48 protein-coding genes and 1 riboswitch (2 of these 49 running past the window's edge) are annotated in these 56,228 nt (G+C 68.2%); of the genes, 24 read left to right on the top strand and 24 right to left on the bottom strand.

Going from position 1 to position 56,228, the window contains the following annotated elements; all coding sequences use genetic code 11:
- The 5 genes from ACQZ13_RS28840 to ACQZ13_RS28820 all read left to right on the top strand — a co-directional run.
- Window positions 1-506 carry the 3' portion of a helical backbone metal receptor gene (locus ACQZ13_RS28840; protein ID WP_431049238.1) on the top strand. It extends 394 nt beyond the left edge of the window, so 506 of the gene's 900 nt are visible here — the last part of the coding sequence; its start codon lies off the left edge, out of view; the stop codon is at window positions 504-506.
- Window positions 507-514: 8 nt separating this feature from the next.
- A complete protein-coding gene (gene creB / locus ACQZ13_RS28835) occupies window positions 515-1,270 on the top strand; it encodes a two-component system response regulator CreB (RefSeq protein ID WP_431049237.1) in 756 nt (251 codons plus the stop codon).
- 6 nt (window positions 1,271-1,276) lie between these two features.
- Window positions 1,277-2,794, top strand: coding sequence for a two-component system sensor histidine kinase CreC (gene creC, locus ACQZ13_RS28830; RefSeq protein WP_431049236.1), 1,518 nt, complete (start codon window positions 1,277-1,279; stop codon window positions 2,792-2,794).
- Between the two features lie 62 nt (window positions 2,795-2,856).
- Window positions 2,857-4,263, top strand: a complete 1,407-nt coding sequence (gene creD / locus ACQZ13_RS28825; RefSeq protein ID WP_431049235.1) for a cell envelope integrity protein CreD — start codon at window positions 2,857-2,859, stop codon at window positions 4,261-4,263.
- Between the two features lie 70 nt (window positions 4,264-4,333).
- Window positions 4,334-6,037: a GMC family oxidoreductase gene (locus ACQZ13_RS28820; protein ID WP_431049234.1), complete on the top strand. Its 1,704-nt coding sequence runs from the start codon at window positions 4,334-4,336 to the stop codon at window positions 6,035-6,037.
- Window positions 6,038-6,070: 33 nt separating this feature from the next.
- Here ACQZ13_RS28820 and ACQZ13_RS28815 read toward each other — a convergent pair whose 3' ends face one another.
- Together ACQZ13_RS28815 and ACQZ13_RS28810 are read right to left on the bottom strand one after the other, a co-directional pair.
- Entirely contained in the window at window positions 6,071-7,447 is a 1,377-nt protein-coding gene (locus tag ACQZ13_RS28815; protein WP_431049233.1) for a leucyl aminopeptidase family protein, read from the bottom strand.
- 248 nt (window positions 7,448-7,695) lie between these two features.
- Window positions 7,696-8,106 carry a thioredoxin family protein gene (locus ACQZ13_RS28810; RefSeq protein ID WP_431049232.1) on the bottom strand — a complete coding sequence of 137 codons (411 nt, stop codon included), beginning with the start codon at window positions 8,104-8,106 and terminating at the stop codon, window positions 7,696-7,698.
- Window positions 8,107-8,327: 221 nt separating this feature from the next.
- Here ACQZ13_RS28810 and ACQZ13_RS28805 point away from each other — a divergent pair, with 221 nt between their 5' ends.
- The gene (locus ACQZ13_RS28805; protein WP_157522821.1) at window positions 8,328-8,492 is read left to right on the top strand and encodes a hypothetical protein; all 165 of its coding nucleotides are present in this window, start codon (window positions 8,328-8,330) and stop codon (window positions 8,490-8,492) included.
- Between the two features lie 69 nt (window positions 8,493-8,561).
- On the opposite strand, the gene ACQZ13_RS28800 is transcribed toward ACQZ13_RS28805, so the two are convergent.
- The 4 genes from ACQZ13_RS28800 to ACQZ13_RS28785 all read right to left on the bottom strand — a co-directional run bounded on the left by ACQZ13_RS28800 (window position 8,562) and on the right by ACQZ13_RS28785 (window position 13,414).
- Window positions 8,562-10,898 carry a DEAD/DEAH box helicase gene (locus tag ACQZ13_RS28800; RefSeq protein WP_431049231.1) on the bottom strand — a complete coding sequence of 779 codons (2,337 nt, stop codon included), beginning with the start codon at window positions 10,896-10,898 and terminating at the stop codon, window positions 8,562-8,564.
- 61 nt (window positions 10,899-10,959) lie between these two features.
- Window positions 10,960-12,132, bottom strand: a complete 1,173-nt coding sequence (locus ACQZ13_RS28795) for a hypothetical protein (protein WP_431049230.1) — start codon at window positions 12,130-12,132, stop codon at window positions 10,960-10,962.
- 89 nt (window positions 12,133-12,221) lie between these two features.
- Window positions 12,222-12,725, bottom strand: coding sequence for a hypothetical protein (locus tag ACQZ13_RS28790; RefSeq protein ID WP_431049229.1), 504 nt, complete (start codon window positions 12,723-12,725; stop codon window positions 12,222-12,224).
- Window positions 12,722-13,414, bottom strand: a complete 693-nt coding sequence (locus ACQZ13_RS28785) for an RNA polymerase sigma factor (protein WP_431049228.1) — start codon at window positions 13,412-13,414, stop codon at window positions 12,722-12,724. Before ACQZ13_RS28785 ends, ACQZ13_RS28790 begins: the two co-directional genes overlap by 4 nt.
- Window positions 13,415-14,008: 594 nt before the next feature.
- On the opposite strand from ACQZ13_RS28785, the gene ACQZ13_RS28780 reads away from it, so the two are divergent.
- Window positions 14,009-14,770 carry a TSUP family transporter gene (locus tag ACQZ13_RS28780; protein WP_431049227.1) on the top strand — a complete coding sequence of 254 codons (762 nt, stop codon included), beginning with the start codon at window positions 14,009-14,011 and terminating at the stop codon, window positions 14,768-14,770.
- A gap of 149 nt (window positions 14,771-14,919) precedes the next feature.
- Window positions 14,920-15,738 carry an HDOD domain-containing protein gene (locus tag ACQZ13_RS28775; protein WP_088409063.1) on the top strand — a complete coding sequence of 273 codons (819 nt, stop codon included), beginning with the start codon at window positions 14,920-14,922 and terminating at the stop codon, window positions 15,736-15,738.
- Window positions 15,739-15,757: 19 nt separating this feature from the next.
- On the opposite strand, the gene ACQZ13_RS28770 is transcribed toward ACQZ13_RS28775, so the two are convergent.
- Complete coding sequence (locus ACQZ13_RS28770) at window positions 15,758-17,056, bottom strand: diguanylate cyclase domain-containing protein (protein ID WP_431049226.1); 1,299 nt, start codon at window positions 17,054-17,056, stop codon at window positions 15,758-15,760.
- Window positions 17,057-17,231: 175 nt separating this feature from the next.
- On the opposite strand from ACQZ13_RS28770, the gene ACQZ13_RS28765 reads away from it, so the two are divergent.
- Both ACQZ13_RS28765 and ACQZ13_RS28760 read left to right on the top strand, forming a co-directional pair.
- The gene (locus ACQZ13_RS28765; RefSeq protein WP_431049225.1) at window positions 17,232-17,885 is read left to right on the top strand and encodes a hypothetical protein; all 654 of its coding nucleotides are present in this window, start codon (window positions 17,232-17,234) and stop codon (window positions 17,883-17,885) included.
- Between the two features lie 50 nt (window positions 17,886-17,935).
- Window positions 17,936-18,108, top strand: a riboswitch (FMN riboswitch).
- A 102-nt stretch (window positions 18,109-18,210) separates the two neighbouring features.
- Complete coding sequence (locus ACQZ13_RS28760) at window positions 18,211-18,693, top strand: 6,7-dimethyl-8-ribityllumazine synthase (RefSeq protein WP_431049224.1); 483 nt, start codon at window positions 18,211-18,213, stop codon at window positions 18,691-18,693.
- A gap of 154 nt (window positions 18,694-18,847) precedes the next feature.
- Here ACQZ13_RS28760 and ACQZ13_RS28755 read toward each other — a convergent pair whose 3' ends face one another.
- From ACQZ13_RS28755 to ACQZ13_RS28745, 3 genes are read right to left on the bottom strand one after another with little or no spacing between them, the layout of a single operon-like run.
- Window positions 18,848-19,789 (bottom strand): pseudouridine synthase, encoded by a 942-nt coding sequence (locus ACQZ13_RS28755; protein ID WP_431049223.1) that lies wholly within the window; start codon window positions 19,787-19,789, stop codon window positions 18,848-18,850.
- 29 nt (window positions 19,790-19,818) lie between these two features.
- Window positions 19,819-20,841 carry a TIGR02285 family protein gene (locus tag ACQZ13_RS28750; RefSeq protein ID WP_431049222.1) on the bottom strand — a complete coding sequence of 341 codons (1,023 nt, stop codon included), beginning with the start codon at window positions 20,839-20,841 and terminating at the stop codon, window positions 19,819-19,821.
- Window positions 20,823-22,124 (bottom strand): UDP-N-acetylglucosamine 1-carboxyvinyltransferase, encoded by a 1,302-nt coding sequence (locus ACQZ13_RS28745; protein ID WP_088409044.1) that lies wholly within the window; start codon window positions 22,122-22,124, stop codon window positions 20,823-20,825. The genes ACQZ13_RS28750 and ACQZ13_RS28745 overlap by 19 nt, the downstream gene beginning before the upstream one ends.
- A 301-nt stretch (window positions 22,125-22,425) precedes the next feature.
- Here ACQZ13_RS28745 and ACQZ13_RS28740 point away from each other — a divergent pair, with 301 nt between their 5' ends.
- The 3 genes from ACQZ13_RS28740 (at window position 22,426) to ACQZ13_RS28730 (ending at window position 25,410) form a co-directional block, all read left to right on the top strand.
- Window positions 22,426-24,021 (top strand): anti-phage dCTP deaminase, encoded by a 1,596-nt coding sequence (locus ACQZ13_RS28740; protein ID WP_431049221.1) that lies wholly within the window; start codon window positions 22,426-22,428, stop codon window positions 24,019-24,021.
- Window positions 24,018-24,233 carry a hypothetical protein gene (locus ACQZ13_RS28735; protein ID WP_431049220.1) on the top strand — a complete coding sequence of 72 codons (216 nt, stop codon included), beginning with the start codon at window positions 24,018-24,020 and terminating at the stop codon, window positions 24,231-24,233. Before ACQZ13_RS28740 ends, ACQZ13_RS28735 begins: the two co-directional genes overlap by 4 nt.
- A 109-nt stretch (window positions 24,234-24,342) precedes the next feature.
- Window positions 24,343-25,410, top strand: coding sequence for an RDD family protein (locus tag ACQZ13_RS28730; protein ID WP_431049219.1), 1,068 nt, complete (start codon window positions 24,343-24,345; stop codon window positions 25,408-25,410).
- A 2-nt stretch (window positions 25,411-25,412) separates the two neighbouring features.
- Here ACQZ13_RS28730 and ACQZ13_RS28725 read toward each other — a convergent pair whose 3' ends face one another.
- Window positions 25,413-26,261: a rhodanese-related sulfurtransferase gene (locus tag ACQZ13_RS28725; protein WP_431049218.1), complete on the bottom strand. Its 849-nt coding sequence runs from the start codon at window positions 26,259-26,261 to the stop codon at window positions 25,413-25,415.
- 198 nt (window positions 26,262-26,459) lie between these two features.
- Between ACQZ13_RS28725 and asd the strand changes: the two genes are divergently transcribed.
- The 4 genes from asd to ACQZ13_RS28705 all read left to right on the top strand — a co-directional run bounded on the left by asd (window position 26,460) and on the right by ACQZ13_RS28705 (window position 30,997).
- On the top strand, window positions 26,460-27,332 hold the full coding sequence (gene asd, locus ACQZ13_RS28720) for an archaetidylserine decarboxylase (RefSeq protein WP_431049217.1): 873 nt from the start codon (window positions 26,460-26,462) through the stop codon (window positions 27,330-27,332).
- Window positions 27,333-27,390: 58 nt separating this feature from the next.
- Window positions 27,391-28,704: a tryptophan--tRNA ligase gene (locus ACQZ13_RS28715; protein ID WP_431049216.1), complete on the top strand. Its 1,314-nt coding sequence runs from the start codon at window positions 27,391-27,393 to the stop codon at window positions 28,702-28,704.
- A 150-nt stretch (window positions 28,705-28,854) separates the two neighbouring features.
- Window positions 28,855-30,561 (top strand): AMP-binding protein, encoded by a 1,707-nt coding sequence (locus tag ACQZ13_RS28710; protein ID WP_431049215.1) that lies wholly within the window; start codon window positions 28,855-28,857, stop codon window positions 30,559-30,561.
- Window positions 30,562-30,595: 34 nt separating this feature from the next.
- A complete protein-coding gene (locus ACQZ13_RS28705) occupies window positions 30,596-30,997 on the top strand; it encodes a YkvA family protein (protein ID WP_431049214.1) in 402 nt (133 codons plus the stop codon).
- Window positions 30,998-31,039: 42 nt separating this feature from the next.
- Here ACQZ13_RS28705 and ACQZ13_RS28700 read toward each other — a convergent pair whose 3' ends face one another.
- The gene (locus ACQZ13_RS28700) at window positions 31,040-31,936 is read right to left on the bottom strand and encodes a LysR substrate-binding domain-containing protein (RefSeq protein ID WP_431049213.1); all 897 of its coding nucleotides are present in this window, start codon (window positions 31,934-31,936) and stop codon (window positions 31,040-31,042) included.
- A gap of 465 nt (window positions 31,937-32,401) precedes the next feature.
- Complete coding sequence (locus tag ACQZ13_RS28695) at window positions 32,402-32,725, bottom strand: DUF4148 domain-containing protein (protein ID WP_431049212.1); 324 nt, start codon at window positions 32,723-32,725, stop codon at window positions 32,402-32,404.
- A 332-nt stretch (window positions 32,726-33,057) separates the two neighbouring features.
- Between ACQZ13_RS28695 and ACQZ13_RS28690 the strand changes: the two genes are divergently transcribed.
- Both ACQZ13_RS28690 and ACQZ13_RS28685 read left to right on the top strand, forming a co-directional pair.
- On the top strand, window positions 33,058-33,762 hold the full coding sequence (locus ACQZ13_RS28690; protein WP_431049211.1) for a LysE family translocator: 705 nt from the start codon (window positions 33,058-33,060) through the stop codon (window positions 33,760-33,762).
- Window positions 33,763-33,841: 79 nt separating this feature from the next.
- On the top strand, window positions 33,842-35,185 hold the full coding sequence (locus ACQZ13_RS28685; RefSeq protein WP_431049210.1) for an MFS family transporter: 1,344 nt from the start codon (window positions 33,842-33,844) through the stop codon (window positions 35,183-35,185).
- A gap of 6 nt (window positions 35,186-35,191) precedes the next feature.
- Here ACQZ13_RS28685 and ACQZ13_RS28680 read toward each other — a convergent pair whose 3' ends face one another.
- The 4 genes from ACQZ13_RS28680 to ACQZ13_RS28665 form a co-directional block, all read right to left on the bottom strand.
- Window positions 35,192-36,835, bottom strand: coding sequence for a SulP family inorganic anion transporter (locus ACQZ13_RS28680; protein ID WP_088409054.1), 1,644 nt, complete (start codon window positions 36,833-36,835; stop codon window positions 35,192-35,194).
- A 173-nt stretch (window positions 36,836-37,008) separates the two neighbouring features.
- Window positions 37,009-37,803 (bottom strand): hypothetical protein, encoded by a 795-nt coding sequence (locus ACQZ13_RS28675; protein ID WP_431049209.1) that lies wholly within the window; start codon window positions 37,801-37,803, stop codon window positions 37,009-37,011.
- A 158-nt stretch (window positions 37,804-37,961) separates the two neighbouring features.
- Window positions 37,962-39,104: an HD-GYP domain-containing protein gene (locus ACQZ13_RS28670; protein WP_431049208.1), complete on the bottom strand. Its 1,143-nt coding sequence runs from the start codon at window positions 39,102-39,104 to the stop codon at window positions 37,962-37,964.
- Window positions 39,105-39,356: 252 nt separating this feature from the next.
- Window positions 39,357-39,812 carry a Cd(II)/Pb(II)-responsive transcriptional regulator gene (locus ACQZ13_RS28665; RefSeq protein WP_431049207.1) on the bottom strand — a complete coding sequence of 152 codons (456 nt, stop codon included), beginning with the start codon at window positions 39,810-39,812 and terminating at the stop codon, window positions 39,357-39,359.
- 56 nt (window positions 39,813-39,868) lie between these two features.
- On the opposite strand from ACQZ13_RS28665, the gene ACQZ13_RS28660 reads away from it, so the two are divergent.
- The 5 genes from ACQZ13_RS28660 to ACQZ13_RS28640 all read left to right on the top strand — a co-directional run bounded on the left by ACQZ13_RS28660 (window position 39,869) and on the right by ACQZ13_RS28640 (window position 50,387).
- Window positions 39,869-42,286, top strand: a complete 2,418-nt coding sequence (locus tag ACQZ13_RS28660) for a heavy metal translocating P-type ATPase (RefSeq protein ID WP_431049206.1) — start codon at window positions 39,869-39,871, stop codon at window positions 42,284-42,286.
- Between the two features lie 227 nt (window positions 42,287-42,513).
- Window positions 42,514-44,055: a peptide MFS transporter gene (locus tag ACQZ13_RS28655; RefSeq protein WP_431049205.1), complete on the top strand. Its 1,542-nt coding sequence runs from the start codon at window positions 42,514-42,516 to the stop codon at window positions 44,053-44,055.
- 381 nt (window positions 44,056-44,436) lie between these two features.
- Entirely contained in the window at window positions 44,437-45,630 is a 1,194-nt protein-coding gene (locus ACQZ13_RS28650; protein WP_088409059.1) for an efflux RND transporter periplasmic adaptor subunit, read from the top strand.
- A gap of 18 nt (window positions 45,631-45,648) precedes the next feature.
- On the top strand, window positions 45,649-48,951 hold the full coding sequence (locus ACQZ13_RS28645; protein ID WP_088409060.1) for an efflux RND transporter permease subunit: 3,303 nt from the start codon (window positions 45,649-45,651) through the stop codon (window positions 48,949-48,951).
- Window positions 48,948-50,387 (top strand): efflux transporter outer membrane subunit, encoded by a 1,440-nt coding sequence (locus ACQZ13_RS28640; protein ID WP_431049204.1) that lies wholly within the window; start codon window positions 48,948-48,950, stop codon window positions 50,385-50,387. Before ACQZ13_RS28645 ends, ACQZ13_RS28640 begins: the two co-directional genes overlap by 4 nt.
- 56 nt (window positions 50,388-50,443) lie before the next feature.
- Here the strand turns inward: ACQZ13_RS28640 and ACQZ13_RS28635 are convergent, their stop codons facing one another.
- The 7 genes from ACQZ13_RS28635 to ACQZ13_RS28605 form a co-directional block, all read right to left on the bottom strand.
- The gene (locus tag ACQZ13_RS28635) at window positions 50,444-51,202 is read right to left on the bottom strand and encodes a Fic family protein (protein WP_431049203.1); all 759 of its coding nucleotides are present in this window, start codon (window positions 51,200-51,202) and stop codon (window positions 50,444-50,446) included.
- A gap of 218 nt (window positions 51,203-51,420) precedes the next feature.
- Entirely contained in the window at window positions 51,421-52,488 is a 1,068-nt protein-coding gene (locus ACQZ13_RS28630) for a hypothetical protein (protein ID WP_431049202.1), read from the bottom strand.
- A complete protein-coding gene (locus ACQZ13_RS28625) occupies window positions 52,489-52,923 on the bottom strand; it encodes a hypothetical protein (protein WP_431049201.1) in 435 nt (144 codons plus the stop codon).
- A gap of 19 nt (window positions 52,924-52,942) precedes the next feature.
- The gene (locus ACQZ13_RS28620; protein ID WP_431049200.1) at window positions 52,943-53,776 is read right to left on the bottom strand and encodes a hypothetical protein; all 834 of its coding nucleotides are present in this window, start codon (window positions 53,774-53,776) and stop codon (window positions 52,943-52,945) included.
- A 76-nt stretch (window positions 53,777-53,852) separates the two neighbouring features.
- Window positions 53,853-55,208: an HlyD family type I secretion periplasmic adaptor subunit gene (locus ACQZ13_RS28615; RefSeq protein ID WP_431049199.1), complete on the bottom strand. Its 1,356-nt coding sequence runs from the start codon at window positions 55,206-55,208 to the stop codon at window positions 53,853-53,855.
- Window positions 55,209-55,233: 25 nt separating this feature from the next.
- On the bottom strand, window positions 55,234-56,094 hold the full coding sequence (locus ACQZ13_RS28610; RefSeq protein WP_431049198.1) for an ABC transporter ATP-binding protein: 861 nt from the start codon (window positions 56,092-56,094) through the stop codon (window positions 55,234-55,236).
- Window positions 56,009-56,228 carry the 3' portion of an ABC transporter transmembrane domain-containing protein gene (locus tag ACQZ13_RS28605; protein ID WP_431049197.1) on the bottom strand. 902 nt of this gene lie beyond the right edge of the window, so 220 of the gene's 1,122 nt are visible here — the last part of the coding sequence; its start codon lies off the right edge, out of view — the gene reads right to left on this strand; the stop codon is at window positions 56,009-56,011. The genes ACQZ13_RS28610 and ACQZ13_RS28605 overlap by 86 nt, the downstream gene beginning before the upstream one ends.

Genomic DNA, 56,228 nt, shown 5'->3' with positions numbered 1-56,228 from the left:
CCGCGCTGCCGGATGTCCCCGAACTCCGCGACCGTGCCGAGCGCCTCGCCGCGGAGCTGCAAGGCGAGCTCGCCGCCTGCCGGTCCTTCCGCGCCGATCTCCCGGCGGAGCAGCCCGGGCGCCGGGTGCTCTACCTGATCTGGCGCGCGCCGTGGATGACCGTGGCGCGGGACACCTACATCGCGCGCATGCTCGCCGAGGTGGGCTGGCAGACCTGGCCGCCGGTCGAGGGCGGATCGCACGGCGCCGCGCGTTATCCGGTCGTGACCGGCAGCGAACCCTGGCTGGCGGACATCGACGAGCTGCTGCTCAGCTCCGAGCCCTACCGCTTCGGGGAGGAGCATCTGGCCGAAGCGCAGGCGCTCTGCCCGAACGCCCGCGTGCGGCTGGTCGACGGCGAACTGATCAGCTGGTACGGCCCGCGTGCCGCGGAAGGCCTGCGTTACCTGCGGGAACTGGCCGAGGGCCCCCCGGCCGACGGAAAGCGCCACGCAACTCCGCGATGATCGCGGGCATGAGCACGTCTTCCGCCGCCACGTCGCCTGCGTCGTCTTCAGCGCCGTCCCCCGCTTCGCCGCCGCCCGCGCCCTTCGCGGGCCAGGTCCTGCTGCTGGAGGACGACCCCGCGATCGCCCAGACTGTCTGCTTCGTGCTGGAGCGGGAGGGCTACCGCGTCCGCGCCTGCGGCTGGGTGCACGAGGCACGCGCCGCGCTGGCCGATAACGCGCCGGACCTGGCGATCCTCGACGTCGGCCTGCCGGACGGCAACGGCCTGGACCTGTGCCGCGAACTGCGCCAGGGCCCGCTGGCGCGCCTGCCGGTGCTGGTCCTCAGCGCCCGCAGCGAGGAAGGCGACAAGGTGCTGGGCCTGGAACTCGGCGCCGACGACTACCTCGCCAAGCCGTTCAGCAACCGGGAACTGGTGGCGCGGGTGCGGGCGCTGCTGCGCCGCGCCCAGGCGCCGGTAGAGGCGCCCGCGCCGGCCGTCGCCGGTTTCGTCGTCGAGGCTGAAGGTTCCCGCGTGCGCTTCCACGGCGAGCTGCTGCCGCTGACGCGCCGCGAGCTCGGCCTGATGCTGCGCCTGCTCAAGGCGCCCGGTCGCATCCACAGCCGCGACAGCCTGCTGGACGCCGTCTGGGGCATGGACGCCGACAGCGGCGACCGCACCGTGGACACCCACATCAAGACCCTGCGCGCCAAGCTGCGCCAGGTGCGCCCCGACCTCGACCCGATCCGCACGCACCGCGGCATGGGCTATTCGCTGGAGTGACGGCGGATGCGCCTCGGCCTGCGACTGTTCCTCGGCTTCTTCCTGGTGGCGGGGCTGAGCGCCTTCATCCTGCTGCGCGTCGTGCTGGGCGAGTTCAAGCCCAGCGTGCGCGAGGTGATGGAGGACATGATGGTCGACACCGCCAACCTGGTGGCGGCGCTGGCGCGTGACGAGCTCGCCGCGATGCCGCCGGGCGGCAACCTGAGCGGCACACGGTTCGCGCAGCGGGTTCGCGACTACGCCGAGCGGCCCGTGGACGCGCGCATCCTCAGCGCGCGCAAGCGCTCGCTGGACTTCCGCATCTACGTCACCGACGCCACGGGGCGGGTGGTGCTGGACACCAGTCCCACCTCGGCGGTGGGGCAGGACTACTCGGCCTGGAACGACGTCGCGCGCACGCTGCGCGGCGACTACGGCGCGCGCACGACGCCGGAGCGGCTCACGCCCTACGGCAACGCGGGCGACCTGGGCAACGGCAAGGACCCGCAGGGCAGTCCGGTGATGTACGTGGCCGCGCCGGTCCGCGTCGGGGACCGGACGATCGGCGTCGTCACCGTCGCCAAGCCGGCCGCGGCGGTCCAGCAGATCATCTTCCGCGCCGAGCGCCGCATCTGGATCGCCGGGCTGTCGCTGCTGGCGGTGTCGCTGGCGGTGGGCGTGGCGGTGACCGTGTGGATGATCGCGGCGGTGCGCCGCCTGCGCCGCTACGCCCAGGAGGTGCAGATGGGCCAGCGCCAGGTGCCGCCCAAGGTACCCGGCGAGCTCGGCGACCTGGCGCACGCGATGGATGCGATGCGGGAACGGCTGGACGGGCGGGAGCGCCTCGAACACATGGCGCGGGCGCTGACGCATGAGCTGAAGAGCCCGCTGGCCGCGCTGAGGGGCGCCGGCGAACTTCTGCAGGAAGAGCTGCCCGGCGCCGACCGCCAGCGCTTCGCCGCGCAGGTGGTCTCGCAGAGCGAGCGCATGACGGAACTGGTCGAACGCCTGCTCGCGCTGTCCACGCTGGAACTGCGGCGCGGGCCGGAGCATCCCCGCCCGGTGGCCCTCGTCGGCGCGGTCGACCAGGTGCTGGCGCTGCTCGGCGACCGGCTGGCACAGCAGTCGTTGACGGTACGCTGGCTGCGCCGCGACGCGGTGGAGCTGCAGGCGGACGCCGAGATGCTGGCGCTGGCCATCAGCAACCTGCTGACGAACGCGATCGACTTCGCGCCGTCCGGCTCCGAGCTGACGCTGCAGGTGGGCATCGAGTCGGCGAGCGGCGCCCACGGCGCCAGCGCGTTCTTCGAACTTCGCGATCACGGCCCCGGTGTACCGGCGGGTGCGTTCGCGCAACTGGGCGAGCGCTTCTTCTCGACCGCCCGGCCGGGCAGCCTGCGCAAGGGCTCCGGCCTGGGCCTGGCCATCGTGCGTCAGATCGCGGGCCTGCATCGCGGCGAGTTGCGCTTCGAACCCGCCGAGCCGGGCCTGCGCGTGCGGCTCGCTTTCCCGCTCTTCACGGCCGCTTCACAAACTTCGTCCTGAACTCACCGCCCCTGCCGAGACTGCCGCCTTCTGTGGATTGCCGAGGGGCAAGGAGAAGGACGATGCAGAGGAAGGCGCTGTGGTGGAAGCTGGTGATCCTGGGCGGGGTGACGCTGCTGCTGATGTTCGTGCTGATGCGGATCGGCTGGCTCGTGGATGAACGCCAGGGACGGCAACGCGCCGCGGAGGCCGGCGTCGCCGCGGCGCAGGCGGGGCCGCAGGTGCTGCTGGGCCCGATCGTGCAGCGCAGCTGCACGGAGGAATGGTCGACCGTCGCCGCCAACGGCGCGGCGAGCACCGCGCGGCGCGACTTCATCGTGTCGACGATGCCGGCCGAACTCTCGGTGGACGGCACGCTCAACCAGGAGCCGCGCCGACGCGGTCTGTTCAAGATCAACGCCTACGCCGCGCAGGTGGCGATGCAGGCGCGCTGGCATTCCCTGGAAGCGTTGACGCCGAAGGCGGAGCACGCCGGCAAGCTTCAATGCGACGCCCCGCGGGTCGTGGTGGCCGTCAGCGATTCCCGCGGGCTGCGTGTCGTCGGGATCAAGCGCGGCGACGCGCCGCTGGCGGTACGCCCCGGCACCCGGAACGACAGCTACCCGCGCGGTCTGCACGCGGTGCTGCCCGAGCAGCCGCTGACCGAGCCGCTGGCGCTGGCCGTGTCGATGAACCTGATCGGCATGACCGACTTCGGCGTGGTGCCGGCCGCGTCGGCGACGCAGGTGAAGCTGCGCGCGGACTGGCCGCATCCGAGCTTCGGCGGCCGCTTCCTGCCGGTGTCGAGCACCATCGACGCCAAGGGTTTCGAGGCCAGCTGGCAGGTCTCCGAACTCGCGACCACCGCGCTGCGCGACGTCGCGGCCGGCCGCGCGATGCCCGGCATCGATCGCGATCCGGAAGCGGGCGGCTATCCGTCCGCGTCGACCGGCAATGCCAAGGGGGAATCGATCGCCGACACGCTGGCCTTCTCGATGATCGACCCGGTCAACCCTTACGTCATGAGCGACCGCGCCATCAAGTACGGCCTGATGTTCATCGTGCTGACTTTCGTGAGCGTGGGTCTGCTGGAGCTGCTGTCCCGCCGCCGCGTGCACCCGGTGCAGTACCTGCTCGTCGGCCTGGCAATGACGCTGTTCTTCCTGCTGCTGCTCAGCCTGTCCGAACACCTGAGCTTCGCGCTGTCCTATGCGCTGGCGGCGGGCGCGGCGATCGGGCTGCTGACCTTCTACGGGGCGGCCATGCTCGGAACGGCGCTGCGCGGCCTGGGGTTCGGCGCGCTGGTGGCGGTGCTCTACGGCGCGCTGTTCATCCTGCTGAACCTGGAGAAGGCCTCGCTGGTGGTCGGCGCCTCGCTGCTCTTCGCGGTGCTGGCGGCGGTCATGACGCTGACGCGGCGCATCGACTGGTACGCGCTGAACGGGCGCACTGCGGAGCAGCCGGAGCAAGAGGCCGTCGGCTCCTGGTGACAACGAGGTTGCCGGCCGCCCGTGGCTCGGTCAGCATGGGTCTTCACAGACCCATCACGACAAGAGAGACATGGGCGGAGACAACCCAAGCACCGACCGCGACGCGGCGCCCGAGACCGCCTCGGGCCGCTTCGATTTCATCATCGTGGGTGCCGGCACCGCCGGCTGCCTGCTCGCCAACCGGCTCAGCGCCGACACGTCCAAGCGCGTGCTGCTGCTCGAAGCCGGCGGCCGCGACGACTACCACTGGATCCACATCCCCGTCGGCTACCTCTACTGCATCGGCAATCCGCGCACGGACTGGCTGTTCAAGACGGAGCCCGACGCGGGCCTGAACGGACGCAGCCTGCGCTATCCGCGCGGCAAGGTGCTGGGCGGGAGCTCGAGCATCAACGGGATGATCTACATGCGGGGTCAGACCCGCGACTACGACGGCTGGGCCGAATCAGCCGGCGACGACGCGTGGCGCTGGGACGCGGTGCTGCCCTACTTCCGCGAGCATGAAGATCACTGGCGTCTGGACGAAGGCGCCGAGCGTCCGCCCGGTTTCGACCCGGCGATGCACGGACACGGCGGGGAGTGGCGGGTCGAGAAGCAGCGGCTGCGCTGGGCGGTCCTGGACGCGTTCGCGGCGGCGGCCCAGGAGGCCGGCATTCCGGCGACGCCCGACTTCAATCGCGGCAACAACGAGGGTGTCGGCTACTTCGAGGTCAACCAGCGCAACGGCTGGCGCTGGAACACGGCGAAGGCCTTCCTGCGGCCGGCCTGCTACCGGCGTCCCAACTTCGAGATGTGGACCGGCGCGCATGCGCAGCGGCTGCTGTTCGAGCAGGTCGACGGCGCGGTCCGCTGCGACGGCGTGCTCGTGCGCACGCCTCACGGGCTGGAGACGGTCCGCCTGAACCCGGGCGGCGAAGTGCTGCTCGCGGCCGGTGCGATCGGGTCGCCGCAACTGCTGCAGCTGTCGGGCCTCGGGCCGGCGGCGCTGCTGGAACAGCATGGCATCGACGTCGTGAAGGACCTGTCCGGCGTCGGCGCCAACTTGCAGGATCACTTGCAGATCCGCGCGGTCTTCCAGGTCGACGACGTGAGCACGCTCAACACGCTGGCGTCGAGCTGGTTCGGCAAGGCGCGGATCGGGCTCGAATACGCACTGCGCCGCACCGGGCCGATGAGCATGGCGCCTTCGCAGCTCGGCGCGTTCGCGAAGAGCGGACCGGACAAGGATTGGCCCGATCTGCAGTACCACGTGCAACCGCTGTCGCTGGACGCGTTCGGCGAGCCGCTGCACGCGTTCAACGCGTTCACGGCGAGCGTCTGCAACCTGAATCCCACGAGCCGCGGCACGGTCACGATCCGCAGCGCGGAGGCGGCCGATGCGCCGCGGATCGCGCCCAACTACCTGAGCACCGCCGAGGACCGCGAGATCGCCGCGCGCAGCCTGCGGCTGACGCGGCGCATCGTCGAGCAGCCGGCGCTGTCGCGCTACCGGCCGCGCGAGCACAAGCCCGGCGTCGAGTTCCAGACGGACGAGGAGCTGGCGCGCCTGGCCGGCGACATCGCCACGACGATCTTCCACCCGGTCGGCACCTGCCGCATGGGGCGGGCCGACGATGAGACCGCCGTCGTCGACAGCCGGCTGCGCGTGCGAGGGGTGTCCGGCCTGCGCGTCGTCGATGCGAGCGTCATGCCGACGATCACCAGCGGGAACACGAATTCGCCCACGCTGATGATCGCGGAGCGCGCCGCCGCGTGGCTGCGCGCGGGGGAGTGATCGGACGCCGGACCGGCGCCGATCACAGGACCGTCAGGCGCTGAAGCGTTCCTCGATGTAGGCCAGCAGCGTGCGGATGGTCTGGGCTTCGCCGCCGACCGGGCGACCCGGACGCGCGATGTCGTTCCAGGCGAACAGGTCGATGTGCAGCCAGTCCTGCTCGGCCGGGACGAAGGCTTCGAGGAACAGCGCCGCGTTGATCGCGCCGGCCAACGCGCTGCGGCCGGTGTTCACGATGTCGGCGATGCTCGACGTGATGCCTTCCTTGTACGGCGCCCACAGCGGCATGTGCCACAGCGGATCGTCCATCTTCAGGCCGAGGTCGACCAGGTCGCGGCCCGTGTCCATGTGCTTGGTGAACAGCGCCGGCAACTGCGCGCCCAGCGCGATGCGGGCCGCGCCGGTCAGCGTGGCCAGGTCGATGATCAGCTCGGGCTTGGACTCGACGGCGTAGGCCAGCGCGTCGCACAGGATCACGCGGCCTTCGGCGTCGGTGTTGCCGATCTCGATGTGCAGGCCGGCGCGGGTCTTGATGACGTCGCCAGGACGATAGGCGTTGCCGCTGATCGAGTTCTCCACGGCCGGGATCAGCACCTGCAGGCGCACCGGCAGCTTCAGCGCCATGATCAGCGTGGCCAGGCCCAGCGTGTTGGCCGCGCCGCCCATGTCCTTCTTCATCTGGCGCATGCCGTCGGCCGGCTTGATGTCCAGGCCGCCGGTGTCGAAGCACACGCCCTTGCCGACCAGCGTCAGCCGGGGGTGCTTGTCGCTGCCCCAGTTCAGCTCGATCAGGCGCGGCGCGCGGGTGCTGGCGCGGCCGACGGCGTGGATGGCCGGGAAGTTCTTCTTCAGCAGGTCGTCGCCGACGATCTCCTTGAACTTGGCGCCGTGCTGCTTGCCGACGACGGCCGCGGCCTTCGAGAGCTCTTCCGGGCCCATGTGCTCGGCAGGCGTGTTGACCAGGTCGCGCACGGCGGTCATCGCGGTGGCGATCGCCAGGCCGCGCTGGCCGTCCGGGCTGTTCTTGACGAGCAGCTGGGCCGGCTCGCGCTTGCGCGGCTTGTAGAGGTCGAACTGGTAGCAGCCCAGCTCCCAGGAGAGCGCGGCGGCCTCGTCCTGCAGCGGCAGGCCGTCGGGCGAGAGCGTGTAGCTGCCTTCAGGCAGCGCGAGCGGCAGGGCCGACAGCGCGAACGGGTGGGCGGCGTGCGCCACGCCGGCGAAGACCTGCGCCAGCTTGCCGTCCTCGCCCGGCACCAGCGCGAAGGTGTCCGGCGCGGCGGAGAAGCCCAGCGTCGCCAGCCATTGCTGGGTGCGCTTGGGCAGCTTCGGGGCCAGGGCCTGGTAGGCGGCGCGATCCAGCGCCAGGATGGGCGTGGCGCGAGCCACCGAGTTCTTGAATTGGACGTTCATCGATGCACCGGCTCGCCGCGGGTCGCGCGGACAGCCGGCCTTGGGGGTTGGCGGTGAGCCATTCTCGCTCGGGCAGCCGTACTTCCGCCGCCGCTGGCCCTCACCCCCACCCTCTCCCGCAGTGCGGGAGAGGGGGCCACCCCAGTGCTCCTGCTACGAATGGCTCAGTGCATTCTCACTCCCTCTCCCGCACCGCGGGAGAGGGTGGGGGTGAGGGGCGCGCGCAGCGCGCGGGGTCGGGGAATAGCTCAGCAGGATTGCCGCAGGCGGGACAGCAGCGACTGCGCTGCGGCGGTCGTACCGGCCGGCGCATTGGGGCTGGCGGCGGACATCGCCGGGTTGTCCTGGGCGGCCTGGATCAAGCGCTGGGCCGCCGCCGGTCCCGGCAGCACCGGTCCGATGAAACAGACCCGTTCCCCCTGCCCGATCAGCAGCGTCGGGAAGGTCTCGACCTCCAGATCGTCGACCAGCTCCGAATCGTCCTCGATGTCCACCCACAGGAAACGGGCGCCGGGATGCTGCTGGCGCAGCGCGGCGAAGTCGTCCCGATAGGTGTCGCAGGTCCGGCACCAGGCGGCGCACAGGCAGGCGACCAGGAGGTCGGGGGACCCTTCGGAGGCGGGCGCCGGCAGCGGTGACGAAGACGACATCGTGGACATGGGCCCGGAGCTTAGCCGAGTTGCTTCCGACTCGAATCTGTTCGCAATACGTCCAAGGCACCATTTTGGTGCCGGAGGCGTGACGATGGCGCGAGCTTTGTTCAGATTTGTGAGGAGGCTGTCAACGGCGTGCCGACGGCCCGCGTTAGCTGGCACAAAGCGGCTATTGCAAGCGGTCTCCCCCCGCTCCAAGCCGCCGAAAGGCAAGAAGGTCCCCGACCATGATGAAGTCCCAAACCCGCACCGAATCCCAGCCGCGCCGCCTCCCGATGCCGGAACTGGCGCAGCACGACAAGGGCCGCAAGCACGAAGCCTTCGAAGTCGCCAGCCTGGGCTGCGACCGCCGCAGCGTCGCGCGCGCCCTGCGCTTCGACCGCAAGCGCTGATTCCCTGAGCGGAGCCGCCCCGAGTCCGGGCGGCGGCCCCGCCCACCCAGCGCCTCCGCGCCGCGCCTGTCAGTCCTCGTCGTCCGGAGACTGCAAGGGCGCCAGCAGCCGGTCGATCTCGTCGGCGCTGAACTTCTCCAGACGCTCCCCGCCATCGCGGCCCAGCAGGCCGTCCGCCAGCGCCCGCTTGCGGGCCTGCAGTTCGAGCATCCGCTCCTCGATCGAGCCCTCGATCGCCAGTTGATGGACGAACACCGGCCGGGTCTGGCCGATCCGGTGCGCGCGGGCATGGGCCTGCGCGTCGACCGCCGGGTTCCACCACGGGTCCACCTGGATGACGGTGTCCGCCGCCGTCAGCGTCAGCCCCACGCCCCCGGCCTTCAGGCTGACCAGCATCAGCGGCGCCTCGCCCGCCTGGAAGCGCCGCACCACCTCCCCCCGCTTGCCTTCCGGCGTTTCGCCGGTCAGCTTCATCAGCGGGATCCGCAGCTCGACCATCGCGGCCCCGATCAGGTCCAGCATCCCGGTGAACTGGGAAAAGATCAGGATCGTCCGCCCCTGGGCGATCATCTCGGGCACCTTCTCCTGGATCCATTCCAGCTTGGCGGCTTCCATTCCATGGGGGAGCGCAATACCCGGCACCAGCCGCGGATCGCAGCAGACCTGACGCAGCTTCAGCATCGCATCCAGCACGGACATCAAGCCGGTGCCGAAGATCTCCGAATCCTTCAACAACCGCCGCACCAGGTGGTCGGCGCCGATCCGGACGCTTTCGTACAGCTGGCGTTGACGCCCTTGCAGCGGGATGCGCTGGGTGAGCACCGTCATCGGCGGCAGGTCCTTGGCGACTTCCTCCTTCAGCCGGCGGAGGATGAACGGCCGCACGCGCGACGCCAGTTCCCGGGCGCGGCGGGCGTCGCCGGTCTGCTCGATCGGCTTGCGCCAATGCCGCGCAAAGGAGCGCGACTCGCCGAGGTAGCCCGGCATCAGGAAGTCGAACTGCGTCCAGAGTTCGCCCAGGTGGTTCTCGAGCGGCGTGCCGGTCAGCACGAGCCGCTGATTCGCCTGGAGCCGGCGCAGCGCGCGTGCCGCCCGGGAGCGGGGGTTCTTCACCGCCTGGGCCTCGTCCAGCACCAGCACCGAGAACGTCGGCTTCGAGAGCGCCCGCACTTCGCGCCAGGCCAGTCCGTAGCTGCACAGCAGCAGGTCGATGTCGCCGAGGCGCTTCATCACCTGCGCCCGCTCCGCCGGATCGGACAAGGTGGCCACGCGCAGGTCGGGCGCGACGCGCGCGGCTTCCTGTGTCCAGTTGAAGATCAGGGAGGTGGGCGCGACGACGAGCGCCGGTGCCGTCAGCCGTCCGGCCTGCTTCTCGACCAGCAGATGCGCCAGTGCCTGCGCGGTCTTGCCCAGGCCCATGTCGTCGGCCAGGATCCCGCCGAGCTCCTGGCGCGCCAGGTACTGGAGCCAGGCCAGGCCCTGCAGCTGATAGGGGCGCAGCGTGATGCCCAGGCCTTCGGGCGGCGTCGACGCCGGCGGCGGGCCGGCATCGCGCAGGCGTTCCCACATCGTTCGAAGCTCGTCGGCACCGAAGACCTGCCAGCGGCTGTCCGGCATGTCGAGCGCCGCCAGCCGGGCCGCTTCCCACGAGGTGAGCTTCACCGGTCCGCGCCGTGAGCGCTGTGCGACGAGCACGTCCAGCAGGTTGAGCATCAGCCGCTTCAGCGGCGCCGCCGTCGAGTGGAGCCGGCGCCCTCCCGGCGCCTTCAGGCTGATGATGGCGTCGTCATCGATGCCGGCGATCGCGTCCGCGTAGAGCCAGCGACGGTCCTTGCGCAGCAGGTCCCAGATCATCGGCGCCAGGTCGACGCGCTGCCCTTGCACCGTCACGCCCAGGCTCAGCATCCAGGAGCCCTTGCGGCGTGAGAGCGCCAATGTCGGCAGGCGGTCGCCAGCGCCCGCGGCGGGCGCGATGGCGGTCTGGACGTCGACCGGCTCCTCGTCCTCCGGCTGGATCTCCAGCGACCACGCGTCGATCGCAACGCTGTGGTGCGCGAAGCCGGGCAGGAAGTCGATCTCCCAGCCCAGCTTGCGCAGCCGGGGCACTTCGTCGGCGGCAAAGTCGGGGAACAGGTCTTCCTGCTCCAGCGTCCAGCACGGGGTCAGGCCTCGCCCGAAGGAGGCGTCGCGCCACTGCAGCATCTCGACATCCACCGGATGCAGCGGCAACGCCTGCCATTGCTCCAGCGCCGCGGGATCCGACGGCCACCGTTCCAGCCGCAGCAGCGACACGCGATCGCCGCGCGGGCCCAGCTTGCCGTGCGGCCGCAGGCCGAGCAGGCCGTCGCCGCGGTTGAGCGTCTGCAGGATCAGTTTCGGCGGGAGCGGGGAAGGCGGCGCGGTCATCGAAGGGGCATTGTCGACGCCCCGCCGGACTGTCGGCTCGAGGCGTCTCCCCGGAGACGGCTCAGCCTTCCTTGCGTTCCTTCCCGTCCTTCCCTTCCTTTGGCGTGCGCGGCTTGGGCAGGCCCGTCTTCGCGAAGTCCGCCGGCACACGCATCAGCGCGGCCTCGGGTTCGACGCGCCGGATGTTGCGCAGCTGGTAGTTCTGTTCGCCGCTGCGCGGATCCTTGGTCTGGGTGCTGACGGTCACCTTCAGGTCGGGCGAGGTCCACACCTCGCGCGAGATCACGATCGGCTTCTCGTTGCCGATCTTGCCCGCGGGGATGGTGCGCGTCGCGCGGCTGCCGGTGACCTTGAGCCCGTCGATCTCCTTGGGCGCCAGGGTGTCCGGCTGCCCGTCCTGTCCGTTGAGCTGGCCGTTGAGGATCATCGGCTCGATGCGCATCGCCACGGCCGGCGGCAGGGGCGACATCGGCGCCAGCGGGCCCAGGGCGCCCGGCGGCGTCTCGACGCGGATGACGCGGACCTCCTGGCTGCTCTCGCCCGGGGCGATCACGACCGGCGTCGCGATGCGTGTGTTGACGTGGACCGTGGGAGCCGCAGGCGCCGCCGGAGGCTTGGGCGCCTCGGCGCGCTGCGTCGTTTCGCCGTGGCCGAAGTTCTCGCGCGCCCAGTCGCGCATCTTCCGGCCGTACTCGCGCATCTTGTCGTTGTAGTCCCGCATCTTGTCCTGGTACTCGCGCATGCGTTCGCCGTACTCGCGCTGGGCCTCGGCGTCCACGCGGCCACCGCCGAGATAACGCGCGGTCTTGCGCTCGGGATCGAGCAGCCAGTTCTCGCCGCTCACGGCGTCGCGGAGATAGACCACCTTGCGCCCCTGGCGTTCGACTTCCTGGCGCGTCCGGCCTTCGCCGTCGCGGCACAGCTGGCTGGTCTGCTGATGGACGATGCGATTGCCGTCGGCCAGCGGCTGGACGGTTTCATGCACCGCCTGGGCGCAATACGGGGCGCCCTTGACGACTCGTTCCGTACTGAGGATGTGCATCGCGACGCCGGATTCGGCGATCAGCTCGCCGACGTCGGGCACGGGCGGCACCGGAGGAACCGGCGGGACGACGGCCGGCATCGTCGGCGGTGTGGGGCGCGCGTCCGGATCCGGCGACGCGTGCGCGGCGGGCTGGGCCTGGACCGCGACGGCGGCAAGCGCCAGGGCGAGGGTGGTGAGAGAAGTCTTCATGGCGGTCTCCAGGGAGGGAAGCAGGGCGTCGTTCAGGGGGAGCGGAGAGGGAATCGCAGGGAATCGGGAACTCGGCGGTATCGGATCGATCAGGGCATGACCCGCATCGCGAGCACATCGCCCGAGACGTGCACCAGCAACTCGGCGCGCACCGGCGCGGCGGCATCGGCGGGGTCGTAGGGCAGTCCCAGCAAGGCCAGTCGCTCACGCGGGACTTCCGCAGGAACCAGCCAGGCGTTGCCGGTCCCGGCCTTTTCGAAGGCGGCCCAGCGGTCGGCGGACACCAGCACGATGAAGCCGCTGCCGGGATTGCCCATGACCGTGGCGCCCGATTCGCCCGGCGGCGCGGAACCGAGCAGCCAGACGCAGGCGACCAGCACGGAGGCGCACAGGGCCGGGCCGGCGAGCGCCCATCTCCAGCGGCCGGCCTTGGCCGCCTTCTGGCGGACGGCGAACTGCTGGCGCATGGCGAGCAGCACCGCGTCGTCGCGCTCGACCGGCGGCGTGCGCTGGCGCAGCTCCTGGGCCACGGCCCACAGCCAGTCGGCCAGGCGCGCGGAGCGGGGCGGGGAGGTGTCGGTGGTCTTCATCATGCGGACTTCGATGAGCGTTCGTTCGCGTCCGCCGGAGCGGACGACAGGGGCCGGGACTCGTCCTGCAGCGCGGCCAGCAGGCGCGCCCGGCCCCGGTGGAGGCGGGTGCGCAGCGTGTTGAGCTCGACGCCGGCGATGCGGGCGGCCTCGGCGTAGGCCCGCTCCTGCAGATCGACCAGCACGATGGCTTCGCGGAAGGTCCAGGGCAGCGTCTGCAGCGCGGCCCAGACGCGGGCCTGGTCCTGCGCGCGGACCAACTGCTGCTCCGGCGCATCGGCGGGATCCTGATGACGCTCGTCGGCGTCTTCGTCATGGGCGACCGGCAGGTCCCGCCAGCGCGCCAGCAGGTGATGCCGCGCCACGCCGGCGAGGTAGGCGCCCAGCGGGCCTCTGCCGGGATCCCAGCCCTCGGGGCGACCGGCGAATTGCACGAAGGCCTCCTGCATCGCGTCCGCCGCGAGGTCGGACTGGCCGCACAGCGCCAGCGCATAGCGGTAGACGCCGGGCGACTCGCTGCGATACAGCGGCTCCAGCGCGCCGGCGTCGCCCTGGCGCAGCCGGCGGACCAGCGCTTCGCTGGCGGCGGCGTGGGTGGGCGACGCGTCGCGCTCGCTCCTGGCGCCGGCGGGGGCGCCGGGGTCGGCAGGATCGGGGCGGGCGCGGCCGGCCAGGCGGGTCCAGAAGCTCATCGGGCGTTCGGCGTGCGTTGCGTGGTGGGCATGTTGAACGTATTGCGCGAGCGGTCCGGAAAGTTCCCGGCTCGCACAGAAGAATTTGCGCGTCGACGCCGTGACATGAGGCGCCCGCGCCGCGTGTCCGCTGCGGGGGGCCAACCTCCCCCGTGTTTCAGGGGAATGACACCTTCACACCACACCGGGCGAACCACGCCCAAATGGCAAGAACAGTGCACCGTGCGATGTGCGCAAATCGTTTTCGATGGGGCCATTTCACGCAAGTGAGCGCCGGCCAACCGTTCCATCTTGGTGCATGCGCCGGGTGAAAACCCCAAGTGCGTGCATGGGGGTGCGGTCCTAGCATCCACCCCACTCGACGCGACACCCGTCCCGCGCCGGCGACAAGCCGGCACCAATGGGGGTTGCCTACGGGGGCTGAGGAGACAAACAGATCAAACCAACACCAACGAATAACAGTGACACTGTCACAATTCGCGGGCACCTGAATCAGGTGCCCGTTTTGTTTTGGTGGCCAGGTTTTGCGCGCGTCCAGCGATCGTTCTCGGCCCGTCTTCGCGGCCCCGGGGCCGCTCTTGCGAGTCGTTGCAGATGATCGAGTTGTTGACCGCGGCCGTGGCGTCGCTGATGGCCGGATTTGTCGATGCCGTCGTGGGCGGCGGCGGGCTGATCCTGGTGCCCGCGCTGTTCAGCCTCTATCCGGGTGCCGCGCCGGCCACCCTCTTCGGCACCAACAAGGGCGCCTCCATCTGGGGGACGGCCTGGGCCACCCACCAATATGCCAAGCGCGTGACGCTGCCGTGGCTGGCGCTCATGCCGGCGGCCGCCGCGGCGCTGGTCGGCAGCTTCGCCGGCGCCTGGGCCGTCACACAGGTGGACCCGAGCGGCCTGCGCAAGGCGCTGCCGGTCATCCTGCTGGGCGTGCTGCTGTACACGCTGGCGAAGAAGGACCTTGGCCGCCACCACGCGCCGCGCCACGAGGCGGCGACGCAGACGCTGATCGCCAGCATCATCGGCCTGACCATCGGTTTCTATGACGGCTTCTTCGGGCCGGGCACGGGCAGCTTCTTCGTCTTCCTGTTCGTGCGGCTGCTGGGCTTCGACTTCCTGCATGCGTCCGCGACCGCCAAGCTGATGAACACGGCGACCAACTTCGCCGCGCTGGTGCTGTTCGCCTGCAAGGGCCACGTCTGGTGGCACGTCGCGGCGGTCATGGCCGTCGCCAACGTCGTCGGCAGCCTGGTCGGCACGCGCCTGGCCCTGGCCAAGGGCGCGGGCTTCGTGCGCGGCATGTTCGTCGTCGTGGTGTCGCTGCTCATCCTCAAGACCGGCTACGACGCCTTCCTGCGCTGACCTGCCGGGTTGACCTCCCAGGCGTCGCGTGCCGCCCCGCGGGCACGCCAGACGCCCTCAGAACAACACACCCCTCGCTTTCCGCCAAAGGCGGGATGTCGACGGCCCATCGCCCGGGCTACCATCTGTCCAAACAACCGCTGACCACCATGCCTGTCGATCCTCAACTCCGCGCGCTGGATATCGAGATCCCCACCCAGCCGGACGTGCTGGTCAAGCTCTCGCTGCTGATGGCCGACGAGGACATCGACCTGCAGGCCGTCTCGGGCCTGGTGGAGACCGACATGGCGCTCGCCGCCGCGGTGCTCAAGGCGGTGAACTCCTCGCTGTACGGCCTGCGCGGCCGGGTGCAGACGGTGCACCAGGCGCTGACCTACCTCGGCATGCGCGAGGTCGCCGCGATCACCTTCGAGATGGGCCTGCGCGCCGCCTTCCCGCCGGCTGTCGAACTGGAACCGGTCTGGACCCGCGCCGCCAAGCGCGGCCTGCTGATGGGCCGCATGGGCCAGATGCTGGGCGTCGACCCGTGGGCGGCGCATTCGGCGGGCCTGTTCGAGGAATGCGGCAAGGCGGTGCTCTACCGCCATGCACCGGGACACTACCCGGCGATGCTGCGCGCCACCAGCAGCGACAAGGAACTGGTCCAGCTGGAGCACACCGCTTTCGGCGTCAGCCACGACGCGCTGGGCGCGGCGCTGTGCGAGAGCTGGGGGCTGGCGCCCGCCGCGGTCGCCAGCGTGCGCTATCACGTGCAGCTGCAGCATGACCTGGTGATGCCCGAGGCGATGCAGCGCCGCGGCGTCGGTGCAATCTCGCTGGTCGCGTGGACGCTGATGAACAAGCCGGAAGCGCTGGACGAGACAGTGATGGAGATCGCGCCCCAGGCGCAGCTCGACGAGACGCTGATGCTGCGCGCCGCGCGCCGCGTCGAAGAGCAGCTCCAGCAGGCCGAATCCCGCGGCCGCTGAGTCCCGACCTCACGTCCCCTCACGATGCGAGGCAGAGCCGGTCGCGTCCCATGTGCTTGGCGAGGTAGAGCGCCTCGTCCGCCGCCTGCAGCAGCGCTTGCGGGCTCAGATAGGGGTGACCCGGCTGCGAAGCCGCCAGGCCCGCGCTGATCGTCACGATGCCGTCGTCCGAGGTGCCGCCCGGCAGGGCTCCATGCGGCACGGCGAGCGCGCGCCAGCTCTCGCGCAGCGTTTCGAGCAGACCTTGCGCCGAGTCGATGTCGAGCCCGGGCAGCAGCACCGCGAACTCTTCGCCGCCCAGACGGGCGACGAGGTCGGTGTCGCGCTGGAAATGCTCGGCGAGCAGCCGAGCGAGTCGCCGCAGCACTTCATCGCCGGCGCCGCGGCCGTGGTGCTCGTTGAACGGCTTGAGGTGGTCGACGTCGAGGATCGCCAGCGCCAGCCGTCCCTGATCGCGCTGGGCGCGTTTGAACTCCCGCCGCAGCGCGGCATCGAACTCACGCCGATTCGCGATGCCAGTCAACGCGTCGTGGCGTTCCATCGACGCGAGCTCGCGCCGTTTCGCCTCCAGGGAACGCTCCGCCTGCTGCAGCGCGCGATGCTGGCGGGCGATCTCTTCCCGCAACTCGCGCCCCCTCGACTGCTCGCGATGCAGTTCGTCGCCGAGCGAAGTCCGGACATGGTCCAGCGCCTGCTCCAGCTGCAGCAGTTCTCGCGGGCGCGGTTCGCCGGGTTCGAGCCAGGTCAGCGACTGCGGCGGTAACGTGGGATCGAAGCGGCTGGCCTGCTCGGACAGATGGCTCAACTGGCGCAGCAGCCAGCGGTCCAGCATGAGCGCAGCGATCAGGCCGAGCGCCGTCGCCAGGCACAGATGAATCAGGGCGGAGCGCAGCAGCGGATCGCGTCGCAGCGTGTCGCCGACGGTCGAGGCCGAGGCCTGCAATCGCAGTTCGCCGCTGCCGGCGAGCGAGAACTCGGCGCTGTGGCCGGCTTCCCCGTCGTCATCGGACAGCGCGCGGAACTGCTCGCCGTTGTGCGTGCGCAGCTCGACGCGGCGCAGGTTGTGGCGGGTGAGGATGTGATGCAGCAGGCCGTTCAACGCTTCGGGCCGCTCCAGTCGCTGCTGGAAGCTGTAGGCCAGCGGTCCCGCGTAGAGGAGCGGGATGGCGCTCAACTCGGCGTCGGCCTCGGCGGCGCGGCGCTGCGTGGTCTCGCGCAGCTGCCAGCCGCTGGACAACGCGACCAGCAGCAGTCCGAGCACGAACAGCGCCAGCAGGGGGCGGGCGCCCACCGAAAGGCGGATGGCTTTCTGGATCATGCGTGGATGCCGAGCTTGCGACGGAAGTCGCGCTATACACCGTCAAGTCATCGTCGGGCCATTGTGCCGAGCCGTGTTCGCTGGTTTCCCCGGGGAAACTCCAAGGAGGGACGGGTCTCAGAATGGCCCCCCACCAAACAAGGGGAGGCAAGGGAAGGCGATGAGACGAACAGCGGTGGCCGCGTGGCTCCTGTCCGCGGCCGGCGCGGTCTGCGCGGATCCGGGTTACTACCTCGTGCGTCCGTACAGCGAGTCCGGCCAGACGACGCTCGACCTGCGCTACTGGCATGTGGATCCGCCGGACGAGGCGCCGACGCTGTGGCCCGAGATCGGCCTGCGCTACGGTGTGAACTCGCGATGGAGCACCGAACTGCTGCTGAGCTGGATCGGTCCGACGCTGCACGAGCAGACCTTGAGTTCGATCAACTGGGTCAACCAGATCCTGTTCACGCAGGGCGACACGCCCTACGACCTGGGTCTGCATCTGCAGGTCATCCGCAACCGCGGGCAGGGCAACGCGATGGAGGTCGGGCCGATCTTCCAGACCGAATGGGGGATGACGCAGCTCAACCTGAATGTCTTCTTCACCCATTCCGACGGGGCGCGTCGCCAGAACCTGACGAAGCTCCAGTGGCAGGCCCTGCATCGATGGCAGCCGGGATGGCGCCTCGGCGTCCAGGGCTTCGCGGAGCCGAAGTCGTGGCGCGCCGGACCCGTCGTCCGGTTCGACCTCGGCGGGCACGCGGAACTGACGGCGGCCTACCTCTGGGGGAACACCTACCGGAGCCGTGGGGACATGCTGAGCGCCGCCCTCCAGGTCGGGTTCTGAAACCTAGAATCCGCCCGCCCCGTTCACCTTCATTCCGAAGGTGCGCGAGGCAGCGTTCTCAGGGCGGGGTGAAAGTCCCCACCGGCGGTATCCGCGGCGCGGTCGACAGACCGACGACCGCGGGAGCCCGCGAGCGCCCGGCACCGCCCTTGTGGCGCCGGGGTCAGCAGACCTGGTGAGAGGCCAGGGCCGACGGTCACAGTCCGGATGAAAGAGATCGCGTCCATCGTCGGCCTCGCGGGCCGGCGCAAGCGTTCGCGCCTGCGCCGCCGGGCGGCCGCGTTGTGCGTGCGCCCTGATTCATCGTTCCAACCGAAGGGTTCACATGAATCAGACCAACCTCCACTCTCCCTCCTCCGCCGCTCCCCGCGTGGCCATCGTGTCCGCGAGCTGGCATGCCGACCTGGTCGGCCGATGTCGCGAGGCCGCCATCCGGGAACTCGAAGCCGGCGGGCCCGTCCGTATCGACACCTTCGAGGTCCCCGGTGCGTTCGAGATCCCGCTCCATGCGATGAAGCTCGCGCGCAGCGGGCAGTTCGATGCGGTGCTCGCCTGCGCGCTCGTCGTCGACGGTGGGATCTACCGCCACGACTTCGTGGCGCACGCGGTGATCGACGGCCTCATGCGGGTGCAGCTCGATACCGGCGTGCCGGTGTTCTCGGCGGTGCTCACACCGCTGGCATTCCACGAGCACGCGACGCATCACGGGTTCTTCCATGAGCACCTGGTGACCAAGGGCACCGAGCTGGCCAGCGCCTGCCGGGCGACGCTCGCGGCCTTGCGGAAGCTGGATGCGCTGAGCGCCTGAGCGCCTGAGCGCCTGAGCGCCTGAGCGCGCGGGCGAGCGTCTGAGTGAGGGCGCTCTTCATGCCATCGCCAGGCGCGGCCCTGCACAGGATAGGAGGCCTCGCGTCCGCGAACCTCCCACCCTGTTCCGGGCCCAGTCTCAGTCGTGGCGCGCGCTACAAGCGCGTGGCCGCGGCGGCCAGCCGGAGCGAGGTCACGAGCCTCCGCGGCTGGCCGGTCACCGGATCGGTGAAGGCAATCTCGCGCGCGAGCAGCTGCAGCGGGCACGTGAAGTCCACGGTGTTCTCCACAGGATGCAGCACCGGATAGATGCGGTCACCCTCGATGGGCAGACCCAGCGCGCACAGCTGCGCCCGCAGCTGATGCTTCACGCCGCTGTGCGGACGCAGCTCGTAGCGGGCGCGATCAGCGCCCAGACGCTCGATCAGCGCGATGCGCGTGCGCGCATTCGGCACGGCCGTCCCGTCGTCGACGGTGCGCATCTGCATGAAGTCCACGGGGTGCTCTTCCAACCGGCTCTCATAGTCCAGCGGCAGTCGAGCGCCGACGTCGTCGCGCCACGGCGCGATGGCCTCGTAGACCTTCTCGACATCGCGATCGCGGAAGAGCCGTTGGTACGCATCCCGCGTGGCGGGTTGCACCGAGAACAAGGTCAACCCCGCCGTCTCGCGGTCGAGCCGGTGCACCGGACTCAGCTCGGCCAGACCGGTCTCCCGGCGCAGCCGCGTGAGCAGCGTCTGCTGCACGTAGCGACCCTTGGGCGTGACCGGCAGGAAGTGCGGCTTGTCGGCGACCAGCAGGTGATCGTCGAGGTGCAGGATGCGGGCCTCGAAGGGGACTTGCGGTTCATCGTCCAGCCAGCGCCAGTAGTAGAGCCGACGCTGAGCGCGATAGGGCGCATCGGGAGACAGCGTCGCGCCGGTGTCGTCGAGCACGTCGCCGCGCGCCATGCGAGACGCCCAGTCTTCGCGCGCGACCAGCGGCAGCCGCTCCGCGAGGAAGTCCAGCACCAGCGTCCATGCGCCCGGCGGGCAGGCAAGCGCGCTGGCGGCGACACCGTCGCGCAGCGGCAGGGCGAGTTTCGGCGGACGGGCCATGTCGGGTCGGAGTCAGCGCAATGCGCCGTTCACTCGATCTGCGCCGGACCCCGCGCGCGTTCATCGAGGAAACGGTTCAGCCTTTGCAGGTCGTCGGCATCGATCGGCGCGCCGTTGCGCCAGCCCTTGATCCACGCCTCGCGCTGCGGATCGGCGGCGAGCTGCCGCACGGCATGGTCCATCGCCTCGATCGCACGACGGCCTTCCGGCGTGCGGCTGCAGCCGGCGGTGGCCATCAGCGTGCTGCGACCTTCGGCCAGCGGGAGCTTCGCGAGCTCGGGCGCGCCGGGATGCGCGGCGTTGTACTCGTCCACGGTGACCGGGTACTCGAGCGTGTAGTCCATGCGCTTGGCGCGGAGCATCGGCAGCAGCTGGGCGCCGCGGCCGGCGACGATGGAACGCGGCGCGCGCTCCGGATTGGCGGCGAGCAGCTTGTCGATGCGCGGCCCGTAGCTGCGGTCGCGCGGCAGCAGGCCGGTGAGGTCGTTGCGCCGCAGCAGGTCGGCGAGCTGCAGGGGCTGGCCGTTGGCCTCGAAGCGCGCGAGATCGTCGCGCCGCACGATCACGTGGATCTGCCTCGACATCATCGCGGGGTGCAGCGAGGTGAAGTAGAGCCACTGCAGCCGCTCGGGCGTGCGCACGTGCAGCACGGAGCACAGCGTTTCGCCCTGTCGCACCTGGGCTTCGAAGCGGGGCAGGCTGAGTTCGACGAACTCGTGCCGGAACTGCGGCATGCGCTCGATGAGCAGGCGCAGGAAGCCGTCGATCTCGCCCTGGCCGAGGTCCTCCACGCGCTGCGGCGCCTTGCCGTCCCGATAGACGAAATGGGGAGGCATGTCCTGCACCATCCAGCGCACGAGCGGCGGAGAGGGCGGGGGCGATGGTTGCGCCGCGACAGGCGTGACGGCCCCGATTGCGCCGAGGGCGCCGAGCGCGATGGCGATCCCTGCCGTGAGCCTCGGGACGGACAAGGCCAGACGGCCCGCGGCGGCGCGGAGGCGGCGGCGGGCGGACGTCGGATGACGGTCGGAGGTCAGTCGCCCTCGACCCATTCCACCTTGGCGCCGAGGCGGGTGATGTTCTCGGCGAACTGCGGATGGGCGCGGCGGACCGGCGTCGCGTTGCGGATCACGGACTTGCCGGGGATGCTGGCCGCAACCATGAGCAGCGCGATGGCGACGCGGATGATGTAGGGGCTCTCGACCTCGGCGGGGCTGAGCGTCTTGCCGCCGAAGGTGACCATGCGGTGCGGATCGGACAGGAAGGCGTGGGCGCCGAACTTGGACAGTTCGGTGGTCCAGCCCATGGCGCCGTCGTAGACCTTGTTCCAGAACATCACGCTGCCTTCGGCCTTGACGCCGAGCGCGACGAAGATGGGCAGCAGGTCGACGGGCAGGTAGGGCCACGGCGCCGCTTCGACCTTCTGCAGGATGTTGCGGGTGAAGGGTTCCTTGACCTTGAGCTTGCCGTCGACGACGGAGCGGGACCAGCCGTCCTCGTGGATGATCTGGACGCCGAACTTGGCGAAGGTGCGGTCGATCAGCGGGAACTGCTCGGGCTGGGAGTTCTTGACCCGGACGTCGCCGCCGGTGATGGCGCCGAGCGCGAGGAAGGTGACGATCTCGTGGAAGTCTTCGGCGAAGGTGAATTCGCCGCCGCCCAGGGCCGCGACGCCGTGGATGGTCAGGCGCGAGGTGCCCAGGCCTTCGAGCTTGGCGCCGAGCATCTGCATGAACTGGCAGAACTCCTGCACATGCGGCTCGCTGGCGGCGTTCATCAGCGTCGAGGTGCCGTGGGCGAGCGCGGCGCAGAGCACGAAGTTCTCGGTCGTGGTGACGGAGGCGTAGTCGGTCCAGTGGTCGTTGGCGCGCAGCTGGCCTTCGACCTTGACGACCAGGCCGTCGGCGGCGCGGTCGACGTTGGCGCCGAAGCGCTGGAAGACCTCGACGTGGGGATCGATCTCGCGCGCGCCCAGGGTGCAGCCCTTGACGTCGTCCTCGATGCGGGCGGCACCGAAGCGCGCCATCAGGCCGGGGACCAGCATGATGGAGGAGCGCATCTCTTCCGGCAGGTGGTCCTTGGCGGGGTCGAAGTGGGTGTCCAGGTGGTGCAGGTCCAGCACGCCGCTCTTGAAGTCCACGGACACGCTGCTGCCGAGCTTGCGGAAGACCTCGAGGATCTTCTTGACGTCGGTGATCTCGGGCACGCCGTGCAGCCGGACCGGCTCGCGCGTGAGCAGGGTGGCGCAGAGGATGGGCAGGACGGCGTTCTTGTTGGCCGAGGGAACGATGCGGCCCTTCAGGGGCGAGCCGCCGTGGACGATGAGGTTGGACATGGCCTGGCGCGGGGCGCGCGGGTGGAATTCGGTGGACGAGCGCGAATTATCGGGGTTCGCGGGATGGCCCGGCGCTCGAACGGGACATGGGATTGCATCTTGCAACGTCGCCCCGCCGCGCGCCAGCGAGCTTGTGTTCCGGCGACGGAGGAAATCCTCCGGACCGATGGAGTCGGGGACGGACGACTTGAATGAGTCTGTGACATCGCGAATCCAAGGAGGGATCGCTCGCATGACTCCCATCTTGGGCAGGTGTCAGACGCAGAACAGATGCCTAGAGTCGATGCTTTTGGAGGTGCACATGCAGCACGGGACAGAAGCAGCGAATGATGATTCCCCGATCGCGGACCGGGCGACCCCAAAGGACCTGCAGGTGGGCCTGCCGGAGTTGTTCTTCGGATTCGTAGGACCGACGGGGGTCGATCTGAACCTCATCTGCGAGACCTTGGCAAGCCAACTGAACCTGGCGGGATACGAGACGCGGGTCGTGTCGTTGGGTGACTTGATCGACCCCTTCATGGGTCTGGCGAATCGCACTGGCAATGAGTTCGAGCGCTTGGACGCGCTCATTACCAAGGGCACGAAGTTGCGACGCGCCACCGGCAATGCGGACATTGTGGCGCGACTGGGTCTGGCGCACATCCGGGTCCTTCGCGAGCAGGTCACGGGAAGCATGGACGTCCGCGCGAGTCATGGCCTGGCCTATCTCGTGAAGTCGTTCTGTCGCCCCGAGGAAGTCGCGCTCTTCCGAGAAGTCTACGGTCAGGCCTTCCTGCTCGTTTCTGCCTATGCGCCCAGGGAAAGTCGACGTCGCAATCTCGCCTTGAGGTTTGCTGGTCTTCAGCAAGGAAGCGCCGGGCCTGAGGAACTCGCGATCCGTCTCATGGCCCGAGACCATGCTGAAGACACGCCGTTGGGACAGAAGGTGGGCGACGTGTTTCCGCTGGCGGACTACTTTGTGTTGGCGGGCCGCCGTGCAGCGCTGAGGGCGAACTTGAAGCGACTGGTCCAGCTGGTCTTTGCCGAGCCCTTCGTCTCGCCCACACGCGACGAGCAAGGCATGTTCTTCGCACATGCTGCTGCGCTCCGCTCGCAAGACTTGTCCCGACAAGTCGGCGCCGCCATCACCTCTGCAGAAGGAGACATCGTCGCGACGGGATGCAATGAGGTACCGAAGTCGGGTGGCGGTCTGTATTGGGCGGAGGATGACATCGTGGTGCGGGACGCGGAACTCGGGCATGACGCGAACGTCGGCGCAAAGACTGAGTTGGTGACCGATACGCTCTCCCGGATGAAGGATCGCGGTTGGTTGGCACCGCATCTGACGGACCAGACACCGCAGGCATTGGCGCGGGCCGCGCTCCTCGGGCGGGATCCCTTCCTGCGTCGATCCCGAGTGTTCGACGTCATCGAGTACGGACGCGCCGTACACGCGGAAATGGCGGCCATCACGCAGGCGGCCAAGGATGGCCGTTCCCTGAAAGGAACGCGCCTGTACTGCACGACCTTTCCCTGCCATCTCTGCGCCCGGCACATCCTTGCAAGCGGCATTGCGGACGTGCTCTTCATCGAGCCCTATGAAAAGAGTCGCACGGATCAACTCCACGCGGACGCCATCAGCGTGGAGCCCGAGGAGCCGTCTCGGGTCCGCACCAACTTCCGAGCCTTTGTGGGCGTTGCGCCTCGGCGTTACATGGAGTTCTTCTCCATAGGCGCAGCACCCCGCAAGACCGACGACGGGCAAGTCACGCGACGCGCGATCCGAGGCTGGGGCCCGCGATTCCGGGCGACTTCCATGGACTACATCACCGAGGAGCAGCGACTCATCCGCGAGCTTCCCGATGCCGGGCCCGACAGTGGACCCGGAGCCCCCTTGCACACCACGAAAGCGGCATGATCATGACGTTCGACAGCAACGATTACCCATTCCTCCGGGCAATCCAGGAAGCCAAACGAGAGGTCGACAGCTGGCCGGAATGGAAGCAGCGCTCTGTGCGCATGAGGATCTGGGCTCCTGGCGTGCCCAGCACCGTCTATCTCATCGACGATCGCATCTATCGGGACATCCCCCTCTGGTACCGCGAGGAGCAGCAACGCGGCGAGAGCTAGGGAAGTCATGGGCGTCGGAGGGCGAACGTCCTCGCGAGAATGCGCAGCCATGATCCCGCCCGTCGACCCGTCCACCTCCGCAACCGTCCCCTCGGTGCCGGAGGCGTCCGTGCCTGCGCCTTCCCCGGCATCGCCTGCATCCCCTGTATCCGCTGCTTCTTCGGTCGCTTCGGCGGCTTCGCCGGTCCGCCGGCTGCTCGCAAAGCGGCGCGCCTCGGCGGAGTCGCCCGAAGACCCGCGCGACTGGATCACCCCCGAGGACCTCAACGTCGCGCCGGCGCTGCTCGGCCTGCCGCTGGCCTCGCCCTGGCAGCGCGCGAAGGCGATGGCCGTCGACGTGACCCTGGTGACGGCGCTGTCGAACTTCGGCAATACGCCGCTGCTGGGCGGCTGCTGCTGGGTCGCGTGGCGCTGGTACAAGCTGCAGCGCGCCTCGCGTGGCGAGGTGCAGAAGGAATCCGGCTGGCTCGGATGGGCGCCAGCGCTCTGCCTGGTTGCGTTCGGGCTCTACACGAGCACGATGGAACACATCGACGAGCCGACCAGACAGGCCCGCCGCGAGGCCGTCGCCGCGGCCGCCGTGGACAAGGGCGACCGCCGCGACGAGGACACCGACACGGGCGCCGATGAGGACGTCAAAGACCTCGTGAAGCACGCGATCACGACCGCGACGGCCGCCGCGTCGGCTGCTTCCGGAGTGACTGCCGGGCAGTTCGAACAGGACGTGATCCGGCAGGTCGAGAAGGACGGCGAACTCCAGCGCAAGGCCGATCGCATCCGCATCAAGGCGCTGCAGGAAGAAGTCCGCACCCTCAAGGACGAGGCCAAGCGCTCGCCGCTCGAGAAGCTCCGCCATTGGTGGGAAGTCGTGGGCCTGAACCTCGTCTGGGCCTTTGCCTATTTCGTGGCCTTCCCGTTGATCTGGCCGGGCCAGACGCCGGGCAAGAAGCTGATGGGCCTGCGCATCGTCGAGCTGACCGGCAAGCCGCTCAAGCCGATGCTGTGCGTGCGCCGCTACGGCGGCTACGCGGCCGGCGCGACGACAGGCGGCATGGGATTCCTGCAGATCCTGTGGGACGCCAACCGCCAGGGCCTGCACGACAAGGCCGCGCACACGGCGGTCATCGACACGCGCAATCCGCGCCGTCTGCGCCTGCGCGAAGACCTGACCGGCTGAGCTCAGCCCTTGGGGTCGAGCCGCTTCGCCCGCGCAAGGCGCCAGGCCTCGGCGGGATCGTCGCCGTAGACCTCTTCGGCGGTCGTCGTCGTCTCGCGGCGATGCGTGTCGATCGCGATGCGCTTGTCGAAGACGAAGCACTCGCCGCGCCAATCCGCGTCGGCGTCGGGCATCTGCTCGAAGTAGTTGAGGATGCCGCCGTCGAGCTGCCGCACGGTCAGCCCGCGATCGCTCATCCAGCCGGACAGCTTCTCGCAGCGGATGCCGCCGGTGCAGTACATCGCGACCGTCTTGCCTTCGCGCTGCCAGGCCTCGGCATGGGCGTCGATGTAGGCCGGGAAGTCGCGGAAGTGCCGCACGCCAGGATCGATCGCGCCGTCGAAATGGCCGAGCTCGAACTCGAAGTGGTTGCGGTTGTCGAGCACGACGACGTCGTCGCGCTTGATCAGCTCGCGCCACTCGCGCGGCGAGACATGCGTGTCGCGCGAGTCGGCCAGCCCCGTCACGCCGTCCAGGCCGAAGGCCACCAGCTCCGGCTTCTCATGCACCTTCAGCAGCGTGAACGGGCGCGTGGTGCAGAAGCTGCGCTTGAAGTGCAGATCGGCGAAGGGCGGCTCGGCGCGCAGCGCGGCCTCGTAGGCATCGAGATCCTGAGGCAGACCGCCGATCGCGCCGGTGATGCCCTCGGGAGCGAGGAGCAGGTTGCCGCCGATGGCGCGTCCCAGCGATTCGTTGACGTCCCGCAGCCGCTGCGCGAGCGCCGAAGTGTCGTCCAGCCGGACGAACTTGTAGAACGAGCTGTGCTCGTGCGCTTGCGCTTGCTGCTCGTGAGGTGACGCGGGGGAGGACATCGGAGGGAGCACTGAAGACGGACGCCGTAAGGCAACAGGGGAAGCACGCGGGAGAACGCGGCAGAACCCCGGAGGACGCGATGGTACCGAGGTCCTTCAGCAGCCCGGGAGCGGCCCGGGAGCAACCCGGGTGCGGGACTCGTACTTGCCCGCCTAGAATCCGCCACTCTTTTTTCGCCCCTGCGGGGGCCCACCGCCGTGTCCGATCGCCTCGCCGTCCTGCCCCAATACCTGATGCCCAAAGGGGCCATGACGCGGCTGGCCGGTCGTTTGGCGGGCGCTGAACTGGGCGGCTTCACGACCTGGACGATCAAGCGCTTCATCGCCAAGTACGGCGTGAACATGGCCGAGGCGGCCGAGTCCGACCCGACCGCCTATGCGACCTTCAACGACTTCTTCACGCGGGCGCTGAAGCCCGGTGTGCGTCCGCTGGCCCAGGCGCCGCTGATCTGCCCGGTCGACGGCGCGATCAGCCAGTTCGGGCCGATCCGCGCGGACCAGATCTTCCAGGCCAAGGGCCACCAGTACTCGACGACCGCGCTGGTCGGCGGCGATCAGCAACTGGGCGCGCAGTTCCGCGACGGCAACTTCGCGACGATCTACCTGAGCCCGCGCGACTACCACCGCATCCACATGCCCTGCGCCGGCAGACTCGTGCGCATGGTGCATGTGCCTGGCGACCTGTTCTCGGTGAACCCGACGACCGCGCGCGGCGTGCCGGGCCTGTTCGCGCGCAACGAGCGCGTGGTCTGCGTCTTCGAGGGCGAGCACGGCCCGTGGGTCCTCGTGCTGGTGGGGGCGACCATCGTCGGCTCGATGGCGACCGCCTGGCACGGCGTCGTCAATCCGCCGCGGCCGGGCCGGCTGCGCACCTGGCACTACGAGAACGAACACTTCGCCTACAAGCAGGGCGAGGAGATGGGCCGCTTCCTGCTCGGCTCCACCGTCGTGCTGCTGTTCCCGAAGGACCTGCCGATGCAGTTCGACGCGCACTGGCAGCCCGGCGGCGCGGTGCGCCTCGGCCAGGCGATGGCCACGCTGGGATCGAGCGGCCTGCCTCCGTCCCTCTGACGGGGGCCCGCCTTTGCGGGACAATCGCCGTTTTGCGAAACGACGGCGACGAGTTCCCATGACCCTGCGTGTCCTGACCGGCATCACGACCACCGGTACCCTGCACCTCGGCAACTATGTCGGCGCGGTGCGCCGCGCCATCGCGGCCAGCCGCGAGCCGGGCGCCGAGAGCTTCTTCTTCATGGCCGACTACCACGCGCTGATCAAGTGCGACGAGCCGGCCCGGATCGAGGCCTCGCGCCTGCAGATCGCCGCCACCTGGCTGGCCGCCGGCCTGGACACGAGCCGGGTCGTCTTCTACCGTCAGAGCGACATCCCCGAGATCCCCGAGCTGACCTGGCTGCTGACCTGCGTCACGTCCAAGGGGCAGATGAACCGCGCGCATGCCTACAAGGCCTCGGTCGACGCCAACGTCGCCGCGGGCGAGGACCCGGACGCCGGCATCACGATGGGCCTGTACAGCTATCCGATCCTGATGGCCGCGGACATCCTGATGTTCAACGCGCATCGCGTGCCGGTGGGCAAGGACCAGGTCCAGCACATCGAGATGGCGCGCGACGTCGCGCAGCGCTTCAACCACACCTTCAAGACCGAACTCTTCACGCTGCCCGACGCCAGCGTGGACGAGGAGATGGAGCTGCTGCCCGGCCTGGACGGTCGCAAGATGTCCAAGAGCTACGACAACTCGATCCCCCTGTTCGAAGGCGGTGAGAAGGCCTTGCGCGAGGCGATCTCGAAGATCGTCACCGACTCGCGTCTGCCGGGCGAACCCAAGGAGACCGAGGGCTCGCACCTGGTCCAGATCTACGACGCGTTCGCCACGCCCGCGCAGCGCCAGGCCTTCCGCGAGGCGCTGCACGGCGGCCTTGGCTGGGGCGCGGCGAAGGACCAGCTGTTCGCGCTGATCAACGCGGAGATCGGCCCGATGCGCGCGAAGTACGAGGCGCTGATGGCCAATCCGGAGAAGATCGAAGAGATCCTCATGGAGGGCGCCGCCAAGGCCCGCGCGATCGCAGGACCCCTGCTGGCGCAGGCGCGCGAGGCCGTCGGCCTGCGTCGCTTCAAGGCCCTGGCCGCGCCGGTCGCGCAGGCCGCGAAGGTGAAGTCGACGGCGCCGACGTTCAAGCAGTACCGCGAGACCGACGGGCTCTTCTACTTCAAGCTGCTCGCGGCCGACGGCACGCTGCTGCTGCAGAGCACCGGCCTGTCGCAAGGCAAGGAAGCCGGCCAGTGGGTGGCGAAGCTCAAGCGCGAAGGCGCCGCAGCGCTGGGCGACGCGCCGGTGTCCAGGGAGACCGGCGACGACGTGCTGCTGCCGGCGCTGGAAGCGCTGGTGGCCGCCGAACTGGAAGCGGCGGCGGCGAAGGGCTGAACCTCCGGGGTTTCGAAAGGAAACCCTGGTTTAGGGTGCCAAGTCGATCACATTCATCGAAGAAACCCGCTCGTTCGCCGACGTAAGGCGTCGTAGTCTCCTGTGTTGATTCCGTCACGAGTCAAACAACACAACAAAGGAGACCCCACGATGTCCACGACGACCCGCCTGCCTGCCGATTCCCTGGCGCTCCAACGCCTCTACGCCTGGGAGTCCGACACGCCGGATCGGGTCACGCTGCGCCAGCCGATGGGCAAGGGCGTCGTCAAGGACTTCACCTGGAAAGAGGTCGCCGACCAGGCGCGCCGCATGGCCGCGCACCTGAAGACGCTGGGCCTCGAACAAGGCTGGGAACCCGGCGCCCGCGTCGCCATCCTCTCCAAGAACTGCGCCTGGTGGCTGATGAGCGACCTCGCGATCTGGATGGCCGGCTACGTGAGCGTGCCGCTGTACCCGACGCTCGCCCCGGACACCATCCACCAGATCCTCAGCCACAGCGAGTCCAAGCTCCTGTTCGTCGGGAAGCTGGACGGCTGGGAAGGCATGCGCCCGGGCGTGCCGCTCGGCATGCCGTGCATCTCCTATCCGGTCTCGCCCGACGACGTCCAGGACACCTACGACCACTGGGACGCGATCTGCGCCGAGACGCAGCCGATCAAGGGCAAGCCGATCCGCGCCGCCGACGAGCTGTCCACCATCATCTATACCTCCGGCACGACGGGCGCCCCCAAGGGGGTGATGCATTCGTTCGGCAACTTCGCGTGGGCGATCAGCACCGGTCTCAAGCGCATCCCGCTCAGCGAGTCGGATCGCATGCTGTCCTACCTGCCGCTGGCCCACGTGGTCGAGCGCGCGCTGGTCGAGCACGGCTGGCTCCACACCGGCATGACGGTGTACTTCGCCGAAAGCCTGGACACCTTCGCCGCCGACCTGCAACGCGCCCGCCCGACGGTGTTCTTCTCCGTCCCGCGTCTGTGGACCAAGTTCCAGCAGGGCGTGCAGGCCAAGCTGCCTCAGCGCAAGCTCGACCTGCTGTTCAAGCTGCCCCTCATCGGCAACCTGGTGCGCAAGAAGATCCTGAAGGCGCTGGGCCTGAACGAATGCAAGTTCGCCGCCGGCGGCGCGGCGCCGATGCCGGTCGCGCTGCTGAAGTGGTACCGCACGCTGGGCCTGCCGATCAACGAGGGTTACGGCATGACCGAGAACCTCGCGCTGTCGCACATCACCGTGCCGGGCCGCGACCAGATCGGCAGCGTCGGTCCCGCCTACGACGGCGTGCAGACGCGGCTGGATCCGATCACCGGCGAGCTGCAGATGAAGAGCCAGGCGCTGATGCTCGGCTACTACAAGCAGCCCGAGCTGACCGCGGAGACGCTGACCGCCGACGGCTGGCTGAAGACCGGCGACAAGGCGGAGATCTCCGACAAGGGCGCGCTCTCGGGCTGCGTGCGCATCACCGGCCGGGTGAAGGACCTGTTCAAGACGAGCAAGGGCAAGTACGTGTCGCCGGCGCCGATCGAGGACCGTCTGGCGACGAACCCGGCCATCGAGGCCTGCGCGGTCACCGGCGCGAACTTCGCGCAGCCGGTGGGCATCGCGATGCTGTCGCCCGAGGCCGCCGCGCGCGATCGCGCCGGGCTGGAGAAGGAACTCGCCGAGCATCTGGAGAAGGTCAATGCGCGGCTCGATCCTCATGAGCAGCTCGATTGCCTGATCGTCACGCCCACGCCGTGGACCGTCGACAACGGCCTGATCACACCGACCTTCAAGGTGCGCCGCAACCGGGTCGACGAGGTCTACGGTCCGCGTCTGGAAAAGTGGATCGCCCAGCGCCGGAAAGTCATCTGGGCGGACTGACACGCCGGACCGGCTGCTGACGCATGATGAGGGGATGAAACGCGGATCCCTCAAGCGCTGGGCCGCCCTGCTCAAGGGCGAGCTGCTCACCGTCTTCTACGCGGCACGCGATCCGGAAGCGCCCTGGCTGGCGCGCTTCGTGGCGATCGCGGTCGCCGCCTACGCGCTGAGCCCGATCGACCTGATCCCGGACTTCATCCCGGTGCTCGGGCTGCTGGACGACCTCATCCTCGTGCCCCTGGGCTTCTGGCTGGTGCTGCGGCTGATGCCGCCGCAGGTGATCGCACGGGCCCGCCTCCGCGCCGCCGAGCAACGCGGCCGGCTGCCCCGCAACCTCAAGGTTGGCGCGGCCATCGTCGTGCTGTGGGTGCTGCTGATGGTGCTGCTGGTCGTGTGGCTCGTGGGCCGCGGCGGCACGCCGGCAGGCGGCGTCTGATCCGACGCTTCGACCCGCGCCCGGTGCGCGCCCGGTCCGCGCTCAATCCGGACCGAGGCCCTTCTTCGCCAGCGTCTCGGCCACCCACTCGATGAACACGCGCATGCGCGCCGACACGTAGCGGTTGGGCGAATAGACCAGGTGCACCGGCACCGCGTTGTGGTGCCACTCGGGGAAGAGCGGCACCAGCTCCCCGCTGTCGAGGTGCTCCTGGACCGCGTACTTCGCCAGCTGCACGATGCCCAGGCCGGCGAGCCCGGCCGCGACATAGGCGTTGCTGTCGTTGACGTCGAGCCGGCGGCGGCCTTCGACCTCGATGCGCTCGTCGCCGCGGTGGAAGACGAACGGGAACACACGCCCGGTGCGCGAGGAGAAGTAGCCCACGGCCTGATGCGGCTCCAGGTCGAGTTCCTGCGGCGTGGTCGGCGTGCCGTGCTTCGCCAGGTAGGCCGGCGAGGCGCAGGTGCAGAACTGGATCTGTCCGACGCGGCGCGCGACGAGGCCGGCGTCCTGCACCGGGCCGACGCGCAGCACGAAGTCGACGTTGTCCACCAGCAGGTCGATCGCGCGGTCGCTGACGCCCAGCGCGATCTGGATGTCGGGATAGCGTTCGTGGAAGTCGCCCAGCGCGGGGATCAGCACCCGCGAGCCGGTCAGCGTGGTCACGTCCACGCGCAGCCGGCCGCGCGGTTTGCTCTGGTCGTGGAGCATCCCCTGGTCGATGGCTTCGAGCTCGCTCAGGAGCGCCATGGTCCGCTCGTAGTACGCGGCGCCGTCCTGCGTGACGGTCACCTTGCGGGTGGTGCGCGTCAGCAGCTGGACCCGCAGGCGCGCTTCCAGCGCCTGCACCAGCCGCGTCAGGCTGGCCTTGGGAAGATCCATCGAGTCGGCCGCCTTGGTGAAGCTGCCGGTTTCCACCACCCGGGCGAATGCCCGCATTTGCACGATCCGGTCCATCCGATGCCCTTGATCAGGCGGCCCGGAAGGGGGACTGCTGGAGGGCCGCGGCGCGATTCTCCGGGATTCCGCACGGTCGTGCGCGTTCCGCGCCGGATTCCCGGTTCATGCGCCGGGACAGGGCGCTGCGGGCGAATACCGGATGAGTATGTCCGCCGACCTGTTCTTGAATATCGGATGAATATCTAACGGCTTCCGGCGTTGCGATACTTAATTTCGGCTTAAGCAAAAGAAAACCCCCTCGGCGAGTAGTGGCTCATCGAGGGGGTATAGGCGGTCGGTGACGGACAGGAGGGTGGAGTGCGGAGAACCGCCACCGACCAGGGCCGGAGCCCTTGACCTAGAAAATGCTCTCTACCAATCTATTGTTCGAGTTCTCTCTCAGGGGGTTCTTGCAGGCGGGTATCAAGGATCCTGCGGACAGGATCCGGGGACTGGATCGGGAGATCAGCGGCCGGCGACCGACGTGGCCGGGGCGCTGCCGCCGAACTTCTTGACCAGGGTCGCGTAGTACGGCGAGCTGCGCAGCTGGGCGTACTTGGCTTGCGCGGCTTCGCGGCGGGCGTTGTCGTAGCCGTAGGTTTCCGACTGTTCGACGGCGGCCAGGCCGGACTCGCGGTAGATCTCCAGGTCGGCCAGCACTTCGGCGCGGCTCACGGCGCTGGGGGTGTTGACGGGCTGGGTGTGCGGGTTGTCGTTGGCCATCGCGCTGCCGGCCACCAGGGCGGCGGAGGCGAAGAGGACGGAAGCCAGGATGTTCTTGGAGGTCATGATGTTTCCTTTCAGATTCGGTCCCAGGGCTACAGCGAAGGGGCACGGGGTGGATGATTCGGCCCGTCGATTGCGCCAGGGATTCATTTCGGTGTCGTTTGAAATCTGTCGGTTGCCCGGAGGTTTCAAGTCGTCGCCTGGTGGAGATTCCTGGAAGCGGTTTCGATGTGTCGATGGGATGAAGTGTGAACGATAAGGGTTGACCCTTAAATCCATTCCTCCGCAACACTCCGTTGAAAAGATCGGAACAATCGTTGCGCGCATATCGCGCGCGGCGCGCCGGGGGCGGGCATGATGGCGGCCTTTCGAGAGACTTTCGGGAGACGTCTTCGATGCTCGGCACCCACGACCTCGGCCTCTTCATCGCCTCCGGCCTGCTGCTCAACATGACGCCGGGACCGGACTCGCTGCTGATCATGGCGCGCAGCGCCACGCAGGGCTTCCGCGCCGGCTCGGCTGCGGCGCTGGGCATAGGCGCCGGCACCTGCGTCCACATCCTGGCCGCGGCGCTGGGGCTGTCGGCGTTGCTGTCTGCGTCGACGGCGGCGTTCACCGTGGTGAAGCTGCTGGGCGCGGCCTACCTGGTCTACCTGGGGATCGGGATGCTGTTCAAGCGCCGCGCCGTCGAAGACGGTGCAGCCAACCGCGCGGATGGCCGCGCCGGTGATCTGGTGGAGGACGGGGGCCGGGAGGCTGTCCCGACCGCGCCGCCCGCGGCCCCGCTGCGCAAGATCTTCGCGCAGGGCTTCCTGACCAACGTGCTGAACCCCAAGGTCGGGCTGTTCTTCCTGGCCTTCGTCCCGCAGTTCATCTCGGCCGACGCGCCTAGCAAGGCGGCGGCGTTCCTGTTCCTCGGCGCCGTCTTCAACGTGAACGGGATGCTGTGGTGCCACCTGCTCGCCTGGTCGAGCGCCGTGGCGGGCGCTCGTGCACGTGGGCAGGGGTGGGCGCGCACGCTCGGGCGATGGCTCAATCGCGGCATCGGCGCGCTGTTCCTCGCCTTCGGCGTGCGGCTGGCGATGGCGGAAATGGCTTAAGCGCTCATGCGGTGCGCGTGGCGTTCGGTTTGTCCGAACCACGCCTGCGGGTTTTCCATCGCGGGAGTAGGCTTGGTCCATGACTGCCAAGACCCCACCCCTTTCCGGCGGCGCCACGCCGGCGTCCGGTGTTCCCGGGCACTACACCGCGCATGAGAAGCGGGACCGCATCTTCGCCATCGTCGGCGCGTCGTCCGGCAATCTGGTCGAGTGGTTCGACTTCTACGTCTACGCGTTCACCTCGATCTACTTCGCGCACGCGTTCTTCCCGAAGGGCGATCCGACGGTCCAGCTCCTGAACACGGCGGGCGTGTTCGCCGCGGGCTTCCTGATGCGTCCGATCGGCGGCTGGCTGTTCGGCCGGATCGCCGACCGCAAGGGCCGCAAGACGGCCATGATGATCTCGGTGCTGATGATGTGCGGCGGCTCGCTGGCCATCGCCTGCATGCCGACCTACGAGACCATCGGCGTGCTCGCACCGGCGCTGCTGCTGGCGGCGCGGCTGTTCCAGGGCCTGTCCGTCGGCGGCGAATACGGCACCAGCGCCACCTACATGAGCGAGGTCGCGCTGCGAGGCCAGCGCGGCTTCTATGCGTCGTTCCAGTACGTGACGCTGATCGGCGGGCAACTGCTGGCGGTGCTGGTGGTGGCGATCCTGGAGCAGACGCTGAGCGATGCGCAGATGCATGACTGGGGCTGGCGCATTCCGTTTGCAGCGGGCGCGGCGACGGCGGTGATCGCGTTCTACCTGCGCCGCTCGCTGGCCGAGACCGCGAAAGCGGAGCAGCTGGATCGCAAGGAATCGGGTTCGATGCGCGAGCTGTTCAGCAAGCACATGCGCTCGTTCCTGATCGTGCTGGGCTTCACCGCGGGCGGTTCACTGGCCTTCTACACCTACACGACCTACATGCAGAAGTACCTGGTGCTGAGCGTGGGCATGGACAAGAAGGTGGCGAGCACGGTGATGACGGCGGCGCTGTTCGTCTACATGTGCATGCAGCCGCTGTTCGGCGCGCTGTCGGACCGCATCGGGCGGCGCACCTCGATGCTGTGGTTCGGCCTCCTGGGGGCGGTCTGCACCTGGCCGATCCTCTCGGCGCTCAAGGGCGTGCAGAGCCCCTACGCGGCCTTCGGCCTGATCATCCTGGCGATGGCGATCGTGTCGCTGTACACCTCGATCGGCGGGCTGATCAAGGCGGAGATGTTCCCGCCGGAGATCCGCGCGCTGGGCGTGGGCCTGTCGTATGCGATCGGCAACGCGATCTTCGGCGGCTCGGCCGAGTTCGTCGCGCTGAGCCTCAAGTCCGCGAACGTCGAGAGCGCGTTCTACCTGTACGTCTCGGTGATGTGCTTCTTCGCCTTCCTCGTCTGCTTCCTGATCCCCGACCTGCGCAAGCACGGGCATCTGAACGAGGTGCATTGAGCGGCGTCAGCCCGGGTCGCTCATCCCCAGGTGATGCGACAGGTACATCTTCCCGCGGAACCACGACTCCCAGCCGCTGGCCTTGAGGCGGTCGAGCACCGGTCCCTTGACCTCGCTGAGGTCCAGGCGCCGGCCCTGGCGCTCCAGCGTCTCGTGCAGTTCCTTCAGCGCGCTGAGGCCGCTGAAGTCGATGCTGTTGACCGGCGACATCTGCAGCAGTACGCGCCGCGTGGTCGGGTGCGTGTCGAGGTGGGCCTGGACCACGTCGGCCAGGCTGCGGCCGTTGAGGAAGAGCAGGCTCTCGTCGATGCGCAGGCCGAGGACCTCCGGATCAAGCTCGACGTGGTGGCGCTCGACGTTGCGGTAGTGCTCGGTGCCCGGGATGCGGCCGATCAGCGCGACGTGCGGCCGGGCGCTGCGCTGCAGCAGCAGCGCGATGGCGCTCGCGACGCCCAGGCCCAGCGCCGCGGTGATGCCCACGAAGATCACCAGCAGCGTCACCGCCGTCATGAGCAGCGCCTCGGCGCGGTCGTAGCGCCAGGCGTCGGCATAAGGGCCGAACTTCAGGCCGGACAGCACCGCGACCATGATGCTGGCCGCCAGCACCGGCTTGGGCACCCAGGCCAGCAGCGGCGACAGCGTCAGCAGGACCAGGCCCATCATCGCGGCGACGAAGACGCCGGTCATGCGGGTGCGGCTCCCCGCGTCGCTCATCAGCACGCTGCGCGAGAAGCTCGCTGCGGCGGGCATGCCGCCGGAAATCGCCGCCGCCAGATTGGCGACGGACAGACCCATCAGTTCGCGTCGCGCGTCGACGCGTTGACCGACGCGACGCGCGAGCGATTCCGCCACCGCCAGGCTCGACACGTAGCCGAGCAACCCGATCAGCGCGGCGCCGGGCAGCATCGCCGTCCACAGCTCGGCGTCGAGCCGCGGCAACGTGAAGACGAGCGCCAGCGGCGGCAGTTCCCCGACGCGCGGCAAGCCCAGCGGATCCCATCCCCAGGCGACACCGATGCCGATGAGCAGCACCGCCAGCGGCGCGATACGCGAGACGAAGCCCTTGGGCAGCCGTCGCACGACGACGAGCGCGAGCAGCGACACCACGCCGAACAGCGCCGCGACGCCGCGCCAGTCGAAGCCGTGCGCCGACATCGATCGCCACAGGTCCGGCAGCGTGCCGCCGGTGGCCGTCGACCCGATCAGCACGGGCAACTGACTCGCGGCGATGGCGATCGTCGCGCCCGACTCGAAGCCATGCAGGACCGGCACCGACAGCAGCGCGGCCAGCGCATGCAGCCGCAGCAGCGCCGCCGCGCCGAGGAACAGACCGACCTCCGCGGACAGCACCAGCGCGGCTTCGCTCGGGCTGACGCCGGCGGGCGCCAGCTGCAGCGTCTGCATGATCATCAGCGCCAGCACGGCCACCGGGCCGATGTTGAGGAAGGGGCTGGAGCCCAGCGCCGCGTAGAACAGGGGCGGCAGCAGGCTGGCGTAGAGGCCCACCTGCGGCGGCAGACCCGCGAGCATCGCGTAGGCCAGGCTCTGGGGAATCAGGAGGACGCTGACCACCACGGCGGCGACGAGATCGTCGCGCAAGGCATCGCGCAGATAGGGCCGGATGGCGGCGAGGGAGGGCAGCGTCGGCATGGGGGGAGGCCGCAGGAGCAGCGCGCGGCAGTATAGGCGGCGCCTCCCCCGTCTCCTCTCCTCGGCCGTGCGCGTCCGGGCGCGTGCCGGCCATGCCTCGCGCCGCCCTCCTTCGCCTGCCCCACCCTCTGCCCCCCCCTTCATCGGCCCCCAGAGAAGGAACTCGGAGGCGCTCAGAGGATCAGCGACCCCGAGGGGTGCTCCGGCGGCACGCGCGGCAGCGGGGGCGTCCTCGGCTCCAGCAGATCGATCGAGAGCTTCAGCGTCAGCTCCTCGCCCCGCGCGAGCGGCTGCAGGCGCGGCGAGTCCGGCGTCATGAGCTGGACCTGCACCGAGGCCCGCGTCGCGTGGCGCTCGAAGCTCAAGGTATCGAGCGGCCGTTCGCCGCGCAGCAGCACGATGCGTCCGCCGGCGCCGCTCAGCGACGCGATGCCGCACCAGGGATCGCGGCGCTCCACGTGGTCGCGGCCGGACAGCTTCACGACGTCGATCGTTTCGTCCAGCCACGCGGCGTCGGCGAAGTCGTCGGGGAAGTGCAGCAGCCATCCCAGGCGTGCCGGCATGGGCATGCGGCTCAGGTTGTGCACCGAGAGGCTCCAGTCGAGCCGGTGCTCGTCCAGCCGCAGCGTCTGGCTCGCCTGGAAGCCCCAGGCGCCCGGCGACGGGCTGCTCGCATGCAGCATCAGCGTGATCGCATCGGGCGACTGGTGCGTGATGCGCCAGGGGGCGTCGAAGGCGCCGAGGTCCGGCACCAGGTGCGCCATGTCCTCGGAGACCTGGGACGGCGGCATCAGTCTCACGGCGCCGCCGCCCACGAGCTTGGTCCGCTCGATCAGCAGCGGACGCAACCACGGCTCGCGACCGCCAGGCCCGCTCTCCCCCAGCCAGCGCAGGCGCCCGCCGCGATCCGGCGCCACCGCCGCGCGCCAGCGCCCCGATTTCAGTTCGACCACTTGACCCACATGCATCCCCCATGTCCGAAAGCGGCGGAGTCTGCGCGCCGCGAACGGGGGTCGGGCTTACCGAAAGAGAGGTGGATCCTCGCCAGTCTGATGCATCGAGGTGGATCGCCCGCAAGGCTTTGCGGAGGGCCCTCCGGCCGGGCGCCCGGCGCCCTCGTTCCGACCTAGGCGCTGGCGATCAGCGACGCGATGCGTTCGTCGGACAGGCGGATCGGCGACGCGTGCGCGGGCAGTAGCGCGATCACCGCGTGGTCCTCGCGGCTGCTGTCGCGCAGCACCGGCGTGTGGCGCGGCTCGCCGTTGGCGTTGGTCAAGGCCGACACCATCGGACGGTGCGCCTTGTCGCCGTTGCGCACGACCAGACCGACCTCGCCGCTGGCCAGCCGCACCAGGCTCCCGGGCGGGAAGATGCCGAAGGACTTGATCAGCGCGGCGGCCAACGGGCTCTGCGCCGCCATCTGGTGGAGCTCGCGCCCCGCCTGCGCCGCGCTCATCGCCGGCCGGTTGGCCCGGCTGCTCAGGCGCGCGGTGTAGACGTCGGCGTAGCGCAGCATCTCGGCCAGTTCGCCGACGTCGCTGAGGCCGTGCGGATAGCCGCGTCCGTCGGGCGTCTCGTGGTGCTGCAGCACCGCTTCCAGCCAGTCCGGATCGTCGATGCCGGCGGCGCTCAGCATCTCGACGCTGCGGATCGGGTGTTCGTTGATGGCCTCGCGCTGCATCGCCGTCAGCGGCGAGACCTGGCTGGACAGGCGCGCCTGCAGGTCCAGCATGCCCAGGTTCATCGTCAGCGCGGCCTGGAAGGCGCGACGCTGGTCGTCCGGGCCCCAGCCCAGATAACGGGCCGCCGCATGGCACGCGGTGGCCGCATGCAAGGAATGCGTAACGCCGTAGTGGCCGCTGGTGGATTCAGGCTGTCGGACCACCTGGGAGAGGGCGACCTCCGGCGAGCTGTCGATCAACGTCAGCATCAGCGAGGTGGCGCCGTCCAGCGCGGTCGCCATGCGATCCGGCGAAGCCGACAACGCGTTGCGCACGTCCTGCTGGCCGCGGTCCCATTCCTCGGGGAGCCGCTCGCGGAGGTAGGCGGCGGAGCGCGCCGGTCCGGGGGCCGCCTGGCGCGCCGATTCGGCCAGCTCGTTCGCGTCGACCAGGGCGCCGCGACGCATCAGCGCGTTGAGCTGCGCCTCGTCGGCGATCACCTGCCCGCGTGCGAGCAGCAGCGTCCGGTCGGAGTCGCGCACACTGAAGGCGAGCGGCTGACCGAGGACGATGCGGTTCTTGACCGATGACAGTGAACAGACACGCATGAAGGACGTGATGAGCGACTTGAAGAGCGGCGTGGCGAGTGACCTGGAGCCGGCCGCGTCACATGTCTTGAATTTGTAACGCGGGCGGCCCGCACTCTACATCGTCCGTTCTAGGCGCGGACTGAACTGTCGGAGCGTCCCCTGTTCCCGCCCGGCAGGCTGATGCGCCCACTTCGTCACGGAAATACGGGCGCCCTTGGCCCCGATCAGGTGAGCGCCCGCTCCCGCCGGGGCGGTTGCCGGATCAAGGCGTCACGCGCCGCGCGCGGTCGGCGCCGCGCCTTCCGGATGGCAGGCGCAAGCCTCGCCGTGCGCCGCGGACACGAGTTCCTCGAGGATGCCGCAGGCGTGGTGGTCGTGGTCCGCGTCGCAGCGCTTCTGCAGCGCGACCAGTTGCGCCTCCAGCGCCCGCATGCTCTGCAGCCGGGCGCGGACCTTGCCGAGTTGCGACGCCACCAGCACGTCGACCTTCACGAGCTCCTCCGGGTCGCGGGTCTCCAGGCTGTTGAGCAGCAGCGTGACGTCCGCCAGCGACATGTCCAGCGCGCGGCAGTGCCGGATGAAAGCCAGCCGCTCCAGGTGGGCATGCGCGTAGTCGCGGTAGCCGTTGTCGCTCCGCGCGGGCGGAGGCAGCAGGCCGCTCTTCTCATAGAAGCGGATGGTTTCGATGTCCACGCCGGTGGACTTGCTCAGTTCGCCGATTCGCATGGCGATCAGGATAGCCGCTTGACCTTGGAGCGGCTACAGACTATCCAATCGACCCCATGGCACATCAGGAACACGATCACCGCCCCGCCGCGCCCGAGTCCACCGCTTCGTCCTGCGGCGGGTGCTGCGGTCACACGGCCGTCGTGCCAGCGCCTGCGCCTGCGCGGGCAGCGGCCGCGCCAGTCCATCGTCACGATGCCGAGCATGTTCATGACGAGGGACATGGTCACGACCACGACCACGACCACGACCACGACCACGACCACGACCACGACCACGCGCATGGCGCGTCGTGCGCCGCGCCGGCACCGAAGTCGCCGGCTCCGACCGCCGAGGAACTCGCCGGCACGACGCGCCAGCGCTACTTCATCGCCGGCATGGATTGCCCGACCGAGGAAGGCCTGCTGCGCAAGCAGTTGCAAGGCAAGAACGGCGTGGTCGCGCTGGAGTTCGACCTCATCAACCGTCTACTCGACGTCCACCACCGCCTGCCGGACGACGCACCGCTGCGCGCGGCGATCAACGCGGCCGGCATGAGCGCCGAGCCCATCGAGGCCGAGGCTCCGCCGCCAGCACCGCCGCCGGCGATCTCGGCCGGCCTGAAGTGGCGCATGGCGATCGCCGGTGTCGCCGCGATCGCGGCGGAGACGCTGGCGTTCTCCGGCTTCGACGAATCCGGCCCGGTGGTGATCGCGCTGTCGGTCGCGACGATGCTGCTCGGCGGCCTGCCGACGCTGCGCAAGGGCTGGATCGCGCTGAAGAGCGTGACGCTGAACATCCACCTGCTGATGAGCCTGGCGGTGATCGGCGCGATCGTGCTCGGCCAGTGGCCGGAGGCGGCGATGGTGGTGTGGCTGTTCGGCCTGTCCGAGATGATGGAGAGCCTGAGCCTGGCGCGCGCCCGCGACGCGATCCGCGCGCTGACGCAGCTGGCGCCGGAGACGGCGCAGGTGCAGGGCGCGGACGGTCGCTGGACCTCGGTGCCCGCGGCGGACGTGGCGATCGGCGCGCGGGTTCGCGTCCCTCCGGGCGAGCGCGTGCCGCTCGATGGCCGCCTGCTCACCGGACGTTCCAGCCTGAACGAGGCCGCGCTGACCGGCGAGGCGATGCCAGTGGACAAGGCGCCCGGCGACGGGCTGCTGGCCGGCAGCATCAACGGCGACGGCCTGTTGGAGATGGAGATCACCGCCGCCAAGGGTCACACGCTGCTCGACCGCATGGCCGCCGCCGTGCAGCAGGCGCAGTCGCAGCGTGCCCCGACGCAGGCCTTCATCGACCGCTTCGCACGCGTGTACACGCCGGCGGTGGTGCTCGTGGCCGTCGCGCTGGCGGTGCTGCCGCCGCTGCTGGGCCTCGGGACCTGGAGCGACTGGATCTACAAGGGTCTGGTCCTGCTGGTGATCGCGTGTCCGTGCGCGCTGGTGATCTCGACGCCGGTGACCGTCGTGAGCGGTCTGGCCTCGGCGGCGCGCCGCGGCATCCTCATCAAGGGCGGTCTCTACCTGGAGCGCGCCCGGCAGCTGAAGACGCTGGCCTTCGACAAGACCGGCACGCTGACCGAAGGCAAGCCGCAACTGGCGGCCGTGCAGCCGCTGTTCCCCTCGGTGAATGTCGACCAGGCGCTGCACCTGGCCGCACGGCTCGATGCCGGCAGCATGCATCCGCTGGCGCAGGCGATCGTCGCGGCGCACGCGCAGCGCATCGGCTCCGTGCTGGAGCCCGTCGATCATCTGCAGAACCTGCCGGGCCTGGGTCTGACGGCGCAGCTGGACGGTGCCGACTTCGCGCTTGGCAATGAGCGCCTGGCCGAGCAGCGCGGCGCCGTCGACGACGCGGCCCGCAACGCCGCCCGCGCGCTGCAGGCGCAGGGCCACACGCTGGTCTGGCTGATGCGCGGCGCGCAGACGCTGGCGCTGCTGGCGCTCTCGGACACGCCGAGACCGGAAGCCGCCGAAGTCCTGAAGACGCTGCGCGCGCGCGGCCTGACCTTGACGATGCTCAGCGGCGACCAGCGCGCGAGCGCCGTCGCGATGGCGGGCCGGCTCGGCATGCCCGAGGACGCGGTGCGCGCGCCGCTGCTGCCGCAGGACAAGCTCGACGCGATCGCGAAGCTCGCCGACGAACAGGGACCGGTCGCGATGATCGGCGACGGCGTCAACGACGCGCCGGCACTGGCCCGAGCGGACATCGCGATCGCGATGGGCGCGGCCGGCAGCGCCACCGCGCTGGAGACCGCCGACATCGCGCTGATGCAGGACGACCTGCGCAAGCTGCCGGAGCTGATCGACCTGTCGGAGCGCGTGGCGATGGTCCTGAAGCAGAACATCGTCGTGGCGCTGGGCCTGAAGGCGATCGTGGCGGCGCTGACGCTGGCGGGCATCGGCTCGCTGTGGCTGGCGGTGCTGGCCGACGCGGGCGCGAGCCTGCTGGTGGTGCTCAACGGCCTGCGGCTGCTGCGCGAGGAGCGCCCATGACGGCCGTCCGGACCTAGGGAGAGCCCTAGTGCCGAGGGGCGGGTTCACGCTGACCTTTCGCTGACAATGGCGCCGCCTGCCGCTGGCGGGCCCTGAAGGATCGGATCGATCCGGGGCCTGGACCAGCGGCAAACGCGTTCTGATCCCAGGAACGCGGTTTCCCGTGACCCGGACGCCGGGTCATTGATTCCCCAGCGATCCTTCAGCGATCGATCACGGAGCGTCGTTTGAACACAATTCAAACTCCCGGAGCGCGGCAGACCATCCTCGGCCAGCCCAACAGCCTGTTCGTCCTGTTCTTCACCGAGATGTGGGAACGGTTCTCCTACTACGGCATGCGGGCGCTGCTCGTGCTGTACCTCATCTCCGAGGCCGCCAAGGGCGGCTGGGGCTGGACGCGCGAAGAGGCGACCAGCCTCTACGGCACCTACACGATGCTGGTGTACCTGACGCCGATCATCGGCGGCTACATCGCGGACCGGTTCCTGGGCACGCGGCGCTCGGTGGTGCTGGGCGGCTTCATCATCGCGGCGGGTCACATCGCGCTGTTCTTCGACACCAAGGCGACCTTCTACGTCGGCCTGGGTCTGGTGATCCTGGGCACGGGCCTGTTCAAGCCGAACATCTCGGCGATCGTGGGCCAGCTCTACAACAAGGACAACGAAGGCCAGCGGGACGGCGGCTACACGCTGTTCTACATGGGCGTGAACGCGGGCGCCTTCTTCGGCATCTCGCTGTGCGGCTACATCGGCGAGAAGATCGGCTGGCACTACGGCTTCGGCCTGGCGGCGGTCTTCATGATCCTGGGTGCGCTGCAGTTCTGGCTGGCGCAGGGCATCTTCGGCGACATCGGCGGCAAGCCGAGCAAGGATGCGCCCATGGTCGATCCGAGCGAGAAGCTGGACGACACGCCGGGGCACATCGTGCGCGACCGGCTGATCGCGATCGTGGTGTTCTCCTTCTTCACGATCTTCTTCTGGTTCGCCTTCGAGCAGGCCGGCGGATCGATGACCATCTTCGCGGCGGACTACACCGACCGCGCCCTGGTGGGCACGAGCGGGCTGATCTTCAAGATCGTCAACTCGCTGATGACGCTGATCCCGGTGGCGATCCTGAGCTGGCTGCTGATCAAGCTGGGCCGCAGCACCGAAGGTCTGTACAAGCTGTCCAACCTGCTGCTGGCGCTGGCGCTGGCGGTGATCTGGGGCCTGTCGCTGTGGATGCTGGTGCGTGAGTTCCAGATGGAGCAATCCGAGATTCCGGCCACCTGGTTCGGCGTGCTGAATTCGTTCTTCCTGGTGATCCTGGCGCCGATGTTCAGCAAGATGTGGGAGCGTCGCTGGAACCCGAGCGGTCCGGTGAAGTTCGGCGTCGGCCTGGTGCTGCTGGGTCTGGGCTTCGCGGCGCTGTCGTACGGTGCGTCGGGCATCCCGGCGGGCGCGAAGACGGCGCAGGTCAGCATGATCTTCCTGACGCTGGCCTACCTGCTGCACACGATGGGCGAGCTGTGCCTGTCGCCGGTCGGCCTGTCCTACATCTCCAAGCTGGCGCCGGCGCGCCTGCTGGGCCTGATGTTCGGCGTCTGGTTCGTCAACGCGGCGATCGCCAACAAGATCGCCGGCGCCACGGGCTCGTACATCGATGCGATCTCGTCGACCTACTCGATGTCCACCTTCTTCCTGATCTTCACGATCATCCCGGCCGGCGCCGGCGTGCTGCTGATGCTGCTCAGCCCGTGGATGAAGAAGCTGATGCACGGCGTGCATTGAGCGCCGCGAAGGGTCCTCCGGGATCCTTCATGACGACCCTCGACGAAGAACCCGGGCTTGCCCGGGTTTTTTGTTGCCTGCGTCGCGGCCGACGAGTCAGGCCAGGTGGCGGGCAAAGCCTGGCCTGTGCCGCGAAGCACCAATCTGGGTCACTCCGCCCTCCTTGCCCAATCCTCCGAACCCCCATCCTCCTGACGTTTTCCGGCAGTGTCTCCGACGAGACTTGCTCACAACCTTGCCCAGGCAGTCAATCGTTTCCAGGAAGCCCTCCGGCAAAGGGACAGGTATTGCCTGGGGCACTGGAAGCGTTTTCATGTACCGCGTACATTCCGCCGCACGCTGCGGTGCAACAGATGCCGTGGGCGTTTTCGGGAGTGATGCATGGCTGGACCTTCTTTCAATCGCAACGCCGTCGCCGGCGCCCTGGTGGCGCTGCTGCTGACCGCCTGTGGACAACAGGATCAACAACAACAGCATGGCGGCCCTCCGCCCGTGACGGTCGCCCCGGCGATCTCGCGCGAAGTCCAGGACTTCGATGAATTCACCGGCCGCCTGGAAGCGCCCGACACCGTCGAGATCCGCGCCCGTGTCGCCGGAACGCTCGACAAGGTCCACTTCCGCGAAGGCCAGGTGGTCAAGAAGGGCGACCCGCTCTTCACCATCGACCCGCGTCCCTTCCAGGCCGAGGTCGCCCGCGCCGAAGCGCAGGCCGCCGCCGCCCGTACCGCCGGCGAACTGAGCAAGTCCGACCTGGGCCGCGCCGAGAAGCTCGTCGCCATCCAGGGCGTCAGCCAGCAGGAGATCGACCAGCTCAAGGCCGCCGTCCGCAACAACGAGGCCAACATCCGCGCCGCCGAAGCCGCCGTGACGCAGGCCAAGCTGAATGTGGAGTTCACCCAGGTCCGCGCCCCGGTCTCCGGCCGCAGCTCCCGCGCCAACGTGACGCCGGGCAACCTGGTCAACATCGGCGAGCCGGTGCTGACCACCGTCGTCTCCAGCGACAAGGTCTACGCCTACTTCGACGCCAGCGAGGCGACCTTCCTGAAGTACGCCGCCGCCGCCCGCGCCGGCGGCGCCAAGCGCGAGCAGGCCACCAAGGTCACCCTCGGCCTGGCCAACGAGCAGGGCTACCCGCATGAAGGCCGCATGGACTTCGTCGACAACCGCCTGAACCCGGCCACCGCCACCATCCGCGGCCGCGCCGTCTTCGACAACAAGGACGGGCTGTTCGTCCCCGGCCTGTTCGCTCGCGTCAGGCTGGAAGGCACCGGCTCCTACACCGCCACGCTGATCCCGGACCGCGCCATCGGCACGGACCAGGCCAACAAGGTCGTGATGGTCGTCGGCGCCAACAACATCGTGGCGCCGCGTCCGGTCCAGGCCGGCGCGCTGTTCGACGGCTACCGCGTGGTCCAGGGCGTCAAGCCCGGCGAGCTCGTGATCATCGACGGCCTCCAGCATGCGATGCCCGGCGCGCCGGTCACGCCGCAGCAGGCCAAGCTCGACGACAAGGGACGCCCCGTCGCCGCGCCGCAGGGCGCCGCCCCCGCCGCTCCCGCCGCGTCGTCGAAGTAACCCGACGCGAGGCCGTCCATGGATATCTCACGCTTCTTCATCGAGCGGCCGCGCTTTGCGTCGGTCCTCTCGATCTTCATCTTCCTGGTGGGCCTGCTGGCGATCTTCCGGCTGCCCATCTCCGAGTACCCCGAGGTCGCGCCGCCGCAGGTCGTCGTGCGCGCCCAGTTCCCCGGCGCCAACCCGCGCGTGATCTCCGAGACGGTGGCGACACCGCTCGAGGAACAGATCAACGGCCTGGAAAACGTCCTGTACTTCGACAGCCAGGCCACCGCCGACGGCGGCATGACCCTGACGGTCACCTTCAAGATCGGCACCAACCCGGAAGCCGCGGAAACGGCGGTCCAGAACCGCATCAACCGCGCGCTGCCGCGCCTGCCCGACATCGTCCGGCAGATCGGCGTGACGACCGAGAAGTCCAGTCCCAACCTGACCATGGTCGTCCACATGGTCAGCCCGGACAACAGCCGCGACGCGCTGTACCTGCGCAACTACGCGCAGCTGCAGGTCCGCGACGAGCTGCTGCGCGTGCAGGGCATGGGCTCGGTGCAGGTCTTCGGCTCCGGCGACTATGCGATGCGCATCTGGCTGGACCCGGCCAAGCTGGCCGGTCGCGGCCTGACCGCCTCCGACGTCACCAACGCCATCCGTGAGCAGAACACGCAGGTCGCGGCCGGCGTCGTCGGCGCGCCGCCGGCGCCCAAGGGCACCGACTTCCAGCTGCAGATCAACACGCAGGGCCGCCTCGTCACCGAGGAAGAGTTCGCCGACGTCATCATCCGCACCGACACCGCCACCGGCGGCCTGGTGCGCGTGCGCGACGTGGGCCGCGTCGAGATGGGCCCCGGCACCTACGCGCTGCGCAGCCTGCTGAACAACAAGGAAGCGGTCGGTATCGGCATCTTCCAGGCGCCGCAGTCCAACGCGCTCAACATCTCCAAGGATGTGCGCGCGACGATGGAGCGCCTGAAGGCGACCTTCCCCGCCGGCGTCAGCTACGACATCGTCTACGACCCGACGCGCTTCGTCGCCACGTCCATCGAGAAGGTGATCCACACCCTGATCGAGGCCGTGCTGCTGGTCGTGCTGGTGGTGATCATCTTCCTGCAGACCTGGCGCGCGTCCATCATCCCGCTGCTGGCGGTGCCGGTGTCCATCGTGGGTACCTTCGCGGTGCTGCTGCTGCTGGGCTACTCGATCAACACGCTGACCCTGTTCGGGCTGGTGCTCGCGATCGGTATCGTGGTCGACGATGCGATCGTGGTGGTCGAGAACGTCGAGCGCAACCTCGAGGACGGGCTCACGCCGCACGCCGCGACGATCAAGGCGATGCAGGAGGTCTCCGGGCCCATCATCGCGATCGCGCTGGTGCTGTGCGCGGTGTTCATCCCGCTGACCTTCGTCCCGGGTCTGTCGGGCCAGTTCTATCGCCAGTTCGCGGTCACGATCGCGATCTCGACGGTGATCTCGGCGTTCAACTCGCTGACCCTGTCGCCCGCCATGGCGGCCTTGCTGCTGCGTCCGCACGACGCGCCCAAGGACCCGATCATGAAGGTGATGGACAAGCTGTTCGGCCGGTTCTTCCACTGGTTCAACTGCTTCTTCCAGCGTCGCAGCGAAGGCTACAGCCGCGGCGTCACCGGCATCCTGAAGCGCAAGGGCGGCGCGCTGGTCGTCTACGCGATCCTGCTGGGCCTGACCGCCCTGCTGTTCACGCGCATCCCGTCGGGCTTCGTGCCGGCGCCGGACAAGCAGTACCTGATCGGCATCGCGCAGCTGCCGGCCGGCGCCACGCTGGACCGCACCGAGGAAGTGATCCGGCGCATGAGCGACATCGCGCTGAAGGTGCCCGGCATCCGCGACTCGATCGCCTTCCCCGGTCTGTCGATCGCCGGCTTCTCGGCCGCGCCCAACGAAGGCATCGTGTTCTTCGGCCTGGACGAATTCGAGAACCGGACCTCCGCCGACAAGTCCAAGGACGCGATCCTGGGCAAGGTCAACGGCGCGATCCAGCAGATCCAGGGCGCGCGCATGTTCGTCGTGCCGCCGCCGGCGGTGGACGGCCTGGGCAACGCGGGCGGCTTCAAGGTGCAGGTGCAGGACCGCGCCGGCCTCGGCGAGCAGGCGCTGTTCGGCTCCGTCTGGGGCACGCTGGGTCCGATCTACGGCGACCCGAAGAGCGGCATCGGCACGCCGTACTCGACCTACGACATCAACGTCCCGCAGCTCTTCGCCCACGTCGACCGGGTGAAGGCCAAGCAGATGGGCGTGAAGCTGCAGGACATCTACGACACGCTGCAGATCAACCTCGGCTCGCTCTACGTCAACGACTTCAGCCGCTTCGGCAAGACGTACCAGGTCATCGTGCAGGCGGACGCGCCCTATCGCGCCAACGCCGGCAGCATCACCGACCTGAAGACGCGCAACGAGCGCAACGAGATGGTGCCGCTGGGCGCGCTGATGAACGTCGATCCGACCTTCGGACCGACGCGCGTGACGCGCTACAACGGCTTCCCGAGCGCGGACATCAACGGGGCGGCCAAGCCCGGTTTCTCCAGCGGCCAGGCGGAGGCGGAGATCGAGCAGCGCCTGAAGAACCTGCCGCGCGGCATGACCTACGAGTGGACGGAGCTGACCTACCAGGACCGGCTGACCCGCGACATCAAGGTCGGCGGTTTCGCGATCCCGACGCTGGGCGCGGTGCTGGCGATCTCGGTGCTGCTGGTGGTGCTGGTCCTCGCGGCCCAGTATGAAAGCTGGTCGCTGCCGCTGGCCATCATCCTGATCGTGCCGATGTGCATCCTGTCCGCGCTCTTCGGCGTGTGGCTGTCGCACTTCCCGCCGTTCGCGCAGGCCGGGGACCTCAACATCTTCTCGCAGGTGGCGCTGGTGGTGCTGGTCGGGCTGGCGTGCAAGAACGCGATCCTGATCGTCGAGTTCGCCAAGGAACTCGAGGAGCGCGGCGAAGCGCTGCATGACGCGATCATCCACGCCTGCCGCATGCGGCTGCGTCCGATCCTGATGACCTCGATCGCGTTCTGCGCGGGCGTCATCCCGCTGATCCTGGGCTCCGGCGCCGGCAGCGAGATGCGTCGCGCGATGGGCATCGCGGTGTTCTCGGGCATGGTCGGGGTGACGCTGTTCGGCATCTTCCTGACGCCGGTGTTCTACGCGCTGCTGCGCAAGAGCACGGAGAAGAAGCGGGCTCACGCGGTCGAGCTGCGTCATCAGATCGATGCCGCCGCCCATCCGTTCCATCCGGGCGTCGACGACGCCGACCCGCCCAAGGGCGGCACGCCTTCGCCGAAGGGGGGCGCATGATGTTCTTCCGAGTCTCTCTGATGGCCGCCGCGGCGGCCGCCACGGTGGCGCTCACGGGCTGCTCGACAGCCCCGGCGCCGAAGAAGTCCGAAGTGCCCCTGGCGAATGGCTTCGCCAACGCGCCGCAGGGCGACAGCGCCACGCTGGCGCAGGCGCCGGTGGGTCGCTTCTGGCAGGGCTTCAACGACAGCGGGCTGGACTCGCTGGTGAGCCGCGCGCTGCAGGCCAACACGGACCTGCGCATCGCGTCGGCCAACCTGCGTGAAGCGCGCGCGCTGTCGCGCTTCGCGGATGCGCAGCTGTTCCCGACCGTCGATCTGACGGCGGGCGCCGGCCGCGCCCGCGGGCCTGATTACCAGGGCAATCCGCAGAGCAGCAACGCGTTCTCGGTCGGCTTCGACGTGCGGTGGGAGGCCGACCTGTTCGGTCGCCTGTCCGACGAGCGCCGCGCCACCGCGGCCGAGCTGCTGGCCGGCGAGGCGGGGCTGCGTTCGGCGCAGGTCAGCGTCGCGGCGGAAGTGGCGCGCAACTACTTCGAGCTGCGTGGTCTGCAGGAGCAACTGCGCGTCGCCCAGCAATCGGTGGAGACGCAGCAGGGCGCGCTGAAGCTGGTGGCCGGTCGCCAGGAAGCGGGTCGCGGCAACGGCTTCGACACCGAGCGCGCCCGCGCGCTGGTGCAGAGCACGGCGGCCACGATTCCCGCGCTGGAGATGGCGCTGGCACGCACGCGTTATCGCCTGGCCGTGCTGACGGGCCAGCCGCCGACGGCGCTCGACGTGGAGCTGTCCGACGTCAAGCCGCTGCCGGGTCTGAAGACGATCGCGCTGGACCGCATCGGCACGCCCGAGGATCTGCTGCGTCGTCGTCCGGACGTCCGCGCGGCGGAAGCGCAGGCGGCCGCGGCCGCGGCGCGCGTCGGCGTGGCGCGTTCGGCGATGTTCCCGCGCATCACGCTGGGCGGCACGATCGGCCAGAACGCCTCGCGCATCGGCGACCTGGGCGACGGTCCGGCGTATGCCTACAACCTCGGCGCGCAGCTGGTGTGGAACCTGATCGACTTCGGTCGCATCCGCGCCCAGATCGCGGCGGCGGACGCGCGCAACGAGGCGGCCTTCATCAGCTATGAGCGCACCGTGCTGGCCGCACTGGAGGAAACCGAAGGCGCGCTGGTGACCTACAACCGCAGCCAGCAGCAGGCGCAGGCGCTGTTCGACGCGGCGGTCTCGGCGGAACGCGCGGCCAACATCGCGCGCGAGCGCTTCAAGGTCGGCATCAGCGACTTCCTCGCCGTCCTGGACGCCGAGCGTGAACTGCTGACCGCGCGCAACCAGCTGGCGCAATCGCAGACGGCGGCGGCGACCTCGCTGGTCGGCGTCTACAAGGCGCTGGCGGGTGGCATTGATGCCGAGGCGCCCGCGCCGACAGCCATGCGCTGAGTCGGACTCGCTTGTGTAGGACGGGGGCCTCTTCAGTGAAGGGGCCCCCGCTCGTTTCATGAGGGTGCAGACGCGTGTTCGATAACGCGTGCAAGGTGGAGCGAGTGTCCTCGCGAAGCCAGTCGCACGCCGAAGTAAAAATGTGCGAGCGGACAGCGTGAGGGATCAAAGACCCGACCCCAGAATCGCACGACCGACGAGATCAATAGATAGGAAACCCGCCGATTGCCATCCAAGAACGGGTGCACGAGCAGGAAATCGGCCACTAGTCGAGCAAGTTGAACGAAGTCAGGCGCTTCGGTTGCTAGTGAGCTTGCGCGACTCATCAAGTGTTGGCAATGTCGCCGGATGTCTTCGTGCTTGGCGTACGGCTGGAACCCCATCATGTCGACGTCCCGGAATGTGGCGTCCCTCTCCACGTTGAGCCAGCGATGCGCCTCGAGCAGGCCGTCAATGCTGAAGGTGCTGAGACTGGCAGGAACGCGACGCGAAGGCGTTTGCAGCAAGCGGGCGCTCAGCGCTTCCATCCGGACGGGTGTCGCCTCCGAAGCAGGCCGGAAGTCCTGAAGCCCCCAGACCACATACCTGGACCGGTGACGCCAGCGCTGCTTGGAGAGTGGCTGGGACCGCAGATGCATGAAGTAGCGCGGTTGAAAGGCGAGGAGTTCTTCCCTGTCCCATCGATGATGCGGCCGTTCTGCCGAAGGCATAAAGACATCGAATCGGCGCTCATGAAGGCCGAGGATCAGTCCCGGCTCTGCACGGTCCGTGACGAAGAGCAGAGGCCCCTTTTGCCAGATCGGTGCGGCATCCATCGTCGGCGCCTCGGCTATCGGGTGGGCTGCCATTCCAACCCAGGATGCGAGGCGTTGAACATCTCGACGCGACAAGGATGACGCCGACGGTGGGCGCGCACTCAGGCAGTGGCGAAGTTCGGTCGTCGCGCCGAATAGGCGGCAAGCCGTGGCGATGCACGCATGCAATTCTGTTCCTGGAGCACGAGGCAAGACCCAGGGGGACCGCGCTCGATCTGTCATGCGTTCGCCGGCATGGCCGCTCGCGAACGGAACCAATGCATCCATCGCGCCTCTAGCGACGCCTGCTGGCTCGTCGTCAGCAAACCTGGCAGGACGGCGGCCGCCAACGTGCGGCAAGTCCTTTCCGCATCATTGGCGGACTGGTCACGCGCCCATGTTGAAACTGCGGTGGGTAGAAGCAGGACGGCCAGGGCAGCCTCCAGATTCCTGATCTTCCCGCTGACCGGGTTTAGCATCTCCGTTCCAAGGTACAGCGCATGTTTAGCCCTGGCAGGATCGATCTGCGAAGGAATGAGGAAGCCGGACAGTCGATCGATCGCCTCGAGCAACCCAAGAAACACTGCGACGGATGGATCGATCAATGCTCGGTAGAGTTCGTAATGGGCTCTCGGATCTGGACCCGTCACGTCCAGCGCGTTTTGCAACGGCGCGATCAACTCGGCTTCAATGCTCAACCGATGACGAGCCGCAATGCGCAAGGCCCTTAGCGCTCGAATCGGATCGTGTGTGAGTGACGCTTCTGGTGTCCCGACAAATTTGATCCGATGCGCGGAGAGATCGCGCAAGCCATGGCACGGATCGTGGATCTGACCGGAGAACAGGTCCATGTAGATCGAGTGGATAGTCAGGTCGCGGAGCAGTGCGTCCGCATGAACGGAACGCCCGGCATATTCGACCCCACCACCGAGGTAAGCGAACGGTCCCGCCGCGGAACAACCGCTTTGTCGGAGCGAGCTCAGTTCGAAAAACTGCCCTTGGAGCTCGATGCGGAGCGAATCGAACCTTCGACCCCATCGAGTGTGCTGGGGAAAGATGCGCGCGAGTTTCTCCAAGGGGAGATCCGCCACCAGGTCGATGTCCGACGGCTGGCGGCCGAAGAATGCGTCTCGGATGGCGCCACCGGTCAGGAACAGGCGCCCGCCTGCGCGATGCAGACGGGCGGCTGCCTCCTGGAGGTGATGGAGATGATCACTGCATTGAGCACGTACGGCGCGATGCAGATCCTCCAGAAGTTCCTGCTCCTCCAGAAGTTCCTGCTGCCGATCGATGGCGCCGGCGCCCATTCAGTTCTGCTTCCGATCGATCTTGATCGTCATCGCCTGCGTTCTACCTGCCTCGGTGTTGCCGTTGGCAAGGGTCAGCGTGCCGGCCAGAGTTCGGTCGGTCATCGCTCCCTTGAACGTGCCGGTAGACAGGACGGGCGACTCCGAGACGGGGACTTCAAACGTCAGCTCGCCAGTTTTGCGGTTTAGCCGTCCGTTGAAGATCGGGCGAGGGGCCTTGTCGCAGTCGCCGTCGACGAGCCGGAAGAGCCCGGCGACATTGGATCCTGCGGCGTGGTCCCTGACCGCCCAGAGCTCGATGTCGTAACCCCCGCAATCCTGGGACTGAGAGGAGCGACTGACGTCGGAGTAAAGACCCAGATACTCGAACTCCGCCGCATGAACGACGGGGGCGAGGGTAGCGAGTGCTAGCAACGCGGCTGCTTTCGTCAGCATGGCAATGCCCTTCTTTTGCTCAATGACCGGGGGTCGGCGGGAAGACGTCAAAATGGACGTGGCTGTTCATGGTGCTGAGATCCGCAGATTTCTGCCATTGCCCTCCGGGCGTCGAACGCGCGAAGTTGCCTCCGGGCCCTTCGACGTATCGGACGTTGGGATCATTCATCGCCGCGAGTTTGATGTTCTGGGCGAGCAGGAAGCCTTCGCCCGCAGTGTCGACATGTATGCCGTTGATAAAGTTGATATCAACGGCGTCCCCGACCTGATGATTGGTCCCGACGCTGTGCGATGGCGTGATCTCCGAAAGCGAAGAAATGTTCACTGAGTAGATGCCGTCGGCTGTACTCATGACCTCATTGAAGGCGGCTTCCATGGTGGGGGTTACGTTGTTCTCAACGGTCCGCGTGAAACTCAGTTGCACTGCCCATGTATAGTCGCCTCCGGGCCCGAAAAAGACGTCCGAGAGATGTTGTGACTTCGCCTCGGTGGTGGTCAGCTTTACTGCGCCTCCGATATCTGGCGACTCGGAGGGATCCCACGGGACGACCTCAAGATTGCTTTGGGCATAGCTCTGGCTGATCTGATCCGGAAAGCTCGCAGCCTCCCAACCCTGGGAGACGGCATAGTTGAGACTGGCATACCAGTCCTGCTCCACGCCGGCCCAATGGGCCTCGCGCGATTGAATCCACTCATAGTCCCCAAGACGATTTCCGGCATCGGCATCGCCCGCCGACGGCTGCGGTTGGTTGTTGTCCTCTGGGAAGTAGACATACATGGCTTCGCCGGCAAGCAGGGACCGCTGCTCCGCATTGAGGTCCTGCCCGTTCATGAGATCGATGTAAGACAGCATGATTTGATCTTTATCCTTCCTTTTGCTGGAAACGGCCAGCCGCCGTGATCGGGATTACCCCGAGATCTTCTATTTTTCATTTCTCCTTGAACGTGCCCGCTGTGGCAGCTCTAAGCGGCGACCAGAAGTATTCAAAGAGACGCCGCCGGCCCGTCTTTATTTCTGCTGTGAGAGAAAGCCCAGGCACGATATTGATGCCTGCCGCTGCAAGTTCGTCCCTTGAGGGCAGCAGCTTCACCTTGGCTGGATAGAACAACCCCTTTGACTCCAACGCGATCGCGTCGGAAGTCAGTTCTTGGACGCGGCCCCGGATGACGCCGTGTCTGGAGAACGGGTAGGCATCGAGCTTGACCTCTGCTTCACTGCCAATCTGAAGATTCGCGCGGTCCTTGCTTTCAATAAGGACATCAGCAAGCATTTCGTCGTTGAGCGGGACGATCTGCGCAATCGTTGCATTGGCCTGGACGTTCTCTCCGACTCCATGGACAGTTAACTGCTGGACGGTGCCTGCTATCGGAGATCGGACGAGTGAATGTCCCAAGGCAAGTTCGCTTCGAATCTTCCCCGCAGTTGCCGCAACGAGCTTCTCCTGGTTGTCATCTATTCGTCTTCGCAGGGCATTCAAGGTGTCAGCAAGGAACGATCGGGACTTTGCCTCCGTTTCCTCGGCGGCAACTGCCGCTTCGCGACGCGAAGCCTCGGCGACGACCAATTGAGCGCGCGTGTCGACCAAAAGACGCGACTGGTCAAGATCGGAATGTCGGGAAAGGAACCCTTCCTTGACTAGCTCCGCATAGTCTGCGCTCTTCTTTTCCACAACGGGTAAAGCGGCAAGCACTCTCGCCACGGCAGCGTCAGCGGATTTGATCTCCGCGACGCTTTTCTCGCGCTGAATCTGGAGCAGCCGGAGTTGAAGAGATTCAGCCGCGTACTCGGACTGAGCGCTCGTGCTCAACGCAGTCAACAATCTTTCTGACATTTGGCAGCTGCCATTTAGACAACTAGTCAGTTCGACCAATCCATTCAGATCACGCTGCACATCTTCGAGATGAGCAATCTCCTTGTCCTGTCGGGCGATGTCAGCGCGCACCTCTGCAGCATCAATCTCAAGCAGTACGTCCCCCTCGCGAAGGATCCCCCCGTCTCGTGCCCGCAATGTCGTGACAAGACCGTTCGACTGCGCCTGGACCTGCTTGGTGTGCTGGCCCGGAATAATCTTGCCCTGCGATACAACGACGATGTCCAACTCGACGAACGCCAACAATAAGGTTGCAATCGCCACCAACGCTGAAACGACTGCGGCCGCAGCGCTTGGCAGCGGATGAGGCGGCGACTCCTGAATGGCAAGTACATGGGGCAGGAATGCCGCGTCAGCGCGACTGAGCTGACGAGTTTCCAGGGTCCGCCGCGCGGCCCAGGCGCCGCGGATCATCGCCCTGTACCGAGTAAGGATTGATCTAGGCAACATGCATGGCCTCAGGCCCGCGCACCACGGAATCGTCTTGATGCTTAGGGGATGACGGCCGAACACCCGCCTGGATCGCCCAGAGTCGTGCATATAAACCGTTTCGGCGGAGGAGGTCCTCGTGATTACCAAACTCCGTGACCTCACCTCGCTCGATGGCCAATATGCGTTGGCAGTGCCGGACTGCTGATAGTCGATGGGCAATAATGATGGTTGTCCGGCCCTGGGTTATACGAGCCATGTTGGCCTGAATTAGAGATTCGCTCTCATAGTCCAGAGCGCTCGTCGCCTCGTCAAAGATGAGAATGGGAGGATTCCGGAACAATGCGCGCGCAATTGCAATGCGTTGCCTCTGACCGCCGGAAAGGGATGCACCACGTTCGCCGACGACGGTTTCATAGCCGTCTACAAGTTCCATAATGAAATCGTGGGCCCCAGCCAGGCTGGCTACTTCGACGATCCGAGCCATCTCCGCGTCGGACGCTCCCGGGGCAATGTTTTCCCTCACCGACCTATTGAACAGGACGTTGTCCTGCATGACGACGCCGATCTGCGGCCGTAAACTGCTTTTCTGAAGGTTTTTCACGTCCATGCCATCGATCTGGACGCTTCCCTTCCCCGGTGTTTGAAGGCCCTGAATCAGCCGCGCCAATGTGCTTTTACCTGAGCCGCTCTGGCCAATCACCCCCAATGTGCCGCCAGGAGGGATCGTTATGGATATGTTTCTTAGCGAGGGTTTGCCTGCGCCAGGATAAGTGAATTCGAGGTCACGTAACTGAATCCCCCCCCCGTAATCTAGGCGTAGGTCGAGCGCTCTCTGCAGAATCTGGCGGCTCGCTGAGAATGTCCGCAAGCTTCGCCATTGAGATGCCGGCCTCCTGAAGCTGCAGCCAAATATGGGATATCCTCATGATGGGTTGAGAAACTCGACCCGCTAGCATGTTGAATGCGATATACATGCCGAGTGTCAGTTCTCCGGCTAAAACT

Source organism: Roseateles sp. L2-2 (genome assembly GCF_050613215.1).
In the GTDB taxonomy this organism is placed as follows: domain Bacteria; phylum Pseudomonadota; class Gammaproteobacteria; order Burkholderiales; family Burkholderiaceae_C; genus Roseateles; species Roseateles noduli.
This window is presented reverse-complemented; position numbering and strand designations above follow the sequence as displayed.

Excerpts from the sequence above, each read along its gene's own strand:
- creB (WP_431049237.1), top strand. The coding sequence starts at position 515 with ATGAGCACGTCTTCCGCCGCCACGTCGCCTGCGTCGTCTTCAGCGCCG.
- creC (WP_431049236.1), top strand. The coding sequence starts at position 1,277 with ATGCGCCTCGGCCTGCGACTGTTCCTCGGCTTCTTCCTGGTGGCGGGG.
- creD (WP_431049235.1), top strand. The coding sequence starts at position 2,857 with ATGCAGAGGAAGGCGCTGTGGTGGAAGCTGGTGATCCTGGGCGGGGTG.
- ACQZ13_RS28820 (WP_431049234.1), top strand. The coding sequence starts at position 4,334 with ATGGGCGGAGACAACCCAAGCACCGACCGCGACGCGGCGCCCGAGACC.
- ACQZ13_RS28815 (WP_431049233.1), bottom strand. The coding sequence starts at position 7,447 with ATGAACGTCCAATTCAAGAACTCGGTGGCTCGCGCCACGCCCATCCTG.
- ACQZ13_RS28810 (WP_431049232.1), bottom strand. The coding sequence starts at position 8,106 with ATGTCCACGATGTCGTCTTCGTCACCGCTGCCGGCGCCCGCCTCCGAA.
- ACQZ13_RS28805 (WP_157522821.1), top strand. The coding sequence starts at position 8,328 with ATGATGAAGTCCCAAACCCGCACCGAATCCCAGCCGCGCCGCCTCCCG.
- ACQZ13_RS28800 (WP_431049231.1), bottom strand. The coding sequence starts at position 10,898 with ATGACCGCGCCGCCTTCCCCGCTCCCGCCGAAACTGATCCTGCAGACG.
- ACQZ13_RS28795 (WP_431049230.1), bottom strand. The coding sequence starts at position 12,132 with ATGAAGACTTCTCTCACCACCCTCGCCCTGGCGCTTGCCGCCGTCGCG.
- ACQZ13_RS28790 (WP_431049229.1), bottom strand. The coding sequence starts at position 12,725 with ATGATGAAGACCACCGACACCTCCCCGCCCCGCTCCGCGCGCCTGGCC.
- ACQZ13_RS28785 (WP_431049228.1), bottom strand. The coding sequence starts at position 13,414 with ATGAGCTTCTGGACCCGCCTGGCCGGCCGCGCCCGCCCCGATCCTGCC.
- ACQZ13_RS28780 (WP_431049227.1), top strand. The coding sequence starts at position 14,009 with ATGATCGAGTTGTTGACCGCGGCCGTGGCGTCGCTGATGGCCGGATTT.
- ACQZ13_RS28775 (WP_088409063.1), top strand. The coding sequence starts at position 14,920 with ATGCCTGTCGATCCTCAACTCCGCGCGCTGGATATCGAGATCCCCACC.
- ACQZ13_RS28770 (WP_431049226.1), bottom strand. The coding sequence starts at position 17,056 with ATGATCCAGAAAGCCATCCGCCTTTCGGTGGGCGCCCGCCCCCTGCTG.
- ACQZ13_RS28760 (WP_431049224.1), top strand. The coding sequence starts at position 18,211 with ATGAATCAGACCAACCTCCACTCTCCCTCCTCCGCCGCTCCCCGCGTG.
- ACQZ13_RS28755 (WP_431049223.1), bottom strand. The coding sequence starts at position 19,789 with ATGGCCCGTCCGCCGAAACTCGCCCTGCCGCTGCGCGACGGTGTCGCC.
- ACQZ13_RS28750 (WP_431049222.1), bottom strand. The coding sequence starts at position 20,841 with ATGGGTCGAGGGCGACTGACCTCCGACCGTCATCCGACGTCCGCCCGC.
- ACQZ13_RS28745 (WP_088409044.1), bottom strand. The coding sequence starts at position 22,124 with ATGTCCAACCTCATCGTCCACGGCGGCTCGCCCCTGAAGGGCCGCATC.
- ACQZ13_RS28740 (WP_431049221.1), top strand. The coding sequence starts at position 22,426 with ATGCAGCACGGGACAGAAGCAGCGAATGATGATTCCCCGATCGCGGAC.
- ACQZ13_RS28735 (WP_431049220.1), top strand. The coding sequence starts at position 24,018 with ATGATCATGACGTTCGACAGCAACGATTACCCATTCCTCCGGGCAATC.
- ACQZ13_RS28725 (WP_431049218.1), bottom strand. The coding sequence starts at position 26,261 with ATGTCCTCCCCCGCGTCACCTCACGAGCAGCAAGCGCAAGCGCACGAG.
- ACQZ13_RS28715 (WP_431049216.1), top strand. The coding sequence starts at position 27,391 with ATGACCCTGCGTGTCCTGACCGGCATCACGACCACCGGTACCCTGCAC.
- ACQZ13_RS28710 (WP_431049215.1), top strand. The coding sequence starts at position 28,855 with ATGTCCACGACGACCCGCCTGCCTGCCGATTCCCTGGCGCTCCAACGC.
- ACQZ13_RS28705 (WP_431049214.1), top strand. The coding sequence starts at position 30,596 with ATGAAACGCGGATCCCTCAAGCGCTGGGCCGCCCTGCTCAAGGGCGAG.
- ACQZ13_RS28700 (WP_431049213.1), bottom strand. The coding sequence starts at position 31,936 with ATGCGGGCATTCGCCCGGGTGGTGGAAACCGGCAGCTTCACCAAGGCG.
- ACQZ13_RS28695 (WP_431049212.1), bottom strand. The coding sequence starts at position 32,725 with ATGACCTCCAAGAACATCCTGGCTTCCGTCCTCTTCGCCTCCGCCGCC.
- ACQZ13_RS28690 (WP_431049211.1), top strand. The coding sequence starts at position 33,058 with ATGCTCGGCACCCACGACCTCGGCCTCTTCATCGCCTCCGGCCTGCTG.
- ACQZ13_RS28685 (WP_431049210.1), top strand. The coding sequence starts at position 33,842 with ATGACTGCCAAGACCCCACCCCTTTCCGGCGGCGCCACGCCGGCGTCC.
- ACQZ13_RS28680 (WP_088409054.1), bottom strand. The coding sequence starts at position 36,835 with ATGCCGACGCTGCCCTCCCTCGCCGCCATCCGGCCCTATCTGCGCGAT.
- ACQZ13_RS28675 (WP_431049209.1), bottom strand. The coding sequence starts at position 37,803 with ATGCATGTGGGTCAAGTGGTCGAACTGAAATCGGGGCGCTGGCGCGCG.
- ACQZ13_RS28670 (WP_431049208.1), bottom strand. The coding sequence starts at position 39,104 with ATGCGTGTCTGTTCACTGTCATCGGTCAAGAACCGCATCGTCCTCGGT.
- ACQZ13_RS28665 (WP_431049207.1), bottom strand. The coding sequence starts at position 39,812 with ATGCGAATCGGCGAACTGAGCAAGTCCACCGGCGTGGACATCGAAACC.
- ACQZ13_RS28660 (WP_431049206.1), top strand. The coding sequence starts at position 39,869 with ATGGCACATCAGGAACACGATCACCGCCCCGCCGCGCCCGAGTCCACC.
- ACQZ13_RS28650 (WP_088409059.1), top strand. The coding sequence starts at position 44,437 with ATGGCTGGACCTTCTTTCAATCGCAACGCCGTCGCCGGCGCCCTGGTG.
- ACQZ13_RS28645 (WP_088409060.1), top strand. The coding sequence starts at position 45,649 with ATGGATATCTCACGCTTCTTCATCGAGCGGCCGCGCTTTGCGTCGGTC.
- ACQZ13_RS28640 (WP_431049204.1), top strand. The coding sequence starts at position 48,948 with ATGATGTTCTTCCGAGTCTCTCTGATGGCCGCCGCGGCGGCCGCCACG.
- ACQZ13_RS28635 (WP_431049203.1), bottom strand. The coding sequence starts at position 51,202 with ATGGATGCCGCACCGATCTGGCAAAAGGGGCCTCTGCTCTTCGTCACG.
- ACQZ13_RS28630 (WP_431049202.1), bottom strand. The coding sequence starts at position 52,488 with ATGGGCGCCGGCGCCATCGATCGGCAGCAGGAACTTCTGGAGGAGCAG.
- ACQZ13_RS28625 (WP_431049201.1), bottom strand. The coding sequence starts at position 52,923 with ATGCTGACGAAAGCAGCCGCGTTGCTAGCACTCGCTACCCTCGCCCCC.
- ACQZ13_RS28620 (WP_431049200.1), bottom strand. The coding sequence starts at position 53,776 with ATGCTGTCTTACATCGATCTCATGAACGGGCAGGACCTCAATGCGGAG.
- ACQZ13_RS28615 (WP_431049199.1), bottom strand. The coding sequence starts at position 55,208 with ATGATCCGCGGCGCCTGGGCCGCGCGGCGGACCCTGGAAACTCGTCAG.